Origin of the sequence: Companilactobacillus nodensis DSM 19682 = JCM 14932 = NBRC 107160, assembly GCF_000615905.1 — a bacterium.
Taxonomy (GTDB): Bacteria; Bacillota; Bacilli; order Lactobacillales; family Lactobacillaceae; genus Companilactobacillus; species Companilactobacillus nodensis.
This window is the reverse complement of sequence record NZ_BAMN01000001.1, coordinates 173,015-230,685: the sequence shown is the minus strand read 5'-3', so window position 1 is coordinate 230,685 and position 57,671 is coordinate 173,015. Positions and strand designations below refer to the sequence as shown.

Below are 57,671 nucleotides of genomic sequence, written 5' to 3'. Positions count from 1 at the left end.
CAGTGCTGACAGCAGAACTGATACCACTGAAGGTCTGTGGCAATATCTTATTGATGGCCTGTTCAAAGTTTTTGGTTATCTTAGCATTCGAATTAACTAAGTTTTCACGGAAAACATGTAACTTGGGATCCTTGAACATATTTTGCAAGCTCTTATTGAGTCCATCCCAATAATGTGGCCAATTTTGTACTAGCGAATCAATTTGATTTTGAACGAAAGGAATTAGTGACATTACGCCCCAGATCAATAACGCTGCAATAATAATGAAAACAAAAGTTATTGAAATAACTCTGTTAATATGAAATTTGTTTTCAAGCACATCAATCAACGGATTGATCAAATAGTAAAGGACCAACGCCAGAATAACGGGCGGCATCGTGATTCCTAATATTTGGTTGATGGGATCAAAGACAAAGCTTATTTGTGAAAATAAGAAAATCACCAGAAAAAATACGAGAATATTCAATAATACAACTGTAACTTGGTTATTTAAAAACCATTTATAAAACCACGTTTTTTCTTTTTTCGGAATTTGTTTCATACTCGCTCCTTACGTGTACAAAAAATATCATAGTAAGATTATACTGTATACTATACATTGTTTGGAGGAATTTGTAATGAAAGAAAAAGTTCTCTTTAGTGGCTACACAAAAAAGGCTGGCAAGGGTGTCTATCAAGCTGAATTAGACTCAGACACTGGTAAATTGTCAACGCCAGAAACATTAGTTGAACTAGACAGTCCAACTTATATCGACGTAACTAACGACTTAAAACTTATTGCCTTGGCTAAGAGCGGCGACAAGGGTGGCATCGTAACTTACGATATCAGCAGTGGCAAAGCCAAATTACTAGATGAGGACTTCTCTGAAGATGGTTCCCCCTCTTATGTAAAATTTGACGCAAGTCGTAGTTTAGTTTTCAGTGCTTATTTTCATTTGAGCAAAGTAACGATCGATCATTTAACTACTGACGGTAAAATCGAACGTTGTTCTGAGATCAACTTCAAAGGCTCCGGTCCTCGTCCTGAACAAGACCAATCAAAACCTCACTACGCTGCATTAACACCTGATGGCAAGCTCATCATCTGTGACTACGGTGCTGATCGCATTTATATTTATAATATTGATGATCCAAAAAATCCTGAATTATTAAATAACTATATTGCTCCATCAGGTTATGCTCCTAGACATTTGGTATTCCATCCTACTAAGCCATACGTCTATGTTGCTTGTGAATTGTCTTCAAAAGTTCTCGTTATGGAATATAGTGAAGAAGATTCTAGACTCACATTGGTAGACGAAATGGATGCCGCCAAAGACGAACAAAAAAACACTACCGCTGCAATCCGTATCAGCAAAGATGGTAAATATCTATATGTATCAACACGTGGAGCTGATACCATCGCTACGTTCGAGATTGGATCTGACGGTGATCGACTCAAAAAAATTGATACTGTAAAGACAAAGGGTAATGGTCCTAGAGACTTTGAACTTGACCCTTCAGAAAAATATTTGTTAGTCGCAAATCAAGATTCAGACAATTTGACCATCTTCACACGTAGTTCTAAAAAGGGTAGATTGAATATTCTTGAAGAAAATATTTCCATTTCTGAGTGTGTATGTGTACACTTTATTTAGTTCCAAAATTATAGGAGAAAATAATAATGTTCATTGAAATTATAAAGACCGTCATACTTGGTATTATTGAAGGTTTCACTGAGTTCTTACCTATCAGTTCAACCGGACACTTATACTTAGCTGATGAATTCGTCAAACTGAATGAAACACCAGCCTTCATTCATATGTTTATGGTTGTTATTCAATTTGGAGCGATTTTGGCAGTTATCCTAATCTACTTCCACAAATTGAATCCCTTCTCACCTAAGAAGAATCGTCGTGAGAAACGACTGACTTGGGATATTTGGTTCAAAGTTCTTGTTGCCATCATTCCTTCAGTCGTAATCGGACTTCCATTGAATGACTGGATGGATAAGAACCTAACTAGTTGGCAAGTTATCGCTGCTACCCTATTGATTTATGGTATTTTATTCATTATCGTTGAGAACTACTTCAAGAATAAACGCCCACAAGTCACTGATCTTGATAACTTGTCATATGGAACAGCCTTCAAGATCGGACTCTTCCAAGTTCTTTCATTAGTTCCTGGTACTTCACGTTCAGGTGCTACTATCCTTGGTGGTATCTCAATTGGTACCTCAAGATTCGTCGCTACTGAATTTTCATTCTTCTTGGCCATTCCAACTATGTTTGGTGCTAGTTTACTGAAAATTGTGAAATACTTTGCTGGAGGAAATACCTTTAGTGGTAGCGAATTAACTATTTTGTTAATCGGTACTTTTGTATCCTTCATCGTTGCCTATGCTTCAATCAAGTTCTTATTGAACTACATTAGAAGTAACGATTTCAAAGCCTTTGGTTGGTACAGAATTATTTTAGCAATTCTAGTAATTCTCTACTTTGGCTTCATAAAAGGTATGATTGCTTAAAATTAATCTGAGAACGTCGCAAGACGTTCTTTTTTTTGTGTACAATTATGGTGCTTAAAAAAATCGAAAGAAGTGATTCTTATTTATAAAGAAATCGCAGTAGAAAACTTTACAACTATTCCCCAAGCTGTTCTGGCTGGGGCTGATAGAATTGAATTAAACGACAATCTAGCTGTTGGCGGTACAACTCCTAGTACCGGTGTCTTGCAAGAAACTACTAAATATCTCCAAGAAAAATCCATTCCTTTAGTAGAAATGATCCGCCCTCGTGGTGGCAACTTTATTTATAACGATCTAGAACTAAAGATGATGGAAGCAGACCTATTCCAAGCTCAAAAACTCGGTGTCGATGCAGTTGCCTTTGGCGCTTTGACCACCGATGGAGAATTAGATGAAGAGGCTATGGAACAACTGATTGCCGCAAGTTCTGGTATGCAAATAGTTTTCCACATGGCTTTCGATGATATTCCTGAAGACAAACAGCACGATGCAATCGATTGGTTAGTTGAACATGATGTCGATCGTATTTTGACACACGGTGGACCACTCGATATCAGTATCGATGAGACCATCGACAATATCAAGAAAACAATCGAATACGCTGCCGGTAGAATTGCTATTTTACCTGGTGGTGGTGTCACTTATGAAAATTGTGACGAGGTTGCTACTAGCTTGAATGTTAAAGAATTACATGGAACTCGCTTGATTGATCTAGTTTAATGAATTTTAAAAAGCCGACTAAATTAGTCGACTTTTTTTATTTGCTCATTTTCACGTTGAATCGAACTGCTGAATAAGATATTCATCATTTCTTCAATCAACTGCTCCGAAATATTACTATTATCGCTGAAATCATTCTTCAACTCAGCACGAACTTCGTCCATTCTCTCAGTTTGAACTACCGATGCGTGCAACTGTTCCTTGACACTTGCCACTTCGCGTACAACATCAAACCGTTGTGATACCAAGTTGAATATTTGACGATCTAGACTATCGATTTGGCTACGCAATGGTAATAACTCATCATGCTGTTGCTCAAAATCAATAATCTCTCGGGCAATTTTGGTTGGATTCTTATTAGTGGTTTCAATCGTTACGTTGGATAATAACTGGTAAAAAATACCGCGACGATTCCAACAGTTCTGCAAGTCGATCACTGACATTTTGCGCAGCATTGGACGAACATTATCATGTGACAAACGTTCTAAAACGTTGGCTAAACTTGTCTTCAAGTAAATTACTTGGGCAGATGAATCTCGAATCAATTGACGATTGAGTTCTGATTCGACGACACCGCCACCGGTACTAATGATTCCATCAAAATCAAGTTGACTCTTCAAGATTCTTGTTTCGGTCGTTCGAAATTCTTCTTCGCCTAATTGTTCCATGAACTCCTTGGGAGATAGCTTCGTTCCGCGGGTGAATTCATCGTCCAGATCAAGCAATGGCTGATTAGTAATATTAGCTAGAACTTTTCCGACAGTTGTCTTACCAGCCCCCATGAAACCAATTAAAATTGTCGTTTTACTCATGTAATTCACCCACTTTCTGACGTATCCTTTTTGCTTCTGCAATGTGCTCAGTCAACTTTTTATCGTTATTTTCAATTAAACTCAGTTTGTACTCTTGTAGCGTCGTCATCAATTGATCGATTCCATCTACGACTGAATCACGATTACTTAATAATATTTGTGACCATAATTCAGGATTGGACTGAGCGATTCTAGTCGTGTCAATAAATCCGCCAGCAACACTTCCTTGCCAACCCAATTGATTATTCGGCAACTCACGATCAATTGCATTAACTAACGCAAATGCTGCCACATGTGGCAAGTCACTGATACTGGTCACTAGTTTGTCATGATCTGTAGCTGTGATAGCTTGAATATCTGAATGTAATGGTTCTAATAAATTGCTTAATAATTTTATTTTTTGACTATCTCCAACTACAAAGAATGGTTTACCAACAAACATGTCTTTATTTCGATTGCGAATACCTTTTTTATCCGTGCCTACCATGGGATGTCCACCAATAAAGTTTGGTAATCCCTTAGCTGATTCCATAATTTCACTCTTAGTAGAACCAATATCTGTAACGATAGTTTCGCCTGATAACTTCATCGTTTGTAATAACTGCAACTGGTCTTGAATCATTCGAATAGGACCGGCAAGAACTATCAAATCAGCATTTCTAACAAGTAGATTATCCATCTTGATGATTTCATCCACTACGTGCTCAGTAACCGCAATTTTACAGGTTGCTGCATCATTGTCGATTCCAAAAATTTTGGAAGTTGGAGTTCGCAATCCTTCAGCAACCGATGCCCCCATGGCTCCCAATCCAACAACAATTATTGTTTTCATCAGACCGACAGCTTTCCTAGTTCAGTGAAGAATGTCGGATATGAGATACCAACTGAATCATCGTCATCCAAAATCACTTCGCCATCAGTTATTAGTGAAGCGATTGCTAACATCATGGCAATTCGATGATCCTTATGACCTGAAACATGCGTCTTGTTAGCAGTCAATTGTGCGGGACCATCAATGATAAAACCATCATCAGTTGCTTTGATTTGGGCACCCAACTTCTTCAATTCACTTGTAACGGTTAGAATTCGATCACTCTCTTTTAGCTTAAGCTCAGCCGCACCTCTGATAATCGTCCGACCAGTTGCTTGTGTAGCTGCCAGAACAATTATTGGAATCTCATCAATACATGTTGGAATGATTTCTCCATAAATATTTAATGCCTGTAATTTACTGAAGCGTGGCGTTATGTCGGCAATAGTTTCACCGTCGATACTTGTTTGTTTAATATCTATTTTGGCATCCATTTGACGAAGAATATTGATGATACCAGATCTAGTTGGATTAATCCCGACATTCTTAATCGTCAAATTGCTACCTTTGACTAACAGACCAGCAACTATCCAGAATGCTGCTGAGGAAATATCCCCAGGTACCAAGACATCAGCTGCCGACAAATGTTGGTCAGCCGGAACTGATATCTTTGCCCCATCAACCTTAACTTCAGCGCCAAATTGCTGGAGCATTATTTCCGTATGATTACGTGTCCTAAACTTATCAACGACTGTCGTCTTGCTTCCACTGGTGATTCCTGCCAGTAGCACAGCACTCTTGACTTGAGCTGATCCAACCGGTAATTCGAAGTCAATTTTATTATTCAACTGACTCCGGTGAATAATCATTGGTAACTTACCGTTATTACTAGTAATATTTGCCCCCACATTATTGAGTGGATCAATAACTCGATCCATCGGACGCCTGGATAAACTATCATCACCGATAATTTGAGCATCCAAATCTGCTCCCGCAATCAATCCTGTTAACAATCTAGTAGATGTGCCAGAATTTCCCATATCAAGCACAATACCAGGATCATGCAAATTTGATACACCTGCTCCCACTACTTCGGTTATGTTGCCGCGCTCAGTGATTGTCACGCCTAAGTTAGTTAAAATTGCTCTAGTTGTATTCACATCAGCTGAATTCAGCAAGTTAGTTATTCTAGTAGTTCCGTTAACTATCGCACCGAGCATTAAAGCTCTGTGGGAAATACTTTTATCCCCAGGAACTGAAACTATTCCCTTCAGAGACGTAACTTTATTTAATTTTTTCATTTTTCTCCTCCATGAAATATCTATTCAATTCCTCAATTGTCGGTTGTCCCGGGGCAGATGACTTACCCCGTGTTCCAAAGGTAAATCGTGAGCCATATTTAATACCTTCATAACGGCTACGAATTCCTAATTCACCCATACTTATTACAATTGCCGGTTTAACAATCTTCTTAGCTGCATTCAATACAAAGTCTACATTCTGTTTTGATTCAGGCATAACGGCCACCTTCACAATATCAGCTGAACTACGATCAATCGACATCATGATATCTGTTAAGTTGTCAGGTGTACTTTGAAAATTATGATATGAACCAATTACCTTAGTTCCATGAGTATGTGCCAATTCAAGCAAGTTATTCACTTCTGAAAACAATCTATATTCAACATCTATCACTGAGATACCGGCAGAGATAGCACTCGCATAAATTCGTTCATATTGTGATTTATTGAAATCAATACATCCACCCTCCGCTGCTGTTCTCCATGTAACAATAATCGGCAGCTTTGTTAATTCATTTATCAGTTGAAAAGTCTTGAATGTCAACTGACTCATATCGTCCCAATAGTCTATCCTTAGTTCGATCATATCTGCCTGAGATTTATTAGTATCCGTTATAACGGTTAAAGTATCAGTTAAATTCCTTTCAACAATTGGAACTATCAAATTGGGTCGATCATCATCTAAAGTAATTCGTTTCATAATTCATTCACCTGATTAACTATTCAAGAATTCTGGAATTGATTCCAAGCTCTTAGGTACGATTATAGGTAGACCAATTTCTGACAGAGCTACTAGATTTAATTGTTTGCCATCATTTTTCTTGTCATTCTTAAGATGTTCCAAGAATTCATCGGTACCAATCAAATCAGAGTCAATTGGCAATCCAACTGCCAGTAATCTGTCTGTTATTTCACTAGTAATACCCTTTTGAGTTACACCAATATTTTCAAAGCACTGACTGATGCGTACCATTCCAATGGATACAGCCTCACCATGTTTTAATTCTCCATGCCCCAGTAACTCAATCGCATGACCAAATGTATGACCAAAGTTCAAAATACGGCGTAAGTTCTGTTCTTTTTCATCCTTCATAACTACATCAGCCTTGAAACCTATCGAACGCTGAATCAACTCAGTGGCGTTAGTCAAAATACCAACTGGATCAGTGATCCTTCCAGTTAACTCGAAGAATTCTCCACCTTCTAGTGCACTACACTTAACAACTTCGCCGTATCCCTCAACTAGGTTACGCTGCGAAAGTGTTCTTAAAAAATCAGGATCAATGATCACTAGATCAGGCTGATGAAATGTGCCAATGATATTCTTGACTTCACCTAGATTCACAGCTGTCTTACCACCAACACTTGAATCGACCATAGCAGTCAGTGATGTAGCAATTTGAATAAACGGAATACCGCGCATATACAAGCTGGAAACTAAGCCAGATAGATCCCCGACAACTCCACCACCAAGTGCTACAACGCCATCTTTTCTAGTAAAACCTTCTGTCGCCATCTCAGAAATTATCTTACTAACAGTCGCCAAACTCTTGGATTGTTCACCAACAGGTACGACTTCCGTCAAAACTTCAAAGCCGGCAGTTTCTAATTGCGAGACTGTGTCATTCAAATAATGTTTTGCTACCTGCTGGTCAGTAATTAGAACGACCTTCTTAGGTTTCCAAACTGATTTAACTAAACCACCAATCTCTTGATGTAAACCAGATTTGATTTCAATATTGTAGATTTTGGTTGGTAAAGTTACGGTTATCATTTTCTACGCTTCTTTCACTAATTCATGTATTTGATCTGATAGGCTTGCAAGATGTTTGAATTGTTCAGGTGTTAGAGCTTGTTTGCCATCGACGAAGGCCTTTTCTGGATGATCGTGAATTTCAGTCATTAATCCATCAGCGCCAGCAGCAACAGCAGAAATACCAATTGGTGTAACTAAGTCAGATACACCGGCAGCATGTGATGAGTCGGCAAGGATTGGGTAATGTGTTAGTTGCTTCAAAACAGGAATGGCTGAAACATCCATAGTGTTACGTGTGTACTTGTTGTCAAAAGTTCTAATTCCACGTTCCATCAACATGATCTGTGTATTACCACCAGCAGCGATGTATTCTGAAGCATTCAATAAATCATCAATCGTTGCGGACATTCCACGTTTAAGAATGACTGGCTTGCGTAACTTACCTAATGCCTTCAATAACGAGAAGTTTTGCATATTACGAGTTCCAACTTGGAAAATATCAGTGTACTTGTCTACTAACTCAATGTCTCTGGTATCCATAATTTCAGTTACCATGTCCATGCCTAGCTTGTCAGCGGCAGCACGGTGTGCCTTCAAACCAACTTCACCATTACCTTGGAAAGTGTATGGATTAGTTCTGGGCTTAAATGAACCGCCACGTAACATTGTTCCACCGGCTTCTTTGACTGCTTGTCCCATCTTCAAAACATGTTCTGGTGATTCGATGGAATCAGGGCCGGCAATCTTAGTGAATGAACCATCACCAACAACACTGTGCTTAGTACGAATGATAGTATTCTCAGGATGGAATAATCTCGAAGCTTGTAATGCAGCTGGATGATCAGTAATAACTTCTTCAGTTTCGATTTCAAATGGTACGTCATCTAAATTCTTAGCATGGGCAAAACCAATGCGGTTGTTGTGTTGAAAGACATCTTTCAATCCAGCTTCCTTAGCTTGTTCCATAATTTTATTAGCACTCTCTGTATTGTTAGTTACGATAATCATATTAATTTCCTCATTTTCTATTATTATTATTTTTTTACTACTTTATTCATTAACTCAATCGGTGCTTTTTGATTGAACCAAATTTCAAAACTCAATGCACCTTGTGAAACCAACATATCTAAGCCATTTTTAGTTTGTAATCCAACTGCGGCAGCTCTTCTCAAGAATTCAGTTGGTTGATCTCGGTAAATAATATCGACTGCTGAGCCACCATTCATTAATTCAAAATCTGCTTCATCTAAGACACTAGCATCATCTCTCATACCAACATTAGTGGCATTGATAACCAGATCTGTCTTAGGAAGAATAGTTCTAATGTCAGCTAAATCTTCTAATTCAATATTCATTAATTTTTTGATTTCTTTAGAATGTTGCTCAAATCTAGCACTGCGATGATTGAAGACATGCACCGTTACATCATCAGGTTTAGAAGCTAAGATAGATCTAGCCGCACCACCCGATCCAATCAATGCCACCGTTTTGGGGTTTGAATGAATCGTCTTCCAGAAGCCACTGCCATCTGTTGAATGTCCGATCCATTTTCCATTGACATTTTGAACAGTGTTAACTGATTGCAGTTTGTTCGCCACCTCATCAATTCCATCAAGATAATCAATTATTCTATTCTTAAATGGCATCGTGACGTTGAAGCCTCGAATATTCATATTCTTCAAACGCTCTACTTCACTGCTCAATTGGTCTGGCGAAAATTCAAAAGCTTGATATTTAGCGTTAATTTTTAATTTTTTCATAGCGGCGTTATGCATCCGTGGTGATTTGGAATGCATCGCTGGAAATCCGATCAGTCCATACAATTGTTGTTCCATAATCTCCACTCCTTTGATTAAGATGCCAAACGTTCACGATTGCTTCTTACTAATTTATTAACTTCGTCAACTACATCATCAACAGTGAAGTTAAACATTTCTTCGACATCGGCTTCATCACCTGATCTACCAAAACTATCCATACCGATAATTTCACCATCTAGCCAACCAGGTTAGCCCAGCCAAGCGAACTGCCCATTCCAATCGCGATTCGACAACGTTGATTATCGGGTAGAACACTCTCACGAAATGATGATGCTTGTCTCATGAATACATCTTGATTAGGCATCGAAACGACTCTGACATGAATGCCGTTCATTGCTAATTGGCTCTGGGCCTCACGTGCAAGTGGTAATTCAGTACCATTAGCCATCAGGATTGCTGAAAGTTGACCGTGTTCAAACGATGAAACGTAACCACCTCTTGATTGAAGAAGTGTTGCTGAATTATCATTTTGCAATTCCTCAATATCTTGACGGCTGAGAATAATCACCGTTGGTTTATTTGTTGATTCAATCGCTGTTTTCCAAGCAGACGCAATTTCATTGGGACTTCCTGGCCTAATTACGTTCAAATTAGGTATGCTCTGCAATCCAGCCATCTGTTCAACGGGTTGATGAGTTGGTCCATCAGACCCTACAGCGATTGAATCATGAGTTAATACGAAGGTAACTGGTAATTTTTGAAGTGCACTCAAGCGAATAGCACCCTTCATGTAATCAGAAAAGACTGTAAAAGTTGATCCAAACACTTTGACTCCACCATGCAATGCCATTCCGTTCAAGATGGTTGCCATTCCGAATTCGTGAACTCCGAAAGGAATATTTCTGCCCAGTGGATGGTCAGCATCGAACATCCCTACATCATCGATATTGGTCTTAGTCGATGAAACCAAGTCAGCCGATCCACCGATCAAATTAGGAATTTGTTCAGCTAATGAATTCAAGACTTCCTTACCAAAGACACGTCCATTCTTCTTAGCGCCAACTTCAAAATGAGGTACTTGCTTATCCTCTAACTTAACTGGAGCAAATGATCTCAATAATTCTGAACGTTGACTGGAGTTGTGTAATTCATCTTCCCAAGCCAATCGTGCTTGATGTCCACGTTCTAGGACTTGTTCTCTAAATGATTTCTTAACTTCAGCAGTAACTTCGAAATCCTCGTGATGCCAGTTGAGATTATCCTTTAAGACTTCGATTTCTTCCAAGCTGAGTGGTGCTCCATGAACCTTGTTAGTACCTTGGTTAGGAGTTCCGCGACCGATGACAGTGCGAATCTCAACGAAGCTTGGTCGGTCTGACTTCTTGGCAGCTGCAATGGCAGCGTCTATCTCATCAACATCTTCACCATCCTCTACTAAGAAAGTATCGAATCCGTATGATGCAAAACGTTGTCTGACATTAGTCTTAAATGAACGACTAGTTGGACCATCCAGTGAAATGTCATTTGAATCGTACAAGACGATTAGACGATTGAGATTATTATTACCGGCAAATTCCGATACTTCGTGAGAGACACCCTCCATCAAGTCACCATCACCAACAATTACGAAGGTATCGTGTGACATTAACTTGCCAAACTGTGCTTCCAAACGCTTCTGAGTCATTGCCATACCAACACCCATACCTAAGCCTTGTCCAAGAGGGCCAGTTGTTGCATCGACACCAGGGACAATTCCGAATTCTGGATGTCCTGGAGTTTTGGAACCAAGTTTTCTAAATGACTTCAAATCGTCAATTGATAGATCAAATCCAGCTAAGTGTAGGAAGCTGTATAACAAAGCTGATCCATGTCCGGCTGATAATACTAAACGGTCACGATTGATCCATTTGGGAGAAGTTGGGTCAACCACCAAATGACGTGTTGCTAGTGTGTAGAGCGTTGGTGCCAAGTCAATGGCAATTCCTGGATGTCCTGAACCGGCTCTAGTAATGGATTGAACTGCTAACATTTTCATGGTGTTTATATTTTCTCTATCTTGTTTCATAATATTTGCCTTCTCTATTTAAAATTGTTTGATTTCTTCACGGTAATTTTTTAATTGTTCTTTTAATCGTCCTAAGTTATCTGCATCGAACTTATCTAAGATTGCCTTCGCAATTTCGATTGCTACCATATGTTCCGCAATCACTGCTGCTGCGGTAACGGCTGTCGTATCTGATCTCTCGATACTGGCCTTGTGCGGATCATGTGTATCGACATCCACTGACATCATCGGTCGATACAAGGTGGGAATTGGTTTGACGACTCCACGTACCTTGATCATTTCACCGGTTGTCATACCGCCTTCAAATCCGCCAAGATTGTCAGAGCCACGATAGAATCCGGAATCCTTCGACCAAAATATTTCATCCATAACCTCACTGCCAAACTTCTCGGCATTATCGAAGCCACCTCCGAAATCAACGCCTTTGAAAGCATTGGTTCCAACGATACTGGCCGCAATTTTGGCATCCAACTTGGTATCGGCTGAAACATAAGATCCTAAGCCTGCCGGAACTCCTGTGACCATAACTTCAACTGTTCCACCAACCGTATTGCCTTCCTTCTTGGCTCGATCGATGACAGCTTGCATCTTGAGGTCAGTAGCCGAATCTAAGGTTCTGGTGGGAAAACTCTCACTAACTTCTCTCAATTCTTCCAAGCTACTGAAGTTTGTTAGTAGATTCATGTCGGTTTGAACTGGTCCAATATTGGCAACGAATCCATGAATATCAATATTTAATTCATTAAGTAATTTTTTGGCAACGGCTCCAACGGCCACTCTCATGACTGTTTCTCTAGCTGAAGAACGTTCCAAAACATTTCGTAGATCCTTATGGCGATACTTCATTCCACCTACCAGATCGGCGTGCCCTGGTCGCGGTCGAACAACTTTTCTAACGGAATTCTCTTCCGTCGCCTCATCGTCAGGTGACATTATGCTGGCCCAATGGTTATGGTCATCGTTGTGAACATTCAAGGTGATCGGCGACCCTAAGGTCATCCGATGTCTCACTCCTGAAAGGATCGATACGGTATCACTTTCGATTTTTTGACGATTGCCGCGTCCATATCCGTGTTGCCTGCGGCTAAGTTCTTGATTAATGTCTGAATCGGTAATTTTTAATCCTGAAGGAATTCCCTCAATAATTGCTATCTCTTCAGGTCCATGACTCTCTCCGGCTGTTGTGTATCTCATTTTGAATTCCCCCAAAATTTGTAATAAAAAAATAGCGATAAACCAATCAACTTGGTTTATCGCTATCAAAATAATCTATTATCCTAAAACAAAAATGAACAAGAATAAATTACTATTGAAGTTTACTTAACCAAGTGATGAAATTGTTACCTTCACTCGATCAAACAAACAACAAAATTGTTTTATATCGAGTGTGCCTGATCGACACACTCATGTGACGACCAGCTAGATATAAAACCAATAATAATTTCTCAAGTTGTTTGTAAACTGTCTCATTTTTGTTTCCTGCCTTTATTAGTTATTTTTTAATGTTTCTCAGTTACTTTTAACATGCACATAACTTAGCATTATTTTTTTTATTGTGCAAGCCTGTTTTTGAAATACAAACACCATTTAAATGCAATCTACGGCAACTATTACCGTTAAATAGGCATTTATTAAGATAAATAAATTTTTTAATTAAATTAAAAAGTGGCCCTAATTTATCATCAAGACCACCCTTACTCACATTCGTACAAATGATTGCATAAATAATCCAGCAATACTGAAGTAGATCAATACACTGGTCAAATCACTAAGTGTTGAAATAAATGGACCACTGGCAACAGCTGGATCAAATCCAAAGCTGGACATCAGCATTGGAATCAAACTACCAGCTAAGTTGGCGACCGTTATCGCGGCACACATTGCCAGACCAATAACCATTCCGAGAATAAAGTTGTGTTTCCACAATCCTACTAATAGAGTAACTGAAATTCCCGTTACAACACCCGTAATAAATCCCGTCAGAAGTTCCTTACCAATTAACTTGAAGAACTCATGACGATCGATTTCTTCAACAGCTAATCGCCTCACTGCGACAGCCAAACTCTGTGTACCAGCATTACCGGCTGTACCAGTAATGGTTGAAATAAATACCGCTAGGATACTTGCTTCCGCCAATAAGCCTTCGTAATGATTGATCAAAGTAGCTGTGATCATACTTAGTAATAACAAAGTGATCAACCAAGGCAAACGCTTGGATGCTGCTTTGAGAGGATTATCTTGATCTGTCTCATCGACACTAACACCAGCAAGTCCTGAATAGTCTTGTAATGATTCGTCATCGATAACTTCAATAACATCATCAACCGTAACGATACCGACCATCTGATTAGCATGGTCAACAACGGGAACAGCAAGGAACTCATAGTCTCTGAAGACCTTAGCAACTTCTTCTTGGTCCGCATCAACGTTCACTGTTATAACGTCGCTGTTCATCTTCTCACCTAACGTATCCTCGGGATTCAACATAATAAGATCACGCAACGACATAACTCCGACCAGGTCATCGTGATTATCTAAGACGTACAAATAATAAATCGTCTCAGCTGTTTCAGCAAAACTACGCAGATCATTGATAGCATTACCTGCGGTCTCTTCTTCATGAAAACGAACATAGTCCGTTGTCATGATACCACCGGCAGTCTCCGTATCGTAATGTAACAATCCACGAAGATTGTTGGCATCTGCTCTTGGCATCTGACCTAAGAATCGGTCGACATCAGCCTTATCCAAATGTTCCAAAACATCGGCAGCATTATCATCATACATGTCGTTTAGCATTTCTGCCGCAAAATCCAGATCCATTTCTTTTAAGAATTCGGGAATTTCTGGTAAGTCATCTTCGATAGTATCGAACATGTCACCCATTTCATCTGGTTCTAGTAGTGAATACAAACTTAAACGTTCTGGTTTATCTAAGGTAAGGTAGAAAGTACTCTGGTCATAAAAATGCATATCTAGATAAGTCTTTCGAAATCGTTTCTTATCACCTTTGTCTAGATAAGTTTTTAGTTGTGCAAATTTTTCTTGCAGTCTTTTTTCATTTTCATCCATTACTCTCACCCCTTTAACATACCCCTTAACAATACCATATCTTGGGGGATTGGCGCCTTTATTTTTAGTAGTTTTTTCGTTACAGGATGAATGATTTCTAACTCATAACAATGCAATGCTTGACGATTCATTCGACTATCTTTTTGGTGGCTATACATCTCGTCCCCAATGATCGGATGTCCCGTTGCACTTAGGTGAACACGAATCTGATGTGTCCGCCCCGTCAGTAGTTTCAGTTGCAACAGACTGGCTGTTTTGAACTTTTCTACTGTTTTATACATTGTCTGCGAATCTTTGCCTTTTTGCCAGTCAATTGCTCGCATATAATAAGCCTTCGAATCGATTCCAATTGGTAGATCAATCAATCCTGAAGCAGGCTCCATTTGTCCATATACTATTGCCAGATAATACTTCTTGAAACCATCGGTATGCAAAATCTGGTCTAATAAAGAATGTGTATATGAATTTTTGGCAAAAACCATTAATCCTGAAGTATCACGATCCAACCTTGTTACCAAGTGGATCGAACTGTTCTCATGTTTTGCTGCTAAATAATACTTAACAACATTTGCCATCGTCTTACTAGTCCTTGCCTTAGCAGGTAAACTAGCTATTCCAGGTGGCTTATTCACAACTAATAAATACTCGTCTTCATAGACAACATCGACGCTGCCCGCCATTGGTTCGATCAAGCCGGAAGGCTTCTCGTCATTCAAAACTACTAACAGTGAATCCCCTGTTTTCATCTCAAAATCAAAGTGCCGTTGCTTATGATTAACGAAAATTTGACCGCCTTTATTTTTCAAATTATGTAATTGACTCGAAGAAAAATGTTGGTGTTCTAAGAACTTGCGAAGCTTCTTCTTATCAGTATCTTTGATCGTGAATTTTAAATACCGGTTGCTACTGCTCATCCTGACCTAAGAAGGCAGTCTCTACTCTCGTCCAGAAGTGGCGGTGACGATATTGGGCAAACTGAGCACGTTGATAGTTCAACTTAACTGAGATCTTCTTGACATTCTTTAACTTAGTTGAGATCCCATCACAAGTAATAACGTAGTCATCAGCCTTGTGTGGATAAAGATCAACTTGTTGATTGTGAGGAATAATAATTGGTGAGGAAATAGTTCTGTAGACACGATTATTGATTGAAGCCATTTCAACCATTTGGTAGACGCTGATCTTAGGATGGATCAAAGCTCCACCGATAGCCTTAGAATAGGCCGTTGAACCAGTAGGTGTCGCAAAACAAAGTCCATCCCCACGGAAATTCTCAAAGAATTCTCCATCGAGATTGACTCTCGTCTTCATAGTTAGAGCTGACAAACGACGAATAACCGTCTCGTTGATGGCTGTTTCGTGGAACGACTCACCTTCGACACGTTCAACTTTGACATCCAATAGTGGATAACTAGTCGATGGAATCTTCTCATTGCACTTGATAATACAGTCGACTAATTCATCGATCTCCTTATCAGTCCAGTCAGAATAGAACCCCAAGTGTCCGGTATGCAGCGCCAAGAACTTGACTGTATCCAAGTGTCCAGCATAAGCATGGAACGTGCTCAAAAGTGTTCCATCGCCACCGACACTGATCACTAACAACGGATCACGTCGATCTAATTCCATTCCATTATCAACCAAATCCTGTCTGATCTTATTCGCAGCAGCTATCGACTGCTCCTTGTTATTATTGTTTACCCAAAATTTCATTATTATTTATCCTTATGCTCCGTTGTATTATTTACATCCCGCTTGCGATCGGTGAAATACTGTTGTGCATCTTGAATTTCTTCACGAATCTTTGACATCTCTTCATCCAGCATGAATGACGCTTCAGCCGCACGCTTAAAACGTTCATTGATTTCTTCTGGGAAATCACCTTGATACTTGTAGTTAAGTGAATGCTCGATCGTTGACCAAAAATTCATCGCCAAAGTTCTGATCTGAATTTCCGCCAAGATGTTTTTCTGGCCATTAGCTGTCTGAATAGGATACTCTATAACTACATGATATGAACGATAACCACTTGACTTACTGTTGGCGATATAGTCACGTTCCTCGATCACACGCATATCTTCTCTGATATGTAATAGTCTAGCAACGTCATAGATATCTTCAACAAATTGACATTGGATCCTGATCCCGGCGATGTCTTGCATATCTTGTTCCAGTAGATCTTCGGAAATATAACGACGGCGCATTTTTTCCTTGATACTGTCGATAGTTTTAACACGACCAGTCACGAATTCAATTGGTGAGTGTTCGTTTTTTTCGAGAAATTCCTTACGGAGATCTCTAAACTTGATCTTTAATTCATCCACTGCCTGTGAATATGGTATCAAAAACTCATTCCATTTGATTTCTGTCATGATAACCCCACTTACTTCCTTATTTAATATATCGTAATTCCGAGTGAGTTGCACTATAATGAGAAAATTACGAAAAAAATAGACTCGTGAGTTAAAAATTTTACCTTTTATAATATTGCTGTTAGAATGACTATGCTAAAGAGATGGAGGGAATCAAAATGTGGGAAGTATTTATTTATATAAATCCCGTATGTTCGTATTGCCTAAAGGTCGAACAATCAATTATTGACTTCACAAGAAAACACGAAATTGAAACACAATATCATTTTGTTACAAATTTTAACATGGAAACAATCAATGAATACATTCAATTACAAGGTTATAAGTTATGCGACTTGGAACAACGTGCTAAAGCTACACAAGAAGTAGAAGAAGCAGCTCGCTTATACAAAGCCGCATCGTGTCAAGGAAATAAAAAGGCTCGTAACTTTTTAATGAACTTACAAGAACAGATCAACATCCAGGATAATCCTTTTAATGATGAAACTGTTAAAACAGCTATCGTAAACAGTGGCTTGGACTACAAATCCATAATGACTGAAAAAAATAGCGAATGTGTTGAACTTGGAATCAAACGAGACAAACAGTTATCTAAGGAAATGCATATCGAAAAAGCCCCAACTATCGTCATCTTCGATAATGAACATCCTGATAAACCAGGTCTCATGATCAACGACTTTGGGAGCAAGACATCGGAAGAAGTCATCAATCACAACTTAACAATGATGCTTGAATCAACGATGCCACAAGTTAAACCAGCTTATATCAATAACAGTACTGTCGTAAGTATTGACCAATTCAGAAGATAACAATTAGTTATCTTCTTTTTTTGTCCGCAAAAACGGCTGGCGCAAGTATTCCGGCTGCTCCCCACAAATCAATTTCCACTGATGATTCTGATAAATCGGCTTGAGTGAGCCGAATTTTTTTTGCTTCAAAAAATCTTCTACCGTCTGCTTGTTAGATTGATAGAATTTTAATTTCAATGCATCAGCCTTCTTACCTTTGAGTTTTCGAATCTTATCCAATTGATACGGATTGATCTCTAATGAGATAGATTGATTCAAATTAGCCTTGAACTCTAACAACTGCTGAATATCCTCGATCAAAAAGGATTTTTGCTTATATCTAATTTTATTAAATGGCCCAAATAATTTTATACTGTAAAACAAATTTATTTGTTCATGCTCTGAATCCAACATAATCAAGTAGAACCCCCATGGTTTGCGATATGAGATGAACTTCAGGTGTGCCCGGTCAATTTTATTAGACAAGTATTCACCGCCTAATATCCAAATATTTGGGATTTTCAACGCATGGTAACTTTCGACCCGACTCGACAGCTTATCCACATTGATCTTGGCACACTGATATTCAATAATTGTCTTGCGATTGATGAAGATATCTGGCCGCTGCTTGATCGTCTTCAAATAATACTCCGACTCAATATTTTGATATCCGAGAATCTTCAATGCATCGACAATCAGCTCCTTACCCTTCTTGTGAATATCACGTTCATTCTCCTCATTGTGATTCGCCGTCTCATGCTTAAAAAAAGCATTGTTATCATTCTTGATCAGAATCACCGGTCGCTCACATTTTACACAAAAATATTTATCTTCGAAATTACTCTCAACTGCATTAGTCAGTCGCTTATCTTGATTAAGTGCCGCATACATATTCTTCACCTCTTAAACTAAATTACGTGAAAAATAAAAAAAGCGTGCAAGTTATGCACACTCCCTTGTTTAAAAATACTGAACTAATCGCTTGTGACCAGTTCCATCAAAATAAGTCTGAAAATTAGTATTGAATACATAACCCAGATTCCGACTATCAAGAATCGACGGATCACCACCATTGACGATCATCCCATTCTTGTATAACAAAACCCAGTCTGACAACATTGCTAACGTATCAATGTCATGATCAACAATGAAGAATGACTGATATTGTTTTCGGAAGCGAATTAAATTGACCAGCTTCGCCTTGTACAATGGATCAAGATTGTTGAACGGTTCATCCAAAAAGACATAGTTAGTATTCTCAATTAAGACTGATAAGACTAATAGAACTTGTTGCTGCCCACCAGATAGATTGTTGAAGGATTCATCCAACTTGTCAGCTAAGCCAAAGTAATTCACGAATTCCATGTAATCGATATTCTGCTGATTACTCATATCAAGGATCGACCGCACACTGATCAAGCCATAGACACGTTCACGCTGATTGAAGTACGACACCAGTTGTGAACGCTGCTTAATCGGCATACTCAAGAAGTCAGTGTTACGATATGAAACTTGCCCTTTGTAGTCTTGAATCTGCCCCGTCATAATCTTCAACAAGGTACTCTTACCACTACCGTTAGGACCGATCAGTGACGTCACACCACGTTCTGGGAGTGCCACTGACAAATTATTTATTATTAAATTATCATCATATGAATAACTAATATTCCTTGCTTCCATGGCTACCTCTCAATACAAAATAAAATAGGATCGGTGCACAGATCAAACTACAGATCAATCCGGCTGGGACTTCGACTGGGAAGAACAGATTGCGACCAATAAAATCAGAGGTAAGCATCAAGTTAGCACCTAATAAAACCGTATCGAAGAAATAATTCTCCGTCTTAGTGCCATTGATCGACTTAACGATATTGGGAATAACGATTCCGATAAAGAGGAATTCACCCACGATACCAACAATCGTCGCAATAATAATACTTATGAGAACGAGAATATAAATATTTATTTTTTTAATATCAATCCCTAATTCGGTGATCTTATTGTCATTGAATGAATAATAAGGGATGTACTTGTCGAACAAGACCAAGACTGACAACAAGACACCACCGAGAATCACCATCAAATAAGTCACGTCAGGACTGACTAGATTGAAGCCTGAAAAAATCGAATTGTCGGCGTGTGTAATGTAACTCATCACCTGATTCAAACTGATGAAGAACACCGTTAGACAAACACCGAACAAGACAAAACGTGTCGGCCCAATGTTCTTCGACTTCAACCAAATCAAAATAGCGACCAAGATGAACGATCCCACAGCCCCGTAGATAATGTTCGAGCCTAAGAATGCTGGTAAAAAGATTGCCAAAAGATTCTTAAAGAAACTCGTACTAGAAGTCAATCCAACTAATCCCGGATCGACCAAATTATTACGAAATATCAGCTGCAAGAACAAGCCGGCAATACTGATCAGACCACCAGTAAATAACGCGACCATCGTTCGGCTGATTCGCAACTGGAGAATTGGATAATCACTCGTTTGAATATTAAAGACGTTTACCATACTATTGTCGCCTGAGAAAATATTCAAGAAGACAAATATTAATAAGACAATAATATTGAAGAACAAAAACTTATTAAACTTACTCTGCTTACTTATTGACAATTTTATCAATCCCATTCATCGCTTTAATAACATTCATATTGGCAGTAGATGAATAAGTCGGTTCTCTCAGGTAATAAACCTTCTTATTCTGAAACGCTGGTAATGACTGCCACATCTTATTGGAGAACTCTTGCTTAAATGACTTTTCCACCGTCTCAGGCATCGCATGTGCTAAACAAATAACGATCTCCGGTTTGGACTTTTGAATCTCTTCCATATTGACAGAAATATATTCACCATGGGAATTCTTCGGTTCGATCACCTTGTTATTGGTGATCTCAACTAGCGATCCAATATAAGAATTACTAGTAGCTTGTAAGTAACTACCACCGGGCATTCCAAACAAGACCAAGACCCGTTGACGAGGACGATTCTTATTCTCTTGTTCAATCGACGTTTGACGTTTATCCAACTTATCAATGAACGCCTGTGCATAAGTTTCCTTATGGTACTTCTTCGCCAGCATATTCATCGACTTCTTCAATCTGCGACCGTCTGCAAATTAACATACTTAACATTGATGTCATTCGCCTTATAACTGTCCCCCTGCATATCCTTGAGCGTAGTCACTGAATAAACCGAATCTGCATTCAGCTTTTTGATTTTTTCCATACTAGGAGCATTCGGTGTCCCCACTCGTTCAACGTCCTTGTAATTCTTAGGCAAGGGATACTCTGAACTCGGCATCCCCTTTAAGTCCATATGTAATTCATCCGCCATCCAAGTCAGCGCATCGGTCGTCATTACAACTGAACCACTTTGTTTGGCTTGATTGACTGATAAATCATGCAAGAAAAATATTGCGATAATACTGATCAACCAAAGAAAAAAGACGAAGATTATTTTTTTAGAAGAATTTCTTCGTTGCAAAATATCCTCCGCCTGCAACCAATGCCACTACGGTCGTGATTGCTGTAATTCTTGGAATGTTGATATGATTCGTTTTATTTTTCTTGTCTTTTTTCTCAATAGCTTTGGTTTTACTATCTGATTTCTTAGCTGAAGCTTTTTTCTTGGTATCATGACTTAGCTTCTTAGGTTTGCCGATCGTAACGGATCGTTCGCCATTATCAGCTGCACTGTTATCAGCGTTACTATCAGCGGAGTTCCCACCATTGTCGCCGTTATCAGCTTGTCCAGCATCAGCCGCCGGTGTGTTTTGTCCACCATCATTATTGTTGGAAGAAGCTGATGGTGCGGAACCACTACTACTCAAACTAGGAATATTGAAGAACTTCAAAGTAAAAGTATGGGTCGCATGGATATTGTACGAATCAACATTAATCGTCATTGTACCAGTGACATTTGACAATTGGTCAGATTCAAATGTGATTGCTGAATAATAATTACCACCATCTTCATAATTCTTGATCCCCGTGGTATTAACATTCATCGACTTAACTTGTACCGGGTACTTACCCAACGCCTTTTGCGTCTTAATCGTATAGGTGACCTGGTACTTATTATTAACGATATTGAGTTGTGCCGGTTTGACCATATAGGCATCGGCGTAACTAGTATCGCTCGTTCCCGACTTCAAAGCGCTGAAGTTGATAGTTGCGGCATCTGCCGTTAGTTGAAGGCTATTAAACAGTGCCACAATAAAAAACATTAGACTGGCAAAAATTAAATACCCTATCTTCTTCATTATTTTTTACCTGTGAACTTTACTTTACCAGCGCCAGCTAATGTAACAGCTAGAATGATGAAACCTGCGTACATGATGTATACTGGTAAACCTTTAGCGTCTGTTTGTGGTAGTGTGCCAGTCGATGAGCCTGTTGCGCCACTTGTTGAAGTGTTGGTTGGTGTTGATGGAGTTCCCGTTCCAGTATTGTTACCTGAACCTAGAACTTGGCCATTACCGTTATTCTTAGGATCAGTAATTGGTAACTTAGATGTATCAAATACTAGGTCAGCCGATTCAGTTGCTGTAATAGCGTTGGGAATATTCAAATCCATCTTAACTGGAATTGCAGAGTTCAATTCTGATAAGTCACCAATATTAAATTTGAAGCTCTTTAAATAGTTATTGTCATCAGATGTTGTTGTAACTGTACTTTGATCAAGTGCTTTACCATTAACGCTGTAATCTTAACGCCATCTTCAGTAAATGCCTTTTGATATTGCATTTGTACCTCAACGGTAAATCCACTTCCATCTGTATTCTTAGTTACAAAAGCCGTCTTAGTAAAGTATTGTGATGATAACGATGCAGTATTCGTACCAGTTTTATCTACAACATAAGGGACCTTGTATTCACCTGTAATTTTATCTGATGCATCACTGTCAGTTTCGTCATCAACATCAAGTGGTTTTGTAGCATTTGCGTCAGCAATTTTTTGTTGAATAGTTGTAGCTAGTGCTTTAATACCTGACTTCAAAGTATCAACTTTAGAATCAATATTATTTTTGACTGTCTTAGCTGAATCTATTGCTGTTTGAATCTTTTCTATTTCAGCTTCCTTTACAGCATCTTTAGCACCCTTTGCATTCTTCAAATCAGTTTTAATGGTATCAATCTTAGTTTTGAGTTGAGAAATCAAACCATCAATTTCTTTTTTATTATTTTGTAGCTTACTAATTTGATCTGAAACGTCAGTAATAATTTTTTGTGCTGCTGGTGAATCGGCGCTGTCTTTCTTTAGTTGAGCTAATTTTGTTTGTAGATCGGCGATGCTTTGATCTAATTTTTCATTTGCTGTTTCTAGAGCATCTTTTTGGTCAGAAATGCCATCCAGATTGTTTTGAAGTTCTGTAACTTTATCATCTGTGGAATTCTTATCATTATTAGTGTCATCATTTTGAAATACTTTTTCTGCACTAGTTATACCATCTGCATCATATTTCAAATCAACTGTCTGCTCAAACTTTCCCCCCATATTAATGGTATAAGGTACTCTTGAATTCTTTAAATCGTCTAGTTTATCAATTTCGAAATGCGTTTGAAGTGTATTCCCACCGTTTGATGGATCAATCTTTATCGGCGCAACTCCGTTAATCTTAGTAACCGTAATTTTTGATACACCTGTTCCAGTTACAATCACTTGAACATCAAAACCGCCATCTGAATTCTTAGTAATAACTGATTCATTAGTAAAAAAACCTGCTCCAGCCATTGGTGGTACATCTTCATCAGTATTACTATGATCCAAAACTTCATAATTTACAGTTTGAGTTTGTATATCTGCAGCTGAATTATCATTAGAAGACGATACTGCTTCACTTTTTACGGTTGTACCAGCCCCTAACAAGCTACTTAAACTGTTCAATAAACTACTAATGCTAGATGTATCAACTCCAGCTGCACTAACTTCAGTAGGATGGTCAGCAATATAACCAGTGGCAGTGCCGACACTCCCCATCAGAATCAACGCCGCACTAAATAGTGTTATTCCTTTATACTTCATAATTTAATCTCCCCTATCAAATCGAAGTTTATCGCTTTTTTAATATCGATAAATGTAATTTAAGAATATAACAGCGTTTTCACTACGTCAATACATATCGTCCATATTCAGGAATAATAAATATTCCAAAAATATATATACAGTAAATAAACCCTAATTTTATGCTTTTGAAGCCATTTTCATTAAAATTTATATTAATTCACGTCCAACAATATTATTTGGTAAATGATTTTTATCTGGTCGTAAATCAGCGTGTTCATTACCACTACTTTCAAATATATTCTCACCTTGAGGCTTAAAAATAAGTGTTCCATCTGATTCTTTCATTAATGTATATTCAATGTTTTCTGGAATATTAAATTGCTCTGGAATTCTTAAAATCACTGACTTATCCTGCTTAATAGTTTTCATTATTTCACCCATCCTTTTGTACTCACAAAGTAACATTCTACATGATATAAACCTAACAATACGCAAAAAAGAAGCTACCAAGCGATAACTTCTTTTCTTGTTTCTTCTATTATATTGTTCGTTTTTCAAAATGAGTTGCAGAAGGGCAAACCTCTACGCTTACTACGCTTAACAAATGCACCAACTACGTTGGCACCTTCGTTAACCTAGGTAATGCTCAAGGTCTGACCGCCTTCTTCCACTCTCTTAATTCATAGTCATTCCACCAGTAACATTAATCCCCTGACCAGTCATATAATCTGACAAGTGGCTCGATAAGAACAAAACAACATTCGCAACGTCCTGCGGCTGACCAGTTCTCCCTAAGGGAACTTGGCTGTTATCTTCTTGTTCAATGTCATCTGGTGTTAGTCCACGAATTTCAGCACCGTCTTTTCGTTCACGATGTTTCATTGAAGTTTCAACGATTCCTGGACAAACTGCATTGACGTTGATTCGGTCGTGAGCTACTTCGATTGCCAAGGTCTTCGTTAATCCCAACACGGCGTGCTTGGATGCAACATAGGCAGACATTGCTCGATAGCCATTTTTACCTGCTTGAGATGCTATCAAGACAACCTTTCCTGGTCGCTTGGCCTTGACCATTTCATTGACGATATACTTGGTGATCAAATATGTTCCTCGCGTATTCACAGCAATCGTCTTATCGAAGTCACTCGTCTTACTCTCAATCAAATAATTCATTGTCGATATCCCGGCCACATTGACCAGCACATTCGGTATCAAATTATTGGCGATAAGTTGAGCTGTAAGATTTTCAACACTATCTTCATCACTGACATCAAGATGAATCTTATACAATTGTTCTGATTCTTTGGCGATATCGTTATTGTCAAAAGCCAAATCGGCACAAATAACGACTGAATTTTCATTCAAAAAAGTCTTCGCAACTGCTTCTCCAATTCCTTGATGTCCCCCAGTGACCAATACTACTTTGTCTGTTAATTCTTCAAATAAACTCATGAACTCGACTCCTTCTTATAACTAAATTACGTGTCTTTCGTATGGATCATTACTGATTCCTTCTTCAAGAATCTTCTTCGACCATTCCTTAGCTGAGAACAATGAGTGATCACGGTAGTTACCACAGCTGTACTTGTCAGTGCCTTGAACATCCTTCCATTCAACCTTGTTAGCAATGTCATCGAGTGCACCCTTCAAAGCTTCCGCAACTTCGGTCGTTGAGTGTTCACCCCATGTGATCAAGTGAAATCCTGTGCGACAATCGAATGGTGAACAATCGATTACGCCATCAAGGCGGTCTCTCAACAAGCCAGCTAATAGATGTTCAATAGTATGTAATCCAGCAGTTGGAATAGCATTTTCATTTGGTTGAACTAGACGCAAGTCATAATTCGAAATAGCATCACCCTTTGCTCCATGTTCTTCAGTAATCAATCTGACGTATGGTGCCTTAACCTTTGTGTGATCCAATGTAAAACTTTCAACTTTTGCCATAATATAATTTCTCCTTAAAATTTCATTTTTTATTAAACGAGTTACAATAGTCAGATTTCTGCACCTACTATTTCCACTCTCTATTTCAAGTAACTCAGTGGTTTATTAACTTCGATTTTAGTTCCGTAATACTTTTTATTAATATATTTTTGAATCGTCTTATTGTGATACAACTTGACTAGTTTCTTATATTGCTTGTTATTCTTGTTCTTTGCGGCAGTTGCCAAGATATTGACGTTGTCCTTAGTGCTTTGGTCAACATTTTCGTGGTAGATGGAATCGGTCAAAACATGTAGTCCGCCATCTAAGGCAACCGTGTTGGAGATCAATACAACATCGACATCGTTTAGAACACGAGGACCTGTCGTATCATCGATCTCTTTGAACTTCAAATTCTTCGGATTACTCTTGATATCCTTGGTATTGCTTAAGGCATCGAATCCTTTATCAAGTGTGATCAAACCAGCTTTTTGTAGTAGCAACAAATCTCTGGATGTGTTGGCTGGATTATTAGCAATGGCGATTGTTGTACCATCGGGAATGTCGCTAACCTTCTTGTACTTGTTAGAATAAATTCCTAATGGTTCAAGATAAGTTGTCCCTAAGGCGGCTAACTTGCCGTTAGGATTTTGCTTATTGTAGGCCAAGTAATATGACCATGACTGAAAGGCGTTGACGTCGACTTGACCTTCAGTTGTTGCCTTATTGAGCTGTGTACCGTCGGTAATTTCTTTAACTTTGATATTGAGCCCTGCTTCCTTAGCTTGCGAACTTTTGGCAATATGTTGCCAAATCTCAAGGTCTGAGCCTTGTGAACCAACGGTAATGGTCTTGCTCTCAGATGATGCAGAAGCATTATTACCACAACCTGCCAACAAAAATACTGATAAACCTAATAGAATCGCTCCAAAAATTTTATGCCACTTTTTCTTCATTTTTCATTTCCCCCTCAAATTGAATACCTTCTAACTTGAGTACCACATGGGTGGTTTATAAATTACAACTCGCATATATCCGCCTCCTCAAAATCTTATGCAACAAAAAATCGTCCCTACATACGCAGAATTACTCTGCAATGTAGGGACGATTACCGTGGTACCACCCTAATTCGTATTCCAGTTACCCAAAATACCTCAACGACACTAACATGTCCGGGATGATATCGCATCCTTGCGTACCTTTGGCTTCCACCTAGGTAAGACTCCAAGCTCATCTTCAGTACGACTTTCGTTCCGCCTTTTCACTATCTGACGGTCACTATTCAAACTACTCGCTGACTTACTCTTCTCTTCAACGTCTAATAAGATTAAATAATCTTTAATCATTTGATTGGTGATTAATTTACACTTTTAAAATTATATTGTCAAATAAAAATTTAAATTAATCATGATACACTTATAGTAATCAAACGGTTAAACGCACAAATATCAATACGAGGGGGAATTCTCAAATGTTAAAATTCTTCAAGGAATATTATATTTATCTAGCCATTTCATACGTGATGTTCTTTCTTATAGCCAATCAATATGTTGAATTACAAACGGGTAAAAAGTTTTCTTTAGAAGGAACTTTGTATGCCATTATTTTGATAATAATTGATACGATTATTAACTGGATATATTTTGAATATCTATCTCGAAAACGAGGTAAATAAAAAAGTGCCACCTTTCTCAGGTGACACTTTTGTGATTTATCGTTCCCACTATGGTAGAAATACCCCTATATACCTGTTCTGTTCCTACTAAGGCAAGGATACTCCCATAATTATATATAGTCCTCACTAAGGTAGAGGTACTCCTAAACAGCTGGTCTAACAATTACTTACCGTTTACTACAGAATCATCTTCGAGGAGCATACAATTTATGTTCAAAGTCTAAGTACATAATATAAAAAACTGGATCAATGAAACGACCAATAATACGAGTTTCATAAGGGTTATTATTCTTACACAATCTAAAAATATAATACTTACTTCTCGATTGATTTGCTCGTTTAATTCCAAATTCCTTGTGGTCCACCAACTGTAATAATTTAGCATTACTCGGTAAATCAATTTCTTTAAGAACCTCAAGCGTTTGCCTTTTATTTCCAACAATTAATTCAACCATGGACAATTCTGACATCTCATGAATTCTTCTAAAAAGATATTGGCTCTGTATTCCGAATTTTTTATTATTCAAATTATACTTATCGTTATCACTTAGAAAAGAAAAATTGAATGCTATTCTTTTTTCCTTACTATCAAGAATATCATTCAACTTCAGCTTACTAAATTCACTGCTCTGAATACTCTTTTGAACCTTCGTATTTTTAAGCTTTATTTTACCCATTATCCTCTATTCAACAACTTCAGATTTAAAATAATCTCTAATCAATTCAACCGGTATAACTTCATTATGCTTAGTTTCCATCCATGGTCTTTCACTATGAGTCATATTTCTTAACTGTGATCCGGAATATTCAGCATACTTATCATAAACAGCTTCCAAAACAGAATTAACCATTTCATCACTATTTACCGTTCTAAAATCCGACAACTGGTGTTCAGTAATATCATCATCAATGGACTTTCTTCCCTTATATTCTTGGAAACTTCTTCTACAACGGGACCATGATCCCAATGAAGAATATCGTTTGAGAATAATCTATCGTCACTTACAGCTAGATAAACGCCCTGTGCATAATACAATAACTTGTGAAGTTTCATCTGTGTCATTGGATCAATGGCGTCATCTTCTATCATCATTGCCTTGTGCTTTGCCAAAAACCAATTAGCAATTTGCTTAGCATCAAACATTGTCATTCCTCCTCACAGAATATAATAATTCTTGACTAAATAATAACATCAATAACTAGTATTGTATCTTATTTGAATTACCAAAAGTTCGACTTTACAAAAAATTTACAAACAAAAAAAGCCGCCAAAGGCGACTTCTAATTCTTAAAATAGTGTCTAGTTAACTCTAAAGCTGTGTTACTCATAACTTCTTTACCGTACTCTGACAATACAGCAGCTGTCACCTTAGTCTTGAAACTATACTCACTCAACATTGCCATAACGTCGTTGTAAGTCATATCGTGCATTTCATCAGTAAACAGGATCAATTGCAAGTAGTACTTACCTTGATATTCCCATAAATTAGAAACTCCACTCTCCAAGTGCAAAAGGTCAGCGAGTTGAACGTAATCTTCAAAATCCTTAAATTCAACAATAATTGCCTTTGTAGGTGTATCAGGGTCATTCAAGTATGGTGCAGTATCCTCATCGTACTCGGCATTACCCAACTTAGCATTATCATATTCAAATTGATTATTATCAGTATCTTCATCATTTGAATTTTGTAACGTATTTAATGGCAATGAACCAGCGCCATCAACATCGTCACTCTTGCTAATAAGTAACTCCAAACCCTGTTTATTTGGCATAATCTGAAAAGTTACCGGTTCATTGTTAGAGAAAACGTGGTCCTTGTCAACTTCATCCAAAATACTGTAGAAAAATGATTCGATCTGTTTCTTGTTTCCCAAGAGATCAAGAACAGTTACTCCACGATCTTGCAAATCCTGCGTACTAAGAATGACTCTGATTGTGTTCTCATTAAGTCGATCCATTTCCATCATAGTCACCTCAATTCTGTATCTACATTTTAACAGTCTCATAAACTTTGTAAAGTAAAGAAACCTCTCTATGTTTAGACAAAATTATACGCTATTTACCATGGTCCAATCAAGCGTTGTGGTGTAGTTCCCCATTGGCGTTTGATAACTATGTAGATTCATCAAAAAGCCATGATTGCTGTCCCAAGAAAGACTCTTGGTTCCGTTGGCAAGCTTGCATCGTAGATAGTTGTCGGCGTTGTGCTAATAACTGAATCATTGCCTGAATTATCTCGGAAAATGAATGAATTATCTAACGTATCACCAACACTATTAGCTAGTGGTTTCTCCATATTAACTGAGATAGTTGTATTAAGTGTTGTGACAGGATAGACATTATTATTCAAAGTAATTGCCCAGTTACTCTGTTCACGTGGTGTGATTCCTTGATCTGGCATTGCTGTTCCATAAGACAGATCAGGTACATCCATTGAAACATCCATGTATGGTTGTTGTTGCCAGACGTAAGTTTGAGCTGCACTTCCAGTTGTACCGTACAGGTTCAAAATATCATCTTGCGTATATAGTTCGCCAGCTGGAGCATGTAGCGTTCCGCCCTTTTCTGGTGCTACCGTCTGCCAACGTTCACTGACTGACTTGTATTGCGTTGGTGTCGATGAATCATAAATAGAAATACCCGGGCTATGTACTGGAAGTGCCGATTCTTCCGTGATTACTGAATTTTCACCCAGAGTAATTTGCCAAAGATTACTCATACCATTGAACATAGCAGTTGTATCAGCCTTGGTTGTATTCCAATTCGATAAATCAATCCCAGATAATTTTCTATCATAGTTGAATAGATCAGTCATATCAGTAACCTTATCAGTATTCCAATTTGACACATTCAGACTCTCTAATACACTACAACCATTAAACGTATTCTTCATAGTTGTTACAGCAGAGGTATTCCAATTTGATACATCCACATATTTTAATAACGAATCTCCCATGAAAATACTATCTAAGTTAGTAAGCTTCTGTGGTGCCCAGTTAGAAGTATCAAGATTTTCTAACTTGGGATCCATATTGAACATTGACGATAGGTTGGTCGCCTTGGGCATATTCCAACTAGATGTAGATGCAGTAGTTAAATTTGGACATCTAGTAAACATCTCTCCAAAGTCTGTTCCTGAACTAACATCCCAATCATTAACAAAATCATACGAACTAAATTGAGTCCCATAAAACATTTGGTTAAAATTAGTAACTTTACTTGTATCCCAATCACTAATATTTAGATCAGTAAAATCTGTAATAGTAGAATCCTCAAACATTGCACGTAAATCGGTTGCAGAAGATGTATCAAAATTACCAATTATTTTTTTTAAACTAGATGTATTCATAAACATTCCAATAAATTTAGTAACTTTTTTAGTGTTAAAGTTGCTCAGATTTATGGTCTCAAAACCCGTGCCCTCAAAGACTCTTTCCATATCGGTTACGTTGCTTGTATCAAATTGGTCTATTCCCTTCAAGGTCTTTTCATTTAACAATATATCTTCATTAAATAAATTAGCCATAGTTGTTACTCTGCTTGTATTCCAACCAGACAAATCAAGATGCTGTAATTTTGTGCATTGATAAAAAGTCTGAGATAAATTTGTAACATTCTGAATATTCCACTTTTCAACATCCGGCATACTTGTAAAACGAGTACTTCTAAATGTACCACCCATATCTGTTACCTTACTCGTATCCCAGTTATCAAGGCCCTTTATTTCTACTAAGCTTGAATCTGAATAAAACATACTATTTATATTAGTAACTTTCGACCTATCCCAATTTGAAATATCAATTGTTTTCAAACTGTACATTGATGAAAACATAGATGACATATCAGTAACACTAGATACATTCCAATTCATGATCTCACTCATATCCAATTTGCTACTACCTAAAACATTCCCCTCATAATGGTAACCTTTGAAGTATCCCAATTTTGCAATCCAACTATATTTGAACCACTCACAGACTGAAATAAGTAAGCCATATTAGTTACATTAGAGACATTCCATTCGGACAAATCCATATTAGAGACTAATCTTGCCACAGCAAACATGCCTTCCATTGAGATAACATTGCTTACGTCCCACTTATCGATTCCGGTAATAGTTGTTAGCTTCTCATCGTAATAGAACATGTTCATCACAGAAGTAACATTACTCATGTCAAGATTACTTACATCTATACTGTTTACATTAGGCAACTTAGCAAAAAGTGCATTAGAGTTTGAATTAGCTACAACCCCAGGGTCTACATAAACCGCAGTTATTTTAGCTGCATATGGCGCCCAATCTGCCTTCGGCAACATATTATTATTATTACCAGTATTCCCCGCTCCCAATACCCCAGCGTGAATAGTAAGCAATCCAGTATCATCAATATCCCAATCACAAGTACCAAAAGTACCACTCTCAGTTATAGTGGCTGACAGTGGTGCAATTGTATTAACTGGTGTGCTTTCAGCACTTGGTGCATTCTGCACGACGGCACTGTTTTCATTCAACATCCCTTGAAGATCAGACGAGTTCTCAACACCGACATCGTCTGCCTTAACCATCTGTGGTGCACATAACAGCAACAATACGCCACTGAGTGCGATAATCAGTCCCAGCACATATTGCCTGTTTTGCTCAGATATTCTTACTCCCATCATAATTATATCCGCCTTTTATAGATTGTTACTTATTTAACATATTGCAGTATATCAATATAATCATGGCATTTTTATCCAAATATTATAAAAGCATTTTACAATTATCGACATGTAGTAAACATATGATTGAGATAATACACACTTAAGCAAAATATGTGTATTATCTCTTTATTTTTGGCTTTTTTTAGCCTCAATTCAGATACAAAAATATCCCTGTCATACATAATGTATAACAAGGATAAATTTAAATACTATTGACCATCGTCCAATCAAGTGTTGTCGAATAAGTCCCCATTGGTGTCTGGAAACTGTGCAGGTTCATTAAGAAACCGTGATTACTGTCCCATGATAGATTCTTAACTCCGTTCGTGACCTTCCCGTCATAGATAGTTGTCGGAGTGGTACTGATAACTGAATCATTACCGGTATTGTCACGGAAAATGAACGAATCGTCCAGTGTATCGCCCGCATCATTAGCAAGCGGTGTTTCCATGCTTACTGCGATAGTTGTATTGAGCGTTGTAGCAGGATAAACATTATTATTCAATGTGATTGCCCAACTATCTTGTTCACGCGGTGTGACCCCCTGATTGGCAGATGCCGTTCCATATGATAAGTCTGGTACATCCATCGAAACATCCATGTATGGCTGCTGCTGCCAGACGTAGGTCGTGTTCTCTTCTCTAGGAATCGTATTTAATTCTGAACTAGTACGCAAAGCACCAACCGGTTCGTGATCTGAACCGCCATTATCATAATCGACCTCCTGCCACTTAGGACTAATACTGTAATATTTGTTCTCAGTAGTAGGATCGATTATTTCAGTGTTTTTTGCAGGCGGTGTAGGAAATGATGAACCAATATTGGTTCCACTACTATTAGTTCCTGAGATAACTTGGGTCTTCGGCCCTAACGAAAGCTTCCACAAGTTAGGATTATACGCGAACATTTGAAGCATTGATGTGACCTTACCTGTGTCCCAATTAGAAATATCCAGTTCAGCCAGATTGGTCATATAAGAAAACAAGTATGACATATTCGTAACTTTGCTAGTATTCCAACTAGACAAATATAATTTTTCCAGTGACGTATCCTGGTAAAAAGTATTATTTAATGATGTTAAATTAGGTGTCTCCCATGTAGAAACATCAAGGTTTTTAAGATTTGGATCAGCACTGAACATACTGTTAAATGAGGTTGCACTCTTCGGATTCCATTGGGACAGATCCAGCGATGTCAGATTAGGATTTCCAGAAAACGCTGAACCAAAATCCCTACACTTTGAAACATCCCAACTCAATACATTAAGATCAAGCTCTTCAAAATTAGGAATAGTTGATGTGCTGAAGACACCATTCATATTAGTAACATTTGAGGTATCAAAATCACCAATAATATTTTTGTTAGAAGACAGATAGAACATAGAACTCATATCAACTACCTTACTTGTATCGAAACTACTCAGATCTAATACTGGTACACCGCAGTTAGCGAACATGTTACCCATCTTCGTAACTTTGCTGGTGTTGAAGTTAGTAATACCTTTTATCTCGGTCAACTTAGGCGTGTAATGAAACATATAAGTCATATCTGTAACGTTAGAAGTATCCCAGCCTGACAGGTCCAGGTAATCAAGACCCAAACAATAATCAAAGACACCGTTCATATTCGTAATATTGGAAGTATCCCACCCCTCAATATCACGGATATTTTGATTCTTAGTATTCCCATAAAACAGCCATCGAATATCAGTAATCTTATGATAGTTCCATTGATCCAATCCTTTAACACTCGTTAAACCGTCACAGAAGTAAAAAAGCAAGGGTGCCTTTTCAACGTTAGAAACATCCCATGCGGATAAATCTAATGTAGTTAGATTCCGCATGTTTGAAAACATCGATCCAATATCAACAGCACTAGACATATCCCATTTTTCAATATCTGACATACTCGTCAACGGCAAATAATTAAAAATACTACTAAAGTCTTGTACCTTGCCTGTATCCCATTTATCTAGTCCAGATAATTCGACAAGTTTTGAATCTCCAAAGAACATATTATTCATATCAGTAACATTACTGGTATCAAAGCTAGAAACATCTAAGCTAACTAACTTAATATCGTTATAGAACATATTGTGCATATCCTGAACTTTGCTTGTGTCTAAATTATTCAAGCCAATAATATTAATCAAAGATACATTTTGATGCAGAGAATTATTAGCGTCGTTATAACTACAAGCAAACATATATGACATGTCAACAACATTGCTAGTATCCAGATTAGTTACATCAATTGTTTGAACGTTTTTCAAGCCAAAGAACAATCTACCAGAATTTTCATTTGCAACTACTCCGGGATCACAAACAACATTGGTAATATCGTCATTCATCCTACCGTCAGCAACCCAGTTACCGATTCCTTTGCCCAGAACTCCAGCATGAATCGTCAATAATCCTTCATCATCAATATCCCAATCACAAGTACCGAACGTACCACTATCAGTTATAGTGGCCACGAGTGGGGCAATTGTATTAACTGGTGCATTTTGCACAACAGAACTGTTTTCGTTCAACATTCCTTGCAGATCAGACGAGTTCATAACTTCTACATCGTCTGCCTTAACGACTTGTGGCGCACATAATAACAGCCAGATACCACTGAGTATAATAATGAATCTTAATGTGCAGTGTTTCTTTTGCTCAGTTGATTTCGCTCCTACCATGATTATTTCCACCTTTAAGTAATTTGATAATTTTTTAACAAGTGGAAGTATATCAATATAATCATGAGGGTTTAGTTCAGATTTTATAAAACTATTTTACAATTATCGATATCAAGTCAATAAGTGGTAGAGATAATACACAAATAGCCAAAATGTGTGTATTATCTGGTGTTTTTAAGCTATTTTCACTCCAAAAATGAGCACAAAAAAATACCCACCATACACGACGTATAGTAGGTATAAATCAACTATCCAACTGATCTTATAAACCAGCCATAAGTTGAGCTTTTTGTAGCTCCATAGTTCTAACACTTCTTGGCAAGAATCTTCTAATTTCGTCCTCATTGAAACCTACTTGGAGACGTTTGTCATCCATGATAATAGGACGTTTTAACAAACCAGGATTCTCTTGAACTAGTGTCAACAATTGGTCAATTGTTAAGTCGTCAAGATCAACATCGAGGTTTTGGAATGCTTTGGAACGAGTAGAAATAATTTCTTCAGTTCCGTTTTCTGTCATTTGTAATACTTGTTGAATTTCTTGTTTGTTTAAAGGTTCTGAATAAATATTTCTTTCTTTGTAAGGAATGTCATGTTCTTCGAGCCAAGCCTTTGCTTTACGGCATGAAGTGCAACTTGGAGATGTATAAATAGTTACCATTATAATCTCTCCTTTTCTTATGTATTATTCAATACTATTTGAACACATAAATATTTTACCTTAATCCGAAAATAAAATCTATACTTTTTTGTATAAAAAGTACGAATATCTGTTCTACAAATCGTATATTGTGAAAAATAGCACCTTTAATATCAATGTTTGTGTAACGAGTTCACAATTTATATAACTATAAAATTATTTATAGTATTAGTTATAATTTATGGATATATACTAAAAACTTATACAATCAACATTCTTACTAAACATTGATTTCGAGCTCTGCGAACGCACTCACTACCGGAATATTTCCAGCATATTTTTGTGATTGTTCTAACATAGTCTGTGAATCGACTGTCTGTGGCAGGTGGCTGATGAGCAATCTCTTAACACCAGCATCCTTCGCTAAGGTACCAGATTCTTGAGTATTCATGTGCCACTTTCTGCCTGTGACATCTTCTGGGAAGTTTGTATCTGTGATCAATAGATCAGCACCCTTAGCGAAGTCTACCAGACCGTCGAAGTAAGTTGTATCAGCGGTGTAGACAATTGTTTTGTCACCCTTCGTGATCCTCATTGCGTAAGCTGGAACTGGGTGGATCGTACGCATGAACTCGAACTTGAATGGTCCAATCTCAGTCGGCTCATAATCATTATAAGCAATCCCCTTACTTGCACCTTCACTCGTTAATTGAGCAAAGTTGACAAAGTCTTGGGTGTGACCGTAAATTGGAAGTGGTTCAGGTTTCTTCGCTGCGAGCCAATTATACTGCAGAACTCCAACATCAGCGGTATGATCATGGTGATAGTGCGATAGGACAACAGCGTTCAGATCTGTTGGGGAGATGAAGTTCGATAATTCATTAAGAACTCCACTACCGCAATCGATCAAGAGATTGAAGTCATCGTCGCGCAACAAGTAACCTGACGTTCCGATACCCTTGTAAGGATATCCTCCATAATAACCTAATACTGTAAGTAACATAGAAAGCCTCCAAAAATTTTTGATTGAAAGGATTTCAAAATCATGAACATAACATTAAAGCTAGGTACATATTCATTTTTAAAACATCAACAAAATTCTGCTGATACTTTATTAAAACCCTTATTTGATGATAAAACAGACCATCTTTTAATAAAAGAATTAACCAGAAATGGGCAATACCGCAAGCTGACTGGATTCATCGATTCCAATGACGAGGTGTATTTATTGACATATCTCAAATTCAATGTAGACCAATCAGCATTATTTCAAAGCAAATTCATTGATACCGACAAAATTAACTATAACTCAGCAATATACCAACTTCGTGAAGATTTGCAAAGTTATCTAATTATCAGCACCTTCGATAATCAAACTCACATGGAAGATGGTCGTAAATATATCCAAAATAAGATCGATAATGGTATTCGTTCTGACTCAAAAGTACCATTCGGATTCTTCACCAAAGAATATCAAGTCATTAGTTAATTCTACGCTTAACACTTCGCCATGAAATCAAATATGTGATAATGCCAATTATTCCGTATAAAATGACATAACCAGCAAATATCCACATGAATTCATATTTCAGCGAATTCCAACCATTATCGGCTAGTAAGATCAGAGCATATGACTGCATGAGTGCAAAGACTAGCGGGATTATAAAGGTCAAGGCATTCTCACTGCGAACGATACCGCGGATTTCTTGGTTGCTGACACCAATTTTTTTGAGTGTCTTCAATTGCCGCCATTCATGATCATCTCGCAATAGTATTCGCAGTGTCAAGACACTACCCAGAGCAATTAGGAGCGCTATGCTGAAGATAGCAATCATGAAGATGAAGAAGCCAACGATTTGATTCAAGTGCCGCTTAGCACTCTCCTGTCTGACGAAACCTGATTGAATGTAATTATTAGGAGACTGATCCATTGAGCTGTATTTTTTGATGGTGAATTCCGAATCATTTAGATTAGACTTGGCATTAACACTGATCATATACGCATTCCTCAGCCTATCAAGCTTTTTTACCTGCTTCTTGGATAGTTTATCGCCATGTTTAAAATACCAGCCATAGAACGTGTCAGTCGCTTTGGTGGATAGCTTATGATAATAAGCATCTGGTACGATCATTAACGAACCAGCATACATCCCTCCACCGTAAGGAAATGACGAACCGTTTTTTCTAGTGACAATTTTTTTGGCATTTTTAACATGCCATTCGACTTTTTCTTCTGAGAATCCAAAAGTTTCGTTATTTCCAAAACCGATTCGCATGAATTGATGAGGATTGATGTAGGGATTATTCTGTCTGATTTTGTCAGGTAATTTCATATACTCGGAATAAGACATGAATGAAGCTGGTCGTTGAACTAAGATATGTCCTGATGTATCAAGGGTTGAAACCAGCGTTATTTTGATATTCGAATGGTATTCTTTCTTGACCTGCGTCTTACTATCATTGATGATATTTCTCACATCATCAGCAGTATCACTATTAGCGGTCAAGGCAAAAGGATATTCAGCGTGATAATTATCATAGATCAATTGATACCCGAAATAACAAACTGTCAGCAACATCAACGCTAAAGTTGATAATTCAGTCACAAACCACAAAACAGACGTGTTGTGTTTCATCCGATTCTTCAAATATTTGAAACTGAACATATTCAAGCCAGAATATGATATTCGTTTGATTTTTTGTAGAACCGTTAACAAAACCGGCAAGAAACCAAAGTAGATCAAATACGTCCCGAAGAAAAAAGCAAAGAAAATATAGATGATCTGCATGATAATCCGGTCACCATAACTTTGATAACCAAAGTTTTCAAAATTAGCAAACATACTGATGGTCACTGCAATCGCTGTGGTAAAGAGCAAGATTCCTAACGTTCCAGCTGGTATTCGCATCCAAAAGTTGACCTTGCGTGCCTTGGACTTTTTAGTTCTGACTATGCGATAAGTCCTAAAGGCATTCATGATGCTAAAAACTAGAATGGCGTAGCGGCAATTTGCAGCAGCGTCGTCAGACTCACCAGTCTGAGGTACATCGTAAAATTGGATCTGACGTGCATTAGATACAACAATAACATTCCGAAAAACTTCTGAAATATCAGAGCTTCGATTATTCCTAATACCCAAGCGATAACTTGAATGATAAATGTCTGCAGGAAACCAATTACGATAATCGTAAATTTGGACATGCCTAGTTTTTGGAAAGTTAAGAATTCGTGTTGCTGCTGTTTGATGAAGAAACCACCGACATACGCCATGTAAACGAAGGCTGAGATGGCGAAGACAACACTAAGTGTAAAGACGATCGGCATCAGCGAAGTGCGCCACATACTGACGTCATGCTTCATGATCTTGTTGTTGGTCAATGAGAGCAAGATACTAAACAATCCAATGGCGAAGCTACATGCCAAAATATAAATCAAGTAACTGTCTCGCATATTTGTGAGGCTTTTTTTAATTATCTTGAGATACATTGAAATAACTTCCGCCTCCAATCGTTCGTTGCATGTTGATGATCTGCTCGAAGAAGTCCTCACGTTTGCCTGAATTGACTATCTCAGAGAAGATCGTGCCATCTTTGATGAAGATTACCCGACTGCAATAACTCGCCGTGAAAGCGTCGTGTGTGGCCATCAGAATAGTTGCCCGCTCACGCTGATTGATGACTTGCATATAATTAAGCAGAATCGTCGCTGACTTAGAATCCAAACTACCGGTCGGTTCATCAGCGAAGAGAATCTCCGGATTATTGATCAAGCTCTGGCAGCTGAAACTAGCTGGCGTTGCCCTAATGAGAGGTCATCCACATTACGATTGCTGAGCTTCTCGATATTCAACAAGTAATTCAAATGTTTAACTCGCGACTCGATGAATTTTTTGTTCGCATGATTGAGTGCTAATGGCAAAATAATATTTTCTTTGACATTCAATGAATCAAGCAGCTCGAAGCTCTGATAGATGAAGCCCATCTTATTGCGACGGTACTTGGCTAGTTCACGATCATGTAATTGTGTCATGTCGATGTCGTCAATGATGACTTGGCCGTGATCTGGACGTTCATTAGTCGAGATCATATTGAGCAAGGTCGACTTCCCCGCGCCACTAGGCCCCATAATGCCGAGGAACTCACCCTTGTTGACTTCAAGACTGATATCCTTGATGGCATGGACCGCATTTAGACGTTTGCCATAATCCTTGGCGATGTTTTTTACGATAATTTGCACGTTAATTTCTCCAATAATTAAGATAATATTGTTATTATAGTAGATAGTGTCTTCATTTTAGCACGAGGGGGTTTCACAATGGCCAAAATTATGATTGTTGAAGACGATCAATCGATTGCTAAGCTGATCAGTGAGAATCTTGAGAAGTGGCAGATCGACACACACATCATTGAAGACTTCAATCAAGTAATGGAAGAATTCAATGATTACAAGCCGGACTTAGTATTGCTGGATATCAACTTGCCAGTTTACGACGGCTACTATTGGAATCAAGAGATCCGTAAGGTTTCCAAAACACCGATAATAATTATTTCGTCTAGAAATTCTAACATGGACCAAATCATGGCAATGAATATGGGTGCCGACGACTTCGTTGAGAAACCATTCTCTGTCGATATTTTGGTTGCCAAAATCAATGCCTTATTACGTCGTACTTATGACTTCACCAAGAACACAAGCGATATCATCGAACACAATGGCTTGAAGCTGAATCTATCCAGCGGAACTGTTGAGATTGGCGCTGATAAGATTGACTTATCGAAGAATGAATATAAGTTATTGCAGAGATTGCTGCGGGATCAAGGCAAAATCGTCACACGTGAACAATTATTGAACTTCATGTGGGATGACGAACGTTTCGTCGATGACAATACATTGACTGTTAACATCAACCGTCTGCGTGGTAAGATCGAAAAATTTGGCTTGAAGAATTATATCGTAACTAAAGTGGGACAAGGATACATCATCCTTAAGCGAGGCTAATATGACTTTTTTTTAAATATCTGCGCGATCATCTATTGTCACTACTGTCGATCTTGATAAGTGTGACCTTTATTGAAGCAATCTTATTCTTAGATCCACACGTTAAATTTCAAACTGGAACGCTGATTTATTCATGGTTGATTGCGGTTCTGTTTGCCTTTTTAGGCCTGATATTTGCCTACCTACGCAAGAAGAGTTGGTATGAAACATTAAATAATTATCAAGAAGACCTATCAAAGGAATTACACGGTGCTTCCAACAATGAACAACGATTCATCCAAGACAAGATCAATAATATTGCTTTGGAATATCGTAATGAATTGACTGAATTGTACCAGAATCAAAATGACCAACAAGAATATACTGAGTCTTGGGTCCACGATATCAAAGTACCCTTGGCAGCTTTGAAGCTGTCGCAAGATAGCGACTTAGATAAGGACTTGATCGACGAGGAAATCGACCAGATAGATTACTTAGTTGACCAAGCACTATACTTTGCCAGATTGAATAACTTCTCCAACGATTACTTGATTCAGGAACAAGATCTGAACAACATCGTCAAGTCTTCAATCAGATCAAATAAACGCATGTTTATTTCTAAGCGCATTGGGATCAGCCTAGATGTGACTGATGACAAAGTTCTGACTGATGAGAAATGGCTGAGCTTCATTCTCAATCAAATCATTACTAATAGTTTGAAGTACACCGACCAAGGTGGCAAAATCGAAATTTTCACAACTAATTACCACAATAATGTCGAATTGCATATTAAAGATAATGGTATCGGAATCGAAGATAAGGATATTAGCCGTATCTTCAACAAAGGATTCACCGGTGATAATGGCCGCAAATCTGGTAGTAAATCAACCGGGATCGGATTGTATCTGGTTAAAAAGATGGTTGATAAGCTTGGACATAAGATTGAAGTTAAATCTGAAGTTGGTGTTGGTACTGAAATCGTTATTACCTTTTTGGATTTGCCTTATTATCAGCAGTAAAAAAAATACTAACACATCAGATAGATATGTTAGTATTTTTTATTGTCTTAAATGACCGATTAAAAGTCTTTTAAAAAACTTTTAAAGATATTAAACTATGAATAACTAAAAGGAGGCATTACAAAATGAAAATTTTAGACGTTCCAACAAGCAATATTAGTGAACTAAAAAGATCTCCTAAGTCTGTATTTGAAAAAGCACATGCTGAGAAAACTGGACTATATGTATTCAGTCGTGATACACCTGCCGGAGTCGTAATCTCCGTTGATGATTACGAAAATTTAGTAAAAGAAAATAACCAACTACAAGAAAAGGTTTTTGAACTGGAAGCTGCGAAGAGACTAAAAGAACCACATAAAATACTTTCCGACTACGAAGTACGTGGAGAAATTGCCAACAATAAGCCAAGTCTTGATCCCAATGATGGGTGGGAATAGTTCTTGAAAAATAATGTCTATTCCATAGAATTCATTGATAAAGCTCAAATTGAATATAATAATCTAGACGGCTCACAAAAAGTTTTTGTAGACAAAGGCTTGGAAAGAATTAAAATTCTTGGTACGTCTGCTGGGCAATCTCTCAGTGGAGAATTAAATAAATGTCGTAAATTAAAAAATAAGCCCTTAGGGCTACGCATAATATTTACTCAAACTAATCAAAAAATCAGAATAATAAAAATTATTGCAATCGGACAAAGAGAAGATAAAAAGGTTTACAAATAGGCAACAAAAAGGTATCTGAATATGGAATAAACGAAAAAAGAAACATGATAATCAACGATTAAGTTGGTTGTCATGCTTCTTTTTTGTGTTTCTGAAACGAGTTCCGGAAAACAACTTCATCCGCTTACTACGAATAACAAATGCACCAGCTACGCTTGCACCTTCGTTATCCTAGGTAATGCTCGGAAGTTCCCGTTTTCCTCCACTCTCTACTTCAAAGTCATAGCATTCAAGGCCACAATCACAGTAGAAAACGACATGATCACAGCGCCAACAGCTGGACTCAATACGAATCCTACTCCGGCTAGAACTCCGGCTGCTAGAGGAATTGCTAGAATATTGTATCCAGCTCCCCACCAGAGATTTTCAACTGTCTTACGATATGTCTTAGCAGATAGATTCAAGAACTTAGTAATGTCACTTGGATCTGAGTTGTAGAGAATCACGTCGGCTGAATCGATGGCAACGTCAGTACCAGCACCAATAGCGACACCAATCGTTGCACTGGCCAGACTTGGTGCATCGTTGATACCGTCACCGACCATCATGACGTGATGTCCTTCTAATTCAAGACTCTTGATAACTTTGTGCTTGTCTTCAGGAAGTAATTCGGCTTTGAATTCATCAATTCCAAGTTGCTTTGCGAATGATGCGGCAGCTTCTTTGTTATCACCTGTCAACATGATAGGTGTGATGTTCTTAGCTTTTAGATCTTTGATAAATTGAACGGAGTTGACTTTGACTTTATCACCTAAAGCTACGAATCCAACAACTTTGTCGTCAGCAATCAAGTAACTGATTGTGTTACCTTTGTCCAAATATTGTTGAGCCGCGGCCTTGTCAAAGTCCATTTCATGAGCTTGTAAATATTTCATATTGATCAATAAATATTTGTGTGAATCTTTAGTTGCACTCATACCATATCCCTTGATAGCTTGGATATTATCGAGTTGAGCAGCTTGAACTTTTTGTTCTTTAGCATATTCAACCACACTATTAGCAATTGGGTGACTTGAACCACTTTCGATACCGGCAATTAATGATAGCAGTTGGTCATCGTCCATGTCGCCGGATGCTTTCAAACCATTAACGGTGAACTTACCTTCCGTCAAAGTACCAGTCTTGTCCATGGCAACATAATCGATCTTACGACTATTTTCAATTGCTTGATTATCACGAATAATTAGACCGTTAGTTGCGGCGATTGAAGTACTACGTGCCATAACTAGTGGAATTGCCAAACCTAAAGCGTGAGGACATGCGATTACCAAAACAGTAACCAAACGCATCAAAGCAAGACTCATATTACCAAATACTAACCAATATAAGAATGCCATTAATCCAACAGTAACGGCAGCGTAGAATAACCAGCCCGAAACTCTATCAGCTAACATTTGTGTCTTTGACTTGTTAGTCTGTGCATCTGAGACTAACTTACTGATCTGTGACAAATAACCTTCACTTGAAGTCTTTGTAACTTGAATTCTGATAGTACCTTCACCGTTGATAGATCCACCGACAACTTTGTCACCAATAGATTTCTTAACAGCTTTAGATTCACCAGTAATCAATGATTCGTTGACGTAACTTTCTCCGCTGATAATTGCTGCATCAAGCGGAATAGATTCACCGGCACGAACTTCAACCACATCTCCGGCTTTTACCATAGAAATATCGTGATCCATTGTTTCACTACCGTGAACCATATGAACCTGATTAGGTACTAGTGAAGCAATCTTTTGTAGAGCATTACCTGCACTCATAGTCGACTTCATTTCGATCCAGTGACCTAACAACATAATATCGATCAGTGATGCTAGTTCCCAGAAGAAATCCATAATATTAGTAGAACTATGTAGTATGTTTGTCATTACAAATGAGTACATGCTATAAATATATGCAACACTGATACCCATTGTGATCAAGGTCATCATGGCTGGCTTCTTTGCCTTAAGTTCACCTCTGGCACCAGTCAGAAATGGCTTACCACCATAGAAATACAAGATTGAACTAAGAATCATAATAATCCAACTTGAACCAGGGAAGGTAACTTGGAATGGCAGGTTCAATCCCATGAATGGCGATAAAATAAATACTGGAATAGAAAGTATCAACGAAACCCAGAATTTCTGACGAAGATCGCCCATATCCATCATCATGCCACCGTGATTCATCATCATATGGCCACTGCTCATGCCCATATCATCCATGTTGCCATGATCCATTCCTTTCATATCGTGCATATCCATCTTTTCACTCTTCATATCTTTCATCATGCCGTTGCCTCCAAACAATCACACTTAACGGTTTCAGGTGCGGTTTTCTCTTTTTCTTGTAACAAACTAATTAAATCTCTAATATCGCCCTTTGATATATCCGAATTTTGAATCAAATCTCCGATAGCCTTCCCCTTTTTCATACAACAAAGGTTATCAAACATATTATTAACACTTTGATGAATTGCGTCACTTTCTGTGACTTGGGGATGATAGACATATGGTCTCTTAGATTCATCAGCCTTTAAGAAATTCTTTTTCTGAAGCCGGATAATCAGTGTTTTGATGGTAGCTTGTTTCCACTCAGTCTTCCGTTCCAGAACTTCAATGACTTGTTTACTAGTTGCTTCTCCGAGTGTCCAAATAATTCTCATCACTTGCCATTCGGCTTTTGTCATATTCTCGATTTCTTTCATAATAGTTATTTCCTTCTCGTTTACATTTGTAATCTTTATTACAAAACATAGTTTACAACTGTAATCGAAAATTGTAAAGAAAAAAGACATAATCAAATTTATTTTTGAATATGTCTTTACTAAAGCCTATTTATAGCCATTTGCACGATTTGAAGTTGTGATATTCTGATTCACATTCTTTGTAGCTTTCTTCAAAGCCTTATGAATATCTCCACCGTTATATGATTCTTCCATCGCTACTTCTTCTAATTGACGAGTAACTTGCATCCCTTCAAGCAGGATACCTGAGTTTACGTAATTAGGTTTTGCATCTGCTAGTTGTTGACCAGGAACCTTAGCTTCTGGATTCTTAGCGTAAAGATCTTTTAAAATCTTTTCTTTTTGTGAATCCTTGTTGAGTGCTAGATAACCTGTTGATTTTTGCCATTGAGCTTGAACTGCTGGACTCAAAGCATACTTAGCAAATTCATAGGCACCTTGTTGAACTGCTTTTGGTTTGTCGTTTGAGATCCATAATGCTGCCCCACCAATTGATACACCGTTGGCTTTTTGGCCGTCTGGATGTGGGAAGTATGTAATTCCAAGTTGATCTTTGTTGTTGGCTGTTAGTTCACCGATACTTGCTGAAGATTGGATAAAGATACCAACCTTACCAGCTAAGAATCCGGCAGTTTGGTTAGCACCAGCACTGGCACCAGAACCGTAATTGATGAAGTCGCCTGACTTGATATTTTTGTGGATCCATTCAAGGAACTTAACAGTTGAAGGATTGTCCATATCAATACCAGTTGGAATACCGGTGTGACCATTGTTGTTGTTTGCTAAAGCTGTACCAGCATTAGTTGTAGCTTGTTCCAGTAACCAACCATAAATTTGAACCGTCATACCCTTAGTCTTGTGACCTGAACGTTCATATAATTGTTGAGCTACACGAGTAATATCTGAGTACGTTGGCGAAACAGGTGGTGGTGTAATCTTATACTTCTTCAATAATGAAGCATTGTAGTATAGAACTGGTTGTGATGTATTGAATGGCATTGCTTGTTGCTTACCACCATTTGAATAGAATGATCTAGCGGCTGGAGCAATTTTTTCAATATCAAAACTTGGATCTTTGTCAATAAAATTTTGAACTGGTGTTGTGTACTTACTGTGGATCATTTGAGCTGTCGCAATATCAAAAGCTTGGAAAACAGCTGGTGATGTACTTGTACCATGTGTTTGAAGGATCTTTTGGATGGCTTCATCGTATGAACCTTGATACTTTGGTACAACTTCATATTTTGATTGTGACTTATTGAAGCCATTAACTACTTCTTCAAGCGCATCTTCAGATGCTCCACCTAATTCATGCCAGAAAACAACTTGTGTTCTATCTGATGAGCTAGATGATTTAACAGGTTTGTTAGTTGTAAAAATACCAACAAACACTGCAGCAATAATTAAGGTTAATGAAATCAGTGAGTTCTTTAGTCGTTTATTCATTTTACTTAACGGCTCCTTCATTCATACCAGATTTGAAGTAATGTTGGCCAATGAACAATACAAGGATTGTTGGAATAACAATAATTGCTGCACTGGCTTGGATCATACCCCAGTCATTAAATGTTTCTTCAGATTGCAATTGACGCAAACCATTTTGAATCAGTCGTGAATTATTACTAAAAGTAGTAAGCATTGGCCATAAATATTGATTCCAAGCACCTAAGAAACTATATGCTCCCAAAGTGATCAAACTTACTTTGTTATATGGCAAAACAATGTTCCAGTAGAATTGGAAATGATTCAATCCCTCAATATCGGCCGCTTCCTTAAGCTCACTTGGTGTTTGCATGAATGCTTGACGCAACATAAATGTACCAAAGGCTGAAGTTAAAAATGGAATCAATAATACTGAATAATGATCTAACATACCTAAGTTCTTCACCGTTGTGAAGTTAGGAATAATCTCTGCTTCAAACGGAAGCATCATTGTGATCAAGAATAAAACGAAGATAGCATTACGATACTTGAACTTTAAGAATACAAAGGCATAAGCACTCATTGAACAGAATACTAATTGTGCTGCCATTGTTAGAACAGAAACTACTAAACTGTTTCCTAAGTAACGCAAAATCGGTGTCTTTGTAAAAGCTGATACGTAGTTGTTAAGAGATAAGTCAGTGCTTAAGAAATTGCCCTTAGCAATTTCCATAGTTGGTAGAAAACTTGTCCAAATACCAATAAAGAATGGAGCCAAGATTACAAATGCCAGTAGCAAAAGTAATGTATAGCTAACAATCTTATTCAAACGGCTTGGTTTGTTTGTACTAATCATTAATAGTTCACCCGTTTTTCTAAGAATTTGAATTGTAAGAATGTGAAGAAGGCAATAATAACTGTTAAGATAATTGCTTCTGAACTGGCTTGTGCATAATTACCACTGTAAAAGGCATCCTTGTAGATTCTATAAACTAACATGTTAGTTGAGTTTGTAGGACCACCCTTAGTAATCAAATCGATCAAACCAAAACTCTTGAATCCTTCGATCAAAGTAATTGTTGAAACGAAGAAAAGTGTTGGTGAGATCATTGGTACAGTGATCTTGAAGAATTGACGACGTTCTGATGCACCCTCAATACTTGCTGCTTCGTACAAAGTAGTTGGTACTGCTGAGATAGCACCTAATAAGATCAAGAAAGTGAATCCTAAGTTCATCCAAACAGTTGTGATAATAACGGCCCACATTGCCATCGTTGGATCTGTTAACCAATTGATAACTGGTAGACCTAACAGGTTACTTAGCAATGCAAAGAATCCAGTTGATGGATTGAAAATGAATAGCCAGAAAATTGCGGCAACAGAAACTGAAACACCCATCGTTACTGAGTAAAGGGTTCTGAAAATACCAATACCTGGTAGTCGCTTACTTGCCAAATTAGCTAATAATAACCCAATTCCAACGGTTAAAACTGTTACTGCGAACACATAGACTAACGTTGAACCTAAACTAGCAATGTATTCTGGCGAACCTAATAAATCGGTATAGTTACCCAGTCCGTTGAAGACAGTTGTTTTACCTAAAGTATTTGTTAAAAACATACTGATATAAAGTGTTCTGAGCATTGGGTAAAATACAAAAACACTCAAGATTAAAAGTGACGGGCCTAAAAATAGTGCTGCGTAGTATTTGTCTTTTGCATTTAATGAGAAAGTACGATGTTTAGTCTTTGCCTCTGTCTTAGATCCAACCACCGTAGGAGTTGTTGATTTAAGCATTGACCAAATCCCCCATTTCCATCGGGATACGTTTGTTCAATGAATCGAACAAGAAGATGTTGTTACTTGAACTGATTTTAATTTTTTCAAAGGCTGCATATACTGCCTTACCCGGTAAGAGAACTCTGATATCATGACCACTGTTTGTTGTTGCATAAACAATAGTTTCGTCTCCTAGGAACTCTGTACTCTTAACAGTTGCATTAGCAAATAATTCATCTGCATGTTCAATTGATAATTCACCAGGGCGAATACCGATCTTAGTAGCCTTGTCAGTGATTTTTTGTTCCATACGGATTTCAAAATCACCATCAACATTCAATGTATAATCATCAATCTTTTGGGCGGGCATAACATTAATAAGCGGTGTACCAAAGAAATTAGCCACAAACGCATTAGCTGGTTGTTGATAAATTTCTGTTGGCGTACCAATTTGTTGAACCTCATGATCGTTTAATACCATGATATGATCAGCCATTGTCATTGCTTCAACTTGATCATGAGTAACATAGATCAAAGTAATACCAAGCTTTCTTTGTAGTTGGTAAATTTCTTGGCGCATCTTAACACGCAATTGTGCGTCCAAGTTTGATAAAGGTTCATCCATCAAACAAATCTTAGCGTCACTAGCAACTGCACGAGCAAGAGCCACACGTTGGCGTTGACCACCAGACAATTCACGTGGTTTGCGATCCTTGAACTCACTCAAACTAACCATATCCAAGGCATCATTAACACGTTGATGCACCTCGGCTTGATCGAGCTTTCTAGCCTTCAAACCAAAGGCAACGTTGTCCCAAACGTTCAAGAATGGGAACAGTGCGTAACTTTGGAAAACCATTGTTAACTTACGATCCTTAGGTTGTAAGTCATTCACAACTTGACCATCAATACTGATCTCACCGTCAGAAATTTCTGTTAATCCCGCAATCATGCGCAACAACGTACTCTTACCGCATCCAGAAGGTCCAACGATAACAAAGAACTCCCCTGTTTCGATTTCAGCAGATACGTTATTCAAAATAACGTTGTTTGCGCCGTAATTTTTTGATACTTGATTCAAAATTGTAGACATCTTATTCACCCCATATAAATTTCGGTACATTTAGTATGTGGTAAGGATGTATATTTCTTTCTTATTTATTGTAAAGTTTGTGTAAATTTTCAGAGATTATTTATAAGAAAATTGATTTTGATAAATAAATAGTATAAAAAAATCCTCAACCAATAAATATTTCTATTGGTTGAGGACATTTATTTTTATATATTAAAATGCTCGAACGTTACCGACTTTTAACACGCTCTAAACGCGCTCTATCTAATAGGACATGCTCCACTTTCACAATCAGATTGATCAACAAGTTCAATATCTTTCTTATCATGATTATCGTTCATCTCAGCAAATTTCTTAGCAACATTACCGCTGATCATGGATTCACGTTCCTTGTAGACTTTTTTATTGATTGGTTCTTTAGGAGCCTGTTTGAATTCACCACCACTATATGGTAGCAATGAAGTTGACTTAGTGATGTTTCTGTATTGATACATCAATGGGGCAATTTCATCGGATTCCTCTGGTTGGAATGTAACAGTACAACTTACAGCATTGTCTGACCAGTAAGTTTGTAGGAATGCTTGTGTAGCAAACTGCTCAGCAATTGAAACATTACCAGCAGATGCGAAGTTAGGATTGTCGGCATTGACAGCCTTAACTGGGAATTCGACACACATTGTATGTTTAGTATAAACATCAGGCTCGATCTTGTAACCACATGCCTTCAATGCTGGAAGCAATGGATCACTGTCTTGGAATCTGATTCTTTGAATCAAGTAACCGGCATAGTGGAAGTGCATTCCTTCTGATACACCGGCAAGTTTGGCAACTGTACCTGATGGCTTAACAGTTGTGTGTTTGATTGAAGTATTACAATTCAATTCATTTGAATAATCTTCATCAGCTTTGACAACTGAGTGGTACAAGTCATCAAATCTCTTAACGATTCTCTTATCATAAATAGGCTTCTTGATGGCAACACCATCTTGATCCTTAGTATCTTCAAATCCCGTAACAACACGATTACCGAACGTATTTAAGATCCAATCTTGAATACCTGACATTGAGACACCGATACGACGATTCTTTTGGATAGCTTTACGAGAAACTTCCCAATCATAACTGCTGAATGTAACACGCTTTGTATATCTAGCAGCTAAATCAAAAGCTTCTTCAAGTTCCCAGCCTTGCTTTTCGGCAATAACTGGGAAGACTTCGAACAAGTTACATGGTTCACCATTGCTTAATGAAATTTCACCACAAGGATTAGTTCCCTCAACAGCGTCATCAATTCCTGGTTGGTAACCATCAGCGATACGGCCATAATTACGTGATAACTCGAGATTAACAATGCCGGGTTCACCGTTATGAACGATAGAATCAGCAATCGGTTGATACTTATTAAACTTAGAATCAACAGCAACACTGTTATTTGATGCCCAACGGTGATGGTATAGCTTCTCTTGATCTTGTTTCATAGTAATGAAGTCATTATCAGTGGCACCACCAAGTGCCAATTCAGCTGAACGACGAACATTACCAGCAACAACAGTCTTACCGATCAAGTTACCCATATCGGTACAGTCAACTGAGGTCAATTGCTTGCCAACGGCATTATCCAAAACTTCATTGATGTCGAAGAACATTTCGATCAATGGTACAGGACCTGAAGCGGTACCGCCGAAGCCCTTGATCTTGGCACCCTTAGGACGAATATCTGTGATATCCAAAACAACATCATTAACATCTTCCGCATTAGTAGCAGAGAAGTGAGCATCGATCATATTAGCATTGGCAACCACCCAGCCTTCACGAGTATCTGGAAGCTTGTAGAAACGAACGTCAGCGATGTCGTGATCCTTTAAGTAGTCTTCACGATCAATTGCACCTGCTTCGATCGAATCCTTGTAAGAAGCGCTAGATTTGCTGATAAGTACAGTTAGATTAACCTTCTTATCAACAACAGGCATTTGCTTCATATTGTCAGGAACAACGGAGAAACCAACGCCGCCACCCTTCATCAATTGATCAAACATGAATGAAAATGGCATTGATACAGCGACTTGGTCTTCATTAAGATAACTAGGAAGAATATGACTATCACCGTACTTTTGTGGTCTGATAGCAATAAACCAACAGTTGTTCAAAGCATCCCCGTTACGGTCTTGATATTCAGTACCAGAGATCCAGAGGTTTCTACCTGATGGAGTTGCTGCTAATCCGTAGACCAATTTATATAATTCTTTAGCCTCACTAACCAAGCTTTGATATTGTTCTTCAGTCAATGATTCATCTTTCAAACGAGGATCAAGATTAATGTTACCTTCGATTACACGTTTAACAGTTTCTGACCAGTTCTCAGTACGTCCTAATTCTGGGATCCAACGTGCATAAGTACGCTTGTAAGTAACCCAGCCTAATTCTCCCCAATGTGGTTTAACTGTTGCTTTTACTTCATCAATAAATTCATCGTCTAATTTGATTTTTCTTAATAAGTTCATCATTATGTATCACTCCAATTAATTCGTTACAACACTATATATGGTATCTCATTGGTGATTATATAACAAGATGTGGTGTTTGTTAATCAAATTGATGAACCTGATTTTCATCGTCATAATCGCCGCTATTCTCGGCATCCATGAGTTGGTTTTTGTATAAAATTTTTTTTAGGAATTAAATTTTGATTCAACTTAATTCAAGTGTCATTTTGAAATCCGCAACTTCCATTCTAATATGCTTATCGCATGATAAGCAATGATAAATTTAATTAGACCTTTTTGGTAAATTTCAAGTATTTTTAATTATTTTCTTTTCTGTTATAGGACCAAAAAAGCCACAAACTTTTGCATTTGTGGCTCATAATATTCAACTATATTGACCTAAACTGGTGCTGCATCGCTTACACAAACATATTCATCAGTTGCTACTCTGAAGTAACTAACTCCAGCGAGATTTACCTCTCTGTCAGTATGCCAATATGATCCGGGTGCCAAAGCACGTCCAGTAATTCTGGCTCCATCTCTAGTGTAGATTGGTGCCGGAGTTGTGGAGCTAGTAACTCGGACAGTGCCGTCAAAAGGTGTATATGGATAATCAGCGGGTTGTCCAGTGATATATTCATTAGTGGCTACTTCAAAGTAATATTTACCGCTGATGGAAATAGTCTTTCCTAGACGCCATGAGGTACCCACTGCTAAGTATCTACCCGTAAACACGCCTCGACTATCATAGATTCGTTCCGACGATCCATATATCGTCATACATTTGACGCCCGATTCAGGGTTAGAACTCTCCCAAGTATCGGCGTTTGCCGTGACTGTACCCAACGAACTGACACCCATTAATAGTGCTGGTGAAATTGCAATTAATCCCATTGTTAAATTTTTAAGAAGATTTTTTTTCATATTATTATTGCCTCGAGATTATTATTTGACTCGACGCTAAGATAGCACCATAAAAATCGGGATACAAATAAATAGAAACGAATTAAATAGACGAAAAGTACAAAACGTAAATACCAAATTACCTGACAGTTATGAAACGTATATCAAATATCAGGTATATTATGCTAATATTACTATGGTGGTTTATTAGAGAATTTATAAATAACTAAGGAAACACAAGAGCAGTCTAAAACCCTAGGCTGCTTTTATTCGTTCGAGGGGGAAAATCATTACTAAAATTCAAAGTATTATAAATAAAATCATTTTAGTTTGTATTGCAATTTTTACAAGTGTTGTCTTCTTGTTAATGCTGTCATTTTATTATCACAACTTTTTATTCCAGAATACGGTTGGAAGTATTTCAATCATCATTCTATTTGTTTTGATCATATTATTGGCCGGATATATATTAATGAAAATCCGAACTGATAGTAAAAAGACTAATAACATCGTTCTAATTTCAATGTTATTAGTTTTTGGAATCGTCGCATTGACCTGGGTACTCAACGTACCTAATACTCAATGGAGTGACTTCGGTAACTTCTGGAGTCGCGCACCCGGATACTTCAAGGGTGACAAGTTGTATTATTCTGACCAAGATTACTTTGTCAATTATGCTTATCAAACAGGATTCATGGTCTATATTCTTGGACTAGTTAAATTTTTTGGATATAAGATCTTTGTAGTTCAATTTTTGAATGTAGTCTATCAAGTTCTAACTTTATTGATAACTTATCTTTTAGCAAATAAGATTTTTAATAATATCAAGATTGCTCGTCTTGCGGTTCTGTTATTAATGGTTGATCTAGATTGGTTTGCCTTGAACAGTCAAGCAAGTAACCAATACTTAGGTTCATTACTATACTTGGTAACCTTCTATCTATTATTCCAAGATAAACTTTGGAGCTATATCTTGGCCGGTGTAACATTGACTGCTGGTTGTCTGATCAGGCCTATTGGTCCGGTCATGATTGCCGGTATAATCGTATTCACACTGATCTATGTTTTGATGAAACATAAGGATTACAAAACCAGTTTAAAATTCTTGCTGACTTTGGCGATCTATTTTGTTCTTTTCAGTCTAGCTGGTGTAGGTATCAAGGCATCCGGAATCAATGAATATGGTCTAAGTAACAACGATCCACAGTGGAAGTTCTTAACTGGATTGAATTACGAATCTAGTGGAACCTATTCAAATGACCTCAACAGTGTCATTGATCCACATAAGAACCGTGCACAAAACAGAAAGTCTGAAAAATTAAAAGTCCAATCTGAATTAAAATATTTGAATCAAAACAACGCCTGGTTGACATTATTCATTAGAAAGACACAAATACTTTGGTCTGGCAGAACCATGGCAACCGACTTCACAAATTACTCACAAATCCATTCTACAAAGGCTGTCACAATAATTAATTACCTGGCTTACATTGGTTCAGTAATATTGATAGTCTTCTCGTGGATCGGTTCACTTGAGCTGTTCAGAACCAAGTTTGATGATAAGTTCTACTTGCTATTACTACCACTAATGGCATTCGCAGTCGCCAACCTCATCATTGAGGTTCAAGGCCGATATCGAATCGAATTCTTGCCAATAATTTCAGTCATGGCTGGCTTAGGTATCTACAAAGTAGTCTTGGCAATAAATAGTGTTCGTACAAAAAGTAAATTTCCTGGAACCATGGAGGAAGAAATAGATACTACTGATTAGTTCGATAAAAAATAGCCTCAATAATCATCCAATATGATTATTGAGGCTATTTTGCTTTTAAACTACATATGTAGTAGCGACCCATTCATTTGTGGCAACACGACGATATGTGACACCACTTACTTCTGTGGTCTTATCAGTTTGCCAATCAGTATTATTCATCAAAGCACGGTTTGTTACTCTGGCAAATGTTCCATCGCTTCTAAGAGCCATAATTGGAACGTAAGCACCGTTTGGATTGTTTACACGTAGAACATTGGCAGCTGGTGTATTGTTGTTAGAACCAGCATTAGTGTTGCTTCCACCATCACGGTAAACACCACCAAAGTTCTTCAAGTTGTTGTAATATGTAACAACTAAGTCATTAAATTGATCCATGCTATAACCCATTGAGGCAAAGAAACCAGTCGGATCAGTATGTGTTATTTCACCATACATCTTACTTACTTGATTATGTGAAAGAATTGTTTGACCAGGAACAGCTGGTAATCCATATTGTATCAACTTAGCGGCAACATAATATGCATCATTAGCAATTGATCTAGCAAATGCATCTTGTGAATGTGTTTCGCACAACTCAACTTGAACATACTTAGCATTAGCCGTTGGACCAGCACCCCAAACACCATAGTCAGTACTGTGAATATTGATTATTGCATTGTTATCCACAAAGGCGTGCACATATGACTGCATGTTAGGCCATTCGCGGTTGAAGTAAGATACTTCATTCTCAGCAGTAGCACCATAGTCCGCTGTTTCATGAACAACGACACCTTCTGGCTTGCCGACACCATTTTCATAACCAAACCAATCGCTAAATGTACCTTCACGATATTGAATTGCGACCGGTTGAATCCGATTATCGATAATGTATTCATTAGTCGTAGCAGCTTGTGCATTAGTTGTATTACTTGTTATTAGCAATACACCAAAAAAGACAGCTATTAAACCGAATAGCCAAGCTACACTCCTATTTACTTTTTTACTCATGTATCTCATTCCCCCTAGTTCATCCAACATTAACTATACCGCGCTGAATATTACATGATATAAAGATTTGATTACAAATTTATTACATAACACAAAAAAAGACGCAAATTTCTAATTAAAGAAATTTACGTCTAAAAATATTATTTGTTGATATATGATTCAACAAGCTTCTTGTTATCTTCGTTAGTGATTGATTCATTAACTGCGCGATCAGCTAATTCTTTAAGATCAGCTGTGCTCATCTTCTTCATCAAACTTCTTACACGAAGGACAGATGTAGCACTCATTGAGTATTCATCTAGACCCATTCCAAGTAACAATGGAACCATGATGTTGTCACCAGCAGCTTCACCACACATACCAGCCCACTTGCCTTCTGCATGAGCTGAGTCAATAACGTGTTTAACTAGTCTCAAGATTGAAGGATTGTATGGTTGATATAGGTATGAAACGTGTTCGTTACCACGATCAGCAGCCATTGTGTATTGGATCAAGTCGTTTGTACCTATACTGAAGAAGTCAACTTCTTTAGCAAATTGGTCTGCTAGAACAGCAGCAGCAGGAACTTCCATCATCATACCTAATTGGATATGATCAGAAACTTCTACGCCCTTTTCAACTAACTTAGCTTTTTCTTCTTCAAAAATCTTCTTAGCAGCTCTAAATTCAGCTAATGTACCGATCATAGGGAACATGATACGTAATTGACCGAATGCAGATGCACGCAATAAGGCTCTAAGTTGTGTTCTGAAGATTTCTTGTCTATCCAAACTGATACGAATAGCACGGTAACCCAAGAATGGGTTCATTTCTTCTGGAAGTGGTAGGTATGACAAGTGCTTGTCACCACCAATATCCATTGTACGAACAACAACTGGCTTGCCTTTCATACCTTCAAGAACTGTCTTGTATGCTTCAAATTGGTCATCTTCTGTAGGAAGTTCCTCAGATTGCATGTACAAGAATTCTGTACGGTAAAGTCCGATACCTTCGGCACCATTGGCAATAACGCCATCAAGGTCGTCAGGTGTACCGATATTAGCGGCAATATCAAAGTGTTTACCATCAGCAGTAACTGTGGCTTCATTCTTTAATTTTTCCCATTCTGCCTTTTGAGCAGCAAAGTCTTTTGCCATCTTATCGTATTTCTTGATATCTTCATCTGAAGGGTCAATAATAGCTGCACCGTTAAGTCCATCAAGGATTACAGTTTGGCCTTCTTTAACATCTCCAGTGATTGTGTTTGTACCAACAACAGCTGGTAATTCCAAAGAACGAGCCATGATAGCTGAGTGAGCAGTACGTCCACCGATATCAGTAACGAATCCTTTGACATATTTCTTATTCAATTGAGCAGTATCACTAGGTGTCAAATCATGAGCAATAATAATTACTTCGTGATCGATCAATGAAGGATTAGGTAATTCTACACCAAGAAGATGTGCCATAACACGTTTTGTGACATCGCGTACATCGGCAGCACGTTCTTGCATGTAAGGATTGTCAGTCATTCCTTCAAAAATAGCGATAAAGTTCTTTGACACATCGTCAAGTGCTTGTTCAGCATTAACTGATTGGTCTTTAATTTCTTGTTCAACTGCACCAGTAAATTCTGGATCAGCCAAGATCATTTTATGTGCGTCAAAGACTTGAGCTTCCTCTTCACCAAGTGATTCCTTGGCAACGTCTCTGATTTTTGTTAGTTCAGCATCTGATGTTGCGATTGCATCCTTTAAACGACTAACTTCGGCGTCAGCGTCAGAAATGCTCTTTTTATCGAAAGACAAATCTGGTTGAACTAAAAGGTATGCTTCAGCAGTAGCGATACCATCACTAGCTGCAATCCCTTTGATAGTTTTCACCATTATTCAGCAAGTCCTTCCTTTGTCATTGTATCTGAAATAGCAACAATTGCCTCAGAAGCGTCATCACCGTCAGCAGTAATTGTAACGTCAGCACCTTGGCCAACACCTAGTGACATAACACCCATGATTGACTTAAGGTTAACTGATTTACCGTTGAATTCAATGTTGATGTCTGAAGCAAACTTGCTAGCAGCTTGTACTAACATAGTAGCTGGACGTGCGTGAATACCTGTTTCTGCAATAATGTGAAATTCTTTCTTTTCCATAATATAAATACCTCACCATATTTTTAATTAATTCTGTAGTATCTCTACAAATATACACTAAAT

59 protein-coding genes and 1 pseudogene (1 of these 60 cut by a window edge) are annotated in these 57,671 nt (G+C 37.8%); 10 read left to right on the top strand and 50 right to left on the bottom strand.

What is annotated here, in order from left to right; translation table 11 throughout:
• Window positions 1-541, bottom strand: the beginning of a protein-coding gene (locus JCM14932_RS01075) for an AI-2E family transporter (protein ID WP_025023224.1). Its footprint begins 668 nt before the window's first position; only the first 541 of its 1,209 coding nucleotides appear in the window; its start codon is at window positions 539-541; its stop codon lies beyond the left edge, outside the window.
• 76 nt (window positions 542-617) lie between these two features.
• Here JCM14932_RS01075 and JCM14932_RS01070 point away from each other — a divergent pair, with 76 nt between their 5' ends.
• The 3 genes from JCM14932_RS01070 to JCM14932_RS01060 all read left to right on the top strand — a co-directional run bounded on the left by JCM14932_RS01070 (window position 618) and on the right by JCM14932_RS01060 (window position 3,226).
• A complete protein-coding gene (locus tag JCM14932_RS01070; RefSeq protein WP_025023223.1) occupies window positions 618-1,637 on the top strand; it encodes a lactonase family protein in 1,020 nt (339 codons plus the stop codon).
• Window positions 1,638-1,663: 26 nt separating this feature from the next.
• Window positions 1,664-2,506 carry an undecaprenyl-diphosphate phosphatase gene (locus JCM14932_RS01065; RefSeq protein ID WP_025023222.1) on the top strand — a complete coding sequence of 281 codons (843 nt, stop codon included), beginning with the start codon at window positions 1,664-1,666 and terminating at the stop codon, window positions 2,504-2,506.
• Window positions 2,507-2,587: 81 nt separating this feature from the next.
• Entirely contained in the window at window positions 2,588-3,226 is a 639-nt protein-coding gene (locus JCM14932_RS01060; protein ID WP_025023221.1) for a copper homeostasis protein CutC, read from the top strand.
• A gap of 23 nt (window positions 3,227-3,249) precedes the next feature.
• Here JCM14932_RS01060 and JCM14932_RS01055 read toward each other — a convergent pair whose 3' ends face one another.
• From JCM14932_RS01055 to yjbM, 14 genes are all read right to left on the bottom strand, one after another.
• Window positions 3,250-4,038: a shikimate kinase gene (locus JCM14932_RS01055; RefSeq protein ID WP_025023220.1), complete on the bottom strand. Its 789-nt coding sequence runs from the start codon at window positions 4,036-4,038 to the stop codon at window positions 3,250-3,252.
• The gene (locus tag JCM14932_RS01050; protein ID WP_025023219.1) at window positions 4,031-4,870 is read right to left on the bottom strand and encodes a prephenate dehydrogenase; all 840 of its coding nucleotides are present in this window, start codon (window positions 4,868-4,870) and stop codon (window positions 4,031-4,033) included. The genes JCM14932_RS01055 and JCM14932_RS01050 overlap by 8 nt, the downstream gene beginning before the upstream one ends.
• Window positions 4,870-6,150, bottom strand: a complete 1,281-nt coding sequence (gene aroA / locus JCM14932_RS01045) for a 3-phosphoshikimate 1-carboxyvinyltransferase (RefSeq protein WP_025023218.1) — start codon at window positions 6,148-6,150, stop codon at window positions 4,870-4,872. The genes JCM14932_RS01050 and aroA overlap by 1 nt, the downstream gene beginning before the upstream one ends.
• Window positions 6,134-6,850: a type I 3-dehydroquinate dehydratase gene (gene aroD, locus JCM14932_RS01040; RefSeq protein ID WP_025023217.1), complete on the bottom strand. Its 717-nt coding sequence runs from the start codon at window positions 6,848-6,850 to the stop codon at window positions 6,134-6,136. The genes aroA and aroD overlap by 17 nt, the downstream gene beginning before the upstream one ends.
• Before the next feature lie 15 nt (window positions 6,851-6,865).
• Window positions 6,866-7,924, bottom strand: coding sequence for a 3-dehydroquinate synthase (gene aroB, locus JCM14932_RS01035; RefSeq protein WP_025023216.1), 1,059 nt, complete (start codon window positions 7,922-7,924; stop codon window positions 6,866-6,868).
• Between the two features lie 3 nt (window positions 7,925-7,927).
• Entirely contained in the window at window positions 7,928-8,914 is a 987-nt protein-coding gene (aroF, locus tag JCM14932_RS01030) for a 3-deoxy-7-phosphoheptulonate synthase (RefSeq protein WP_025023215.1), read from the bottom strand.
• Between the two features lie 26 nt (window positions 8,915-8,940).
• Window positions 8,941-9,741, bottom strand: coding sequence for a shikimate dehydrogenase (gene aroE / locus JCM14932_RS01025; RefSeq protein WP_025023214.1), 801 nt, complete (start codon window positions 9,739-9,741; stop codon window positions 8,941-8,943).
• A gap of 17 nt (window positions 9,742-9,758) precedes the next feature.
• Entirely contained in the window at window positions 9,759-9,884 is a 126-nt protein-coding gene (locus JCM14932_RS17365; RefSeq protein ID WP_268870355.1) for a hypothetical protein, read from the bottom strand.
• A 17-nt stretch (window positions 9,885-9,901) separates the two neighbouring features.
• Window positions 9,902-11,731 (bottom strand): transketolase, encoded by a 1,830-nt coding sequence (gene tkt / locus JCM14932_RS14095; protein ID WP_235700486.1) that lies wholly within the window; start codon window positions 11,729-11,731, stop codon window positions 9,902-9,904.
• Between the two features lie 18 nt (window positions 11,732-11,749).
• The gene (gene aroC, locus JCM14932_RS01015) at window positions 11,750-12,925 is read right to left on the bottom strand and encodes a chorismate synthase (RefSeq protein ID WP_025023213.1); all 1,176 of its coding nucleotides are present in this window, start codon (window positions 12,923-12,925) and stop codon (window positions 11,750-11,752) included.
• Window positions 12,926-13,429: 504 nt separating this feature from the next.
• Entirely contained in the window at window positions 13,430-14,803 is a 1,374-nt protein-coding gene (mgtE, locus tag JCM14932_RS01010; protein WP_025023212.1) for a magnesium transporter, read from the bottom strand.
• A 5-nt stretch (window positions 14,804-14,808) separates the two neighbouring features.
• Complete coding sequence (locus JCM14932_RS01005) at window positions 14,809-15,717, bottom strand: RluA family pseudouridine synthase (protein WP_025023211.1); 909 nt, start codon at window positions 15,715-15,717, stop codon at window positions 14,809-14,811.
• Entirely contained in the window at window positions 15,707-16,516 is an 810-nt protein-coding gene (locus JCM14932_RS01000) for an NAD kinase (protein WP_025023210.1), read from the bottom strand. The genes JCM14932_RS01005 and JCM14932_RS01000 overlap by 11 nt, the downstream gene beginning before the upstream one ends.
• Window positions 16,517-16,518: 2 nt before the next feature.
• Window positions 16,519-17,175, bottom strand: coding sequence for a GTP diphosphokinase (gene yjbM / locus JCM14932_RS00995; protein WP_025023209.1), 657 nt, complete (start codon window positions 17,173-17,175; stop codon window positions 16,519-16,521).
• Window positions 17,176-17,333: 158 nt separating this feature from the next.
• Here yjbM and JCM14932_RS00990 point away from each other — a divergent pair, with 158 nt between their 5' ends.
• Complete coding sequence (locus tag JCM14932_RS00990; RefSeq protein ID WP_025023208.1) at window positions 17,334-17,984, top strand: DsbA family protein; 651 nt, start codon at window positions 17,334-17,336, stop codon at window positions 17,982-17,984.
• A gap of 3 nt (window positions 17,985-17,987) precedes the next feature.
• On the opposite strand, the gene JCM14932_RS00985 is transcribed toward JCM14932_RS00990, so the two are convergent.
• The 21 genes from JCM14932_RS00985 to JCM14932_RS00885 form a co-directional block, all read right to left on the bottom strand.
• Window positions 17,988-18,854 carry a competence protein CoiA gene (locus tag JCM14932_RS00985; RefSeq protein ID WP_025023207.1) on the bottom strand — a complete coding sequence of 289 codons (867 nt, stop codon included), beginning with the start codon at window positions 18,852-18,854 and terminating at the stop codon, window positions 17,988-17,990.
• A 69-nt stretch (window positions 18,855-18,923) separates the two neighbouring features.
• The gene (locus JCM14932_RS00980) at window positions 18,924-19,643 is read right to left on the bottom strand and encodes an ATP-binding cassette domain-containing protein (protein WP_025023206.1); all 720 of its coding nucleotides are present in this window, start codon (window positions 19,641-19,643) and stop codon (window positions 18,924-18,926) included.
• On the bottom strand, window positions 19,624-20,586 hold the full coding sequence (locus JCM14932_RS00975) for an iron ABC transporter permease (protein ID WP_025023205.1): 963 nt from the start codon (window positions 20,584-20,586) through the stop codon (window positions 19,624-19,626). Before JCM14932_RS00975 ends, JCM14932_RS00980 begins: the two co-directional genes overlap by 20 nt.
• The gene (locus JCM14932_RS00970) at window positions 20,573-21,070 is read right to left on the bottom strand and encodes an ABC transporter substrate-binding protein (protein WP_025023204.1); all 498 of its coding nucleotides are present in this window, start codon (window positions 21,068-21,070) and stop codon (window positions 20,573-20,575) included. Before JCM14932_RS00970 ends, JCM14932_RS00975 begins: the two co-directional genes overlap by 14 nt.
• Window positions 21,067-21,456 (bottom strand): TroA family protein, encoded by a 390-nt coding sequence (locus tag JCM14932_RS00965; RefSeq protein ID WP_025023203.1) that lies wholly within the window; start codon window positions 21,454-21,456, stop codon window positions 21,067-21,069. The genes JCM14932_RS00970 and JCM14932_RS00965 overlap by 4 nt, the downstream gene beginning before the upstream one ends.
• Window positions 21,434-22,234 (bottom strand): NEAT domain-containing protein, encoded by an 801-nt coding sequence (locus JCM14932_RS15805; protein ID WP_025023202.1) that lies wholly within the window; start codon window positions 22,232-22,234, stop codon window positions 21,434-21,436. The genes JCM14932_RS00965 and JCM14932_RS15805 overlap by 23 nt, the downstream gene beginning before the upstream one ends.
• Window positions 22,234-22,572: a hypothetical protein gene (locus tag JCM14932_RS00955; RefSeq protein ID WP_025023201.1), complete on the bottom strand. Its 339-nt coding sequence runs from the start codon at window positions 22,570-22,572 to the stop codon at window positions 22,234-22,236. Before JCM14932_RS00955 ends, JCM14932_RS15805 begins: the two co-directional genes overlap by 1 nt.
• Before the next feature lie 35 nt (window positions 22,573-22,607).
• Window positions 22,608-23,996 carry a coiled-coil domain-containing protein gene (locus JCM14932_RS00950; RefSeq protein WP_025023200.1) on the bottom strand — a complete coding sequence of 463 codons (1,389 nt, stop codon included), beginning with the start codon at window positions 23,994-23,996 and terminating at the stop codon, window positions 22,608-22,610.
• 189 nt (window positions 23,997-24,185) lie between these two features.
• The gene (gene mazE / locus JCM14932_RS00945; protein WP_034542295.1) at window positions 24,186-24,407 is read right to left on the bottom strand and encodes a type II toxin-antitoxin system PemI/MazE family antitoxin; all 222 of its coding nucleotides are present in this window, start codon (window positions 24,405-24,407) and stop codon (window positions 24,186-24,188) included.
• A 246-nt stretch (window positions 24,408-24,653) separates the two neighbouring features.
• Window positions 24,654-25,430, bottom strand: a complete 777-nt coding sequence (locus JCM14932_RS00940; protein ID WP_025023198.1) for an SDR family NAD(P)-dependent oxidoreductase — start codon at window positions 25,428-25,430, stop codon at window positions 24,654-24,656.
• 21 nt (window positions 25,431-25,451) lie between these two features.
• Window positions 25,452-25,925 (bottom strand): S-ribosylhomocysteine lyase, encoded by a 474-nt coding sequence (locus tag JCM14932_RS00935; protein WP_025023197.1) that lies wholly within the window; start codon window positions 25,923-25,925, stop codon window positions 25,452-25,454.
• Between the two features lie 80 nt (window positions 25,926-26,005).
• A complete protein-coding gene (locus JCM14932_RS00930) occupies window positions 26,006-26,860 on the bottom strand; it encodes a MetQ/NlpA family ABC transporter substrate-binding protein (protein WP_025023196.1) in 855 nt (284 codons plus the stop codon).
• A gap of 904 nt (window positions 26,861-27,764) precedes the next feature.
• On the bottom strand, window positions 27,765-28,256 hold the full coding sequence (locus JCM14932_RS00920) for a hypothetical protein (protein ID WP_025023194.1): 492 nt from the start codon (window positions 28,254-28,256) through the stop codon (window positions 27,765-27,767).
• Between the two features lie 6 nt (window positions 28,257-28,262).
• Window positions 28,263-28,430, bottom strand: coding sequence for a Panacea domain-containing protein (locus tag JCM14932_RS17360; RefSeq protein ID WP_268870354.1), 168 nt, complete (start codon window positions 28,428-28,430; stop codon window positions 28,263-28,265).
• Between the two features lie 11 nt (window positions 28,431-28,441).
• On the bottom strand, window positions 28,442-28,723 hold the full coding sequence (locus tag JCM14932_RS17355) for a Panacea domain-containing protein (RefSeq protein ID WP_268870353.1): 282 nt from the start codon (window positions 28,721-28,723) through the stop codon (window positions 28,442-28,444).
• Between the two features lie 137 nt (window positions 28,724-28,860).
• The gene (locus tag JCM14932_RS00910; RefSeq protein WP_025023193.1) at window positions 28,861-29,544 is read right to left on the bottom strand and encodes an adaptor protein MecA; all 684 of its coding nucleotides are present in this window, start codon (window positions 29,542-29,544) and stop codon (window positions 28,861-28,863) included.
• 161 nt (window positions 29,545-29,705) lie between these two features.
• Complete coding sequence (locus JCM14932_RS00905; RefSeq protein WP_162149781.1) at window positions 29,706-31,451, bottom strand: BspA family leucine-rich repeat surface protein; 1,746 nt, start codon at window positions 31,449-31,451, stop codon at window positions 29,706-29,708.
• A gap of 29 nt (window positions 31,452-31,480) precedes the next feature.
• Window positions 31,481-32,242 (bottom strand): BspA family leucine-rich repeat surface protein, encoded by a 762-nt coding sequence (locus JCM14932_RS00900; RefSeq protein ID WP_025023191.1) that lies wholly within the window; start codon window positions 32,240-32,242, stop codon window positions 31,481-31,483.
• A gap of 244 nt (window positions 32,243-32,486) precedes the next feature.
• Window positions 32,487-34,967, bottom strand: a complete 2,481-nt coding sequence (locus tag JCM14932_RS00895) for a BspA family leucine-rich repeat surface protein (protein ID WP_025023190.1) — start codon at window positions 34,965-34,967, stop codon at window positions 32,487-32,489.
• A gap of 262 nt (window positions 34,968-35,229) precedes the next feature.
• On the bottom strand, window positions 35,230-35,628 hold the full coding sequence (spxA, locus tag JCM14932_RS00890; RefSeq protein WP_025023189.1) for a transcriptional regulator SpxA: 399 nt from the start codon (window positions 35,626-35,628) through the stop codon (window positions 35,230-35,232).
• Window positions 35,629-35,887: 259 nt separating this feature from the next.
• Entirely contained in the window at window positions 35,888-36,610 is a 723-nt protein-coding gene (locus JCM14932_RS00885; RefSeq protein WP_025023188.1) for an MBL fold metallo-hydrolase, read from the bottom strand.
• Window positions 36,611-36,652: 42 nt separating this feature from the next.
• On the opposite strand from JCM14932_RS00885, the gene JCM14932_RS00880 reads away from it, so the two are divergent.
• The gene (locus JCM14932_RS00880) at window positions 36,653-37,096 is read left to right on the top strand and encodes a hypothetical protein (RefSeq protein ID WP_025023187.1); all 444 of its coding nucleotides are present in this window, start codon (window positions 36,653-36,655) and stop codon (window positions 37,094-37,096) included.
• Here JCM14932_RS00880 and JCM14932_RS00875 read toward each other — a convergent pair.
• The 3 genes and pseudogenes from JCM14932_RS00875 to JCM14932_RS14080 form a co-directional block, all read right to left on the bottom strand.
• Entirely contained in the window at window positions 37,089-38,516 is a 1,428-nt protein-coding gene (locus JCM14932_RS00875) for an ABC transporter permease family protein (RefSeq protein ID WP_025023186.1), read from the bottom strand. The genes JCM14932_RS00880 and JCM14932_RS00875 overlap by 8 nt on opposite strands.
• An 80-nt stretch (window positions 38,517-38,596) precedes the next feature.
• Entirely contained in the window at window positions 38,597-39,094 is a 498-nt protein-coding gene (locus JCM14932_RS00870; protein ID WP_025023185.1) for a hypothetical protein, read from the bottom strand.
• Window positions 39,075-39,850, bottom strand: a pseudogene (locus JCM14932_RS14080) (ABC transporter ATP-binding protein). Before JCM14932_RS14080 ends, JCM14932_RS00870 begins: the two are co-directional and overlap by 20 nt.
• Window positions 39,851-39,922: 72 nt before the next feature.
• Here JCM14932_RS14080 and JCM14932_RS00860 point away from each other — a divergent pair.
• The 4 genes from JCM14932_RS00860 (at window position 39,923) to JCM14932_RS14070 (ending at window position 42,326) form a co-directional block, all read left to right on the top strand.
• Window positions 39,923-40,606: a response regulator transcription factor gene (locus JCM14932_RS00860; protein WP_025023184.1), complete on the top strand. Its 684-nt coding sequence runs from the start codon at window positions 39,923-39,925 to the stop codon at window positions 40,604-40,606.
• Between the two features lie 35 nt (window positions 40,607-40,641).
• Window positions 40,642-41,604 carry a sensor histidine kinase gene (locus JCM14932_RS14075; protein ID WP_081776077.1) on the top strand — a complete coding sequence of 321 codons (963 nt, stop codon included), beginning with the start codon at window positions 40,642-40,644 and terminating at the stop codon, window positions 41,602-41,604.
• Window positions 41,605-41,729: 125 nt separating this feature from the next.
• The gene (locus tag JCM14932_RS00850; protein WP_025023183.1) at window positions 41,730-42,041 is read left to right on the top strand and encodes a type II toxin-antitoxin system prevent-host-death family antitoxin; all 312 of its coding nucleotides are present in this window, start codon (window positions 41,730-41,732) and stop codon (window positions 42,039-42,041) included.
• Window positions 42,042-42,044: 3 nt separating this feature from the next.
• A complete protein-coding gene (locus JCM14932_RS14070) occupies window positions 42,045-42,326 on the top strand; it encodes a hypothetical protein (protein ID WP_034542290.1) in 282 nt (93 codons plus the stop codon).
• Window positions 42,327-42,535: 209 nt separating this feature from the next.
• On the opposite strand, the gene JCM14932_RS00840 is transcribed toward JCM14932_RS14070, so the two are convergent.
• The 8 genes from JCM14932_RS00840 to JCM14932_RS00805 form a co-directional block, all read right to left on the bottom strand.
• Complete coding sequence (locus tag JCM14932_RS00840; protein ID WP_025023182.1) at window positions 42,536-44,602, bottom strand: heavy metal translocating P-type ATPase; 2,067 nt, start codon at window positions 44,600-44,602, stop codon at window positions 42,536-42,538.
• Window positions 44,599-45,018, bottom strand: a complete 420-nt coding sequence (locus JCM14932_RS00835) for a CopY/TcrY family copper transport repressor (RefSeq protein ID WP_025023181.1) — start codon at window positions 45,016-45,018, stop codon at window positions 44,599-44,601. The genes JCM14932_RS00840 and JCM14932_RS00835 overlap by 4 nt, the downstream gene beginning before the upstream one ends.
• A 126-nt stretch (window positions 45,019-45,144) precedes the next feature.
• A complete protein-coding gene (locus JCM14932_RS00830) occupies window positions 45,145-46,503 on the bottom strand; it encodes an ABC transporter substrate-binding protein (RefSeq protein ID WP_025023180.1) in 1,359 nt (452 codons plus the stop codon).
• A gap of 1 nt (window position 46,504) precedes the next feature.
• Window positions 46,505-47,335 carry a carbohydrate ABC transporter permease gene (locus JCM14932_RS00825; RefSeq protein ID WP_025023179.1) on the bottom strand — a complete coding sequence of 277 codons (831 nt, stop codon included), beginning with the start codon at window positions 47,333-47,335 and terminating at the stop codon, window positions 46,505-46,507.
• Entirely contained in the window at window positions 47,335-48,276 is a 942-nt protein-coding gene (locus JCM14932_RS00820; RefSeq protein WP_025023178.1) for a carbohydrate ABC transporter permease, read from the bottom strand. Before JCM14932_RS00820 ends, JCM14932_RS00825 begins: the two co-directional genes overlap by 1 nt.
• The gene (locus tag JCM14932_RS00815) at window positions 48,269-49,351 is read right to left on the bottom strand and encodes an ABC transporter ATP-binding protein (protein ID WP_025023177.1); all 1,083 of its coding nucleotides are present in this window, start codon (window positions 49,349-49,351) and stop codon (window positions 48,269-48,271) included. Before JCM14932_RS00815 ends, JCM14932_RS00820 begins: the two co-directional genes overlap by 8 nt.
• 239 nt (window positions 49,352-49,590) lie before the next feature.
• A complete protein-coding gene (nrdJ, locus tag JCM14932_RS00810) occupies window positions 49,591-51,831 on the bottom strand; it encodes a ribonucleoside-triphosphate reductase, adenosylcobalamin-dependent (RefSeq protein WP_025023176.1) in 2,241 nt (746 codons plus the stop codon).
• 381 nt (window positions 51,832-52,212) lie between these two features.
• On the bottom strand, window positions 52,213-52,737 hold the full coding sequence (locus tag JCM14932_RS00805; protein ID WP_025023175.1) for an SLAP domain-containing protein: 525 nt from the start codon (window positions 52,735-52,737) through the stop codon (window positions 52,213-52,215).
• Between the two features lie 451 nt (window positions 52,738-53,188).
• Here JCM14932_RS00805 and JCM14932_RS00800 point away from each other — a divergent pair, with 451 nt between their 5' ends.
• Window positions 53,189-54,487 carry an ArnT family glycosyltransferase gene (locus tag JCM14932_RS00800; RefSeq protein WP_235700485.1) on the top strand — a complete coding sequence of 433 codons (1,299 nt, stop codon included), beginning with the start codon at window positions 53,189-53,191 and terminating at the stop codon, window positions 54,485-54,487.
• 57 nt (window positions 54,488-54,544) lie between these two features.
• Here the strand turns inward: JCM14932_RS00800 and JCM14932_RS00795 are convergent, their stop codons facing one another.
• The 3 genes from JCM14932_RS00795 to JCM14932_RS00785 all read right to left on the bottom strand — a co-directional run bounded on the left by JCM14932_RS00795 (window position 54,545) and on the right by JCM14932_RS00785 (window position 57,608).
• A complete protein-coding gene (locus JCM14932_RS00795) occupies window positions 54,545-55,477 on the bottom strand; it encodes a peptidoglycan recognition protein family protein (RefSeq protein WP_025023173.1) in 933 nt (310 codons plus the stop codon).
• A 140-nt stretch (window positions 55,478-55,617) separates the two neighbouring features.
• Window positions 55,618-57,342: a phosphoenolpyruvate--protein phosphotransferase gene (gene ptsP, locus JCM14932_RS00790; RefSeq protein WP_025023172.1), complete on the bottom strand. Its 1,725-nt coding sequence runs from the start codon at window positions 57,340-57,342 to the stop codon at window positions 55,618-55,620.
• Complete coding sequence (locus JCM14932_RS00785) at window positions 57,342-57,608, bottom strand: phosphocarrier protein HPr (protein ID WP_025023171.1); 267 nt, start codon at window positions 57,606-57,608, stop codon at window positions 57,342-57,344. The genes ptsP and JCM14932_RS00785 overlap by 1 nt, the downstream gene beginning before the upstream one ends.
• Window positions 57,609-57,671: the final 63 nt, after the last annotated feature.

What these genes read in the sequence shown, in the direction of transcription:
- JCM14932_RS01070 (WP_025023223.1), top strand. Translation starts at nt 618, where the DNA reads ATGAAAGAAAAAGTTCTCTTTAGTGGCTACACAAAAAAGGCTGGCAAG.
- JCM14932_RS01050 (WP_025023219.1), bottom strand. Translation starts at nt 4,870, where the DNA reads ATGAAAACAATAATTGTTGTTGGATTGGGAGCCATGGGGGCATCGGTT.
- JCM14932_RS01000 (WP_025023210.1), bottom strand. Translation starts at nt 16,516, where the DNA reads ATGAAATTTTGGGTAAACAATAATAACAAGGAGCAGTCGATAGCTGCT.
- aroC (WP_025023213.1), bottom strand. Translation starts at nt 12,925, where the DNA reads ATGAGATACACAACAGCCGGAGAGAGTCATGGACCTGAAGAGATAGCA.
- JCM14932_RS00860 (WP_025023184.1), top strand. Translation starts at nt 39,923, where the DNA reads ATGGCCAAAATTATGATTGTTGAAGACGATCAATCGATTGCTAAGCTG.
- yjbM (WP_025023209.1), bottom strand. Translation starts at nt 17,175, where the DNA reads ATGACAGAAATCAAATGGAATGAGTTTTTGATACCATATTCACAGGCA.
- mgtE (WP_025023212.1), bottom strand. Translation starts at nt 14,803, where the DNA reads ATGGATGAAAATGAAAAAAGACTGCAAGAAAAATTTGCACAACTAAAA.
- JCM14932_RS00785 (WP_025023171.1), bottom strand. Translation starts at nt 57,608, where the DNA reads ATGGAAAAGAAAGAATTTCACATTATTGCAGAAACAGGTATTCACGCA.
- aroF (WP_025023215.1), bottom strand. Translation starts at nt 8,914, where the DNA reads ATGATTATCGTAACTAACAATACAGAGAGTGCTAATAAAATTATGGAA.
- JCM14932_RS00905 (WP_162149781.1), bottom strand. Translation starts at nt 31,451, where the DNA reads ATGAATTGGAATGTATCTAGTGTTACTGATATGTCATCTATGTTTTCA.
- spxA (WP_025023189.1), bottom strand. Translation starts at nt 35,628, where the DNA reads ATGGTAACTATTTATACATCTCCAAGTTGCACTTCATGCCGTAAAGCA.
- JCM14932_RS17355 (WP_268870353.1), bottom strand. Translation starts at nt 28,723, where the DNA reads ATGTTTGATGCTAAGCAAATTGCTAATTGGTTTTTGGCAAAGCACAAG.
- JCM14932_RS00795 (WP_025023173.1), bottom strand. Translation starts at nt 55,477, where the DNA reads ATGAGTAAAAAAGTAAATAGGAGTGTAGCTTGGCTATTCGGTTTAATA.
- JCM14932_RS00985 (WP_025023207.1), bottom strand. Translation starts at nt 18,854, where the DNA reads ATGTATGCGGCACTTAATCAAGATAAGCGACTGACTAATGCAGTTGAG.
- JCM14932_RS00920 (WP_025023194.1), bottom strand. Translation starts at nt 28,256, where the DNA reads ATGGGTAAAATAAAGCTTAAAAATACGAAGGTTCAAAAGAGTATTCAG.
- JCM14932_RS15805 (WP_025023202.1), bottom strand. Translation starts at nt 22,234, where the DNA reads ATGAAGAAGATAGGGTATTTAATTTTTGCCAGTCTAATGTTTTTTATT.
- JCM14932_RS00895 (WP_025023190.1), bottom strand. Translation starts at nt 34,967, where the DNA reads ATGGTAGGAGCGAAATCAACTGAGCAAAAGAAACACTGCACATTAAGA.
- JCM14932_RS00980 (WP_025023206.1), bottom strand. Translation starts at nt 19,643, where the DNA reads ATGGAAGCAAGGAATATTAGTTATTCATATGATGATAATTTAATAATA.
- JCM14932_RS01055 (WP_025023220.1), bottom strand. Translation starts at nt 4,038, where the DNA reads ATGAGTAAAACGACAATTTTAATTGGTTTCATGGGGGCTGGTAAGACA.
- nrdJ (WP_025023176.1), bottom strand. Translation starts at nt 51,831, where the DNA reads ATGAACTTATTAAGAAAAATCAAATTAGACGATGAATTTATTGATGAA.
- JCM14932_RS00825 (WP_025023179.1), bottom strand. Translation starts at nt 47,335, where the DNA reads ATGATTAGTACAAACAAACCAAGCCGTTTGAATAAGATTGTTAGCTAT.
- JCM14932_RS00870 (WP_025023185.1), bottom strand. Translation starts at nt 39,094, where the DNA reads ATGTATCTCAAGATAATTAAAAAAAGCCTCACAAATATGCGAGACAGT.
- JCM14932_RS00815 (WP_025023177.1), bottom strand. Translation starts at nt 49,351, where the DNA reads ATGTCTACAATTTTGAATCAAGTATCAAAAAATTACGGCGCAAACAAC.
- JCM14932_RS00835 (WP_025023181.1), bottom strand. Translation starts at nt 45,018, where the DNA reads ATGAAAGAAATCGAGAATATGACAAAAGCCGAATGGCAAGTGATGAGA.
- aroB (WP_025023216.1), bottom strand. Translation starts at nt 7,924, where the DNA reads ATGATAACCGTAACTTTACCAACCAAAATCTACAATATTGAAATCAAA.
- JCM14932_RS00910 (WP_025023193.1), bottom strand. Translation starts at nt 29,544, where the DNA reads ATGGAAATGGATCGACTTAATGAGAACACAATCAGAGTCATTCTTAGT.
- JCM14932_RS00875 (WP_025023186.1), bottom strand. Translation starts at nt 38,516, where the DNA reads ATGCGAATACCAGCTGGAACGTTAGGAATCTTGCTCTTTACCACAGCG.
- JCM14932_RS00820 (WP_025023178.1), bottom strand. Translation starts at nt 48,276, where the DNA reads ATGCTTAAATCAACAACTCCTACGGTGGTTGGATCTAAGACAGAGGCA.
- JCM14932_RS17360 (WP_268870354.1), bottom strand. Translation starts at nt 28,430, where the DNA reads ATGGTTAATTCTGTTTTGGAAGCTGTTTATGATAAGTATGCTGAATAT.
- JCM14932_RS00950 (WP_025023200.1), bottom strand. Translation starts at nt 23,996, where the DNA reads ATGAAGTATAAAGGAATAACACTATTTAGTGCGGCGTTGATTCTGATG.
- JCM14932_RS00850 (WP_025023183.1), top strand. Translation starts at nt 41,730, where the DNA reads ATGAAAATTTTAGACGTTCCAACAAGCAATATTAGTGAACTAAAAAGA.
- JCM14932_RS00800 (WP_235700485.1), top strand. Translation starts at nt 53,189, where the DNA reads ATGAAAATCCGAACTGATAGTAAAAAGACTAATAACATCGTTCTAATT.
- JCM14932_RS00935 (WP_025023197.1), bottom strand. Translation starts at nt 25,925, where the DNA reads ATGGCAAAAGTTGAAAGTTTTACATTGGATCACACAAAGGTTAAGGCA.
- aroA (WP_025023218.1), bottom strand. Translation starts at nt 6,150, where the DNA reads ATGAAAAAATTAAATAAAGTTACGTCTCTGAAGGGAATAGTTTCAGTT.
- JCM14932_RS00840 (WP_025023182.1), bottom strand. Translation starts at nt 44,602, where the DNA reads ATGATGAAAGATATGAAGAGTGAAAAGATGGATATGCACGATATGAAA.
- aroE (WP_025023214.1), bottom strand. Translation starts at nt 9,741, where the DNA reads ATGGAACAACAATTGTATGGACTGATCGGATTTCCAGCGATGCATTCC.
- JCM14932_RS00930 (WP_025023196.1), bottom strand. Translation starts at nt 26,860, where the DNA reads ATGAAGAAAAAGTGGCATAAAATTTTTGGAGCGATTCTATTAGGTTTA.
- JCM14932_RS01005 (WP_025023211.1), bottom strand. Translation starts at nt 15,717, where the DNA reads ATGAGCAGTAGCAACCGGTATTTAAAATTCACGATCAAAGATACTGAT.
- JCM14932_RS00805 (WP_025023175.1), bottom strand. Translation starts at nt 52,737, where the DNA reads ATGAAAAAAAATCTTCTTAAAAATTTAACAATGGGATTAATTGCAATT.
- JCM14932_RS00990 (WP_025023208.1), top strand. Translation starts at nt 17,334, where the DNA reads ATGTGGGAAGTATTTATTTATATAAATCCCGTATGTTCGTATTGCCTA.
- JCM14932_RS00830 (WP_025023180.1), bottom strand. Translation starts at nt 46,503, where the DNA reads ATGAATAAACGACTAAAGAACTCACTGATTTCATTAACCTTAATTATT.
- tkt (WP_235700486.1), bottom strand. Translation starts at nt 11,731, where the DNA reads ATGAAACAAGATAGAGAAAATATAAACACCATGAAAATGTTAGCAGTT.
- ptsP (WP_025023172.1), bottom strand. Translation starts at nt 57,342, where the DNA reads ATGGTGAAAACTATCAAAGGGATTGCAGCTAGTGATGGTATCGCTACT.
- JCM14932_RS00885 (WP_025023188.1), bottom strand. Translation starts at nt 36,610, where the DNA reads ATGTTACTTACAGTATTAGGTTATTATGGAGGATATCCTTACAAGGGT.
- aroD (WP_025023217.1), bottom strand. Translation starts at nt 6,850, where the DNA reads ATGAAACGAATTACTTTAGATGATGATCGACCCAATTTGATAGTTCCA.
- JCM14932_RS17365 (WP_268870355.1), bottom strand. Translation starts at nt 9,884, where the DNA reads ATGGATAGTTTTGGTAGATCAGGTGATGAAGCCGATGTCGAAGAAATG.
- JCM14932_RS01065 (WP_025023222.1), top strand. Translation starts at nt 1,664, where the DNA reads ATGTTCATTGAAATTATAAAGACCGTCATACTTGGTATTATTGAAGGT.
- JCM14932_RS00880 (WP_025023187.1), top strand. Translation starts at nt 36,653, where the DNA reads ATGAACATAACATTAAAGCTAGGTACATATTCATTTTTAAAACATCAA.
- JCM14932_RS00940 (WP_025023198.1), bottom strand. Translation starts at nt 25,430, where the DNA reads ATGAGTTTATTTGAAGAATTAACAGACAAAGTAGTATTGGTCACTGGG.
- JCM14932_RS00900 (WP_025023191.1), bottom strand. Translation starts at nt 32,242, where the DNA reads ATGATGGGAGTAAGAATATCTGAGCAAAACAGGCAATATGTGCTGGGA.
- mazE (WP_034542295.1), bottom strand. Translation starts at nt 24,407, where the DNA reads ATGAAAACTATTAAGCAGGATAAGTCAGTGATTTTAAGAATTCCAGAG.